Origin of the sequence: Massilia sp. CFBP9012 (assembly GCF_034045115.1) — a bacterium.
In the GTDB taxonomy this organism is placed as follows: Bacteria; Pseudomonadota; Gammaproteobacteria; order Burkholderiales; family Burkholderiaceae_D; genus Telluria.
Genome location: NZ_JAXCWM010000023.1, coordinates 1 through 56,032 on the forward strand (window position 1 = coordinate 1; position 56,032 = coordinate 56,032).

The 56,032-nt window shown below is 64.7% G+C and carries 43 protein-coding genes; 27 read left to right on the forward strand and 16 right to left on the reverse strand.

Annotated features, from left to right (window positions below):
• Positions 1–274 precede the first annotated feature (274 nt).
• The 10 genes from SOM61_RS25600 (at position 275) to hisN (ending at position 10,709) form a co-directional block, all read left to right on the forward strand.
• Positions 275–1,057 (forward strand): 3-hydroxybutyrate dehydrogenase, encoded by a 783-nt coding sequence (locus SOM61_RS25600; RefSeq protein WP_320476684.1) that lies wholly within the window; start codon positions 275–277, stop codon positions 1,055–1,057.
• 23 nt (positions 1,058–1,080) lie between these two features.
• Positions 1,081–2,226 carry an AI-2E family transporter gene (locus SOM61_RS25605; RefSeq protein ID WP_320476685.1) on the forward strand — a complete coding sequence of 382 codons (1,146 nt, stop codon included), beginning with the start codon at positions 1,081–1,083 and terminating at the stop codon, positions 2,224–2,226.
• 2 nt (positions 2,227–2,228) lie between these two features.
• Positions 2,229–3,806 (forward strand): efflux transporter outer membrane subunit, encoded by a 1,578-nt coding sequence (locus SOM61_RS25610; RefSeq protein WP_320476686.1) that lies wholly within the window; start codon positions 2,229–2,231, stop codon positions 3,804–3,806.
• Positions 3,803–4,975: an HlyD family secretion protein gene (locus SOM61_RS25615; protein WP_320476687.1), complete on the forward strand. Its 1,173-nt coding sequence runs from the start codon at positions 3,803–3,805 to the stop codon at positions 4,973–4,975. Before SOM61_RS25610 ends, SOM61_RS25615 begins: the two co-directional genes overlap by 4 nt.
• Before the next feature lie 2 nt (positions 4,976–4,977).
• The gene (locus SOM61_RS25620; protein ID WP_320476688.1) at positions 4,978–5,985 is read left to right on the forward strand and encodes a DUF2955 domain-containing protein; all 1,008 of its coding nucleotides are present in this window, start codon (positions 4,978–4,980) and stop codon (positions 5,983–5,985) included.
• A gap of 134 nt (positions 5,986–6,119) precedes the next feature.
• Positions 6,120–6,827 carry a translesion DNA synthesis-associated protein ImuA gene (gene imuA / locus SOM61_RS25625; RefSeq protein ID WP_147934489.1) on the forward strand — a complete coding sequence of 236 codons (708 nt, stop codon included), beginning with the start codon at positions 6,120–6,122 and terminating at the stop codon, positions 6,825–6,827.
• A complete protein-coding gene (locus SOM61_RS25630; protein WP_320476689.1) occupies positions 6,757–8,277 on the forward strand; it encodes a Y-family DNA polymerase in 1,521 nt (506 codons plus the stop codon). The genes imuA and SOM61_RS25630 overlap by 71 nt, the downstream gene beginning before the upstream one ends.
• A 398-nt stretch (positions 8,278–8,675) precedes the next feature.
• The gene (locus SOM61_RS25635; protein ID WP_320476690.1) at positions 8,676–9,452 is read left to right on the forward strand and encodes an alpha/beta hydrolase family protein; all 777 of its coding nucleotides are present in this window, start codon (positions 8,676–8,678) and stop codon (positions 9,450–9,452) included.
• Positions 9,453–9,521: 69 nt separating this feature from the next.
• Entirely contained in the window at positions 9,522–9,890 is a 369-nt protein-coding gene (locus tag SOM61_RS25640) for a hypothetical protein (RefSeq protein ID WP_320476691.1), read from the forward strand.
• Positions 9,891–9,899: 9 nt separating this feature from the next.
• Positions 9,900–10,709, forward strand: a complete 810-nt coding sequence (gene hisN, locus SOM61_RS25645) for a histidinol-phosphatase (RefSeq protein ID WP_320476692.1) — start codon at positions 9,900–9,902, stop codon at positions 10,707–10,709.
• Between the two features lie 102 nt (positions 10,710–10,811).
• Here the strand turns inward: hisN and SOM61_RS25650 are convergent, their stop codons facing one another.
• A complete protein-coding gene (locus SOM61_RS25650; RefSeq protein WP_320476693.1) occupies positions 10,812–12,725 on the reverse strand; it encodes a M61 family metallopeptidase in 1,914 nt (637 codons plus the stop codon).
• 217 nt (positions 12,726–12,942) lie between these two features.
• On the opposite strand from SOM61_RS25650, the gene SOM61_RS25655 reads away from it, so the two are divergent.
• The 5 genes from SOM61_RS25655 to SOM61_RS25675 all read left to right on the forward strand — a co-directional run bounded on the left by SOM61_RS25655 (position 12,943) and on the right by SOM61_RS25675 (position 18,490).
• Entirely contained in the window at positions 12,943–13,413 is a 471-nt protein-coding gene (locus SOM61_RS25655; protein ID WP_320476694.1) for an Hsp20 family protein, read from the forward strand.
• A 288-nt stretch (positions 13,414–13,701) separates the two neighbouring features.
• Entirely contained in the window at positions 13,702–15,237 is a 1,536-nt protein-coding gene (locus SOM61_RS25660; RefSeq protein ID WP_320476695.1) for a Do family serine endopeptidase, read from the forward strand.
• Between the two features lie 48 nt (positions 15,238–15,285).
• Entirely contained in the window at positions 15,286–15,948 is a 663-nt protein-coding gene (locus tag SOM61_RS25665; protein ID WP_320476696.1) for a response regulator transcription factor, read from the forward strand.
• Positions 15,945–17,294 carry an ATP-binding protein gene (locus SOM61_RS25670; RefSeq protein ID WP_320476697.1) on the forward strand — a complete coding sequence of 450 codons (1,350 nt, stop codon included), beginning with the start codon at positions 15,945–15,947 and terminating at the stop codon, positions 17,292–17,294. The genes SOM61_RS25665 and SOM61_RS25670 overlap by 4 nt, the downstream gene beginning before the upstream one ends.
• Positions 17,295–17,359: 65 nt before the next feature.
• Positions 17,360–18,490, forward strand: coding sequence for a branched-chain amino acid ABC transporter substrate-binding protein (locus SOM61_RS25675; protein ID WP_320476698.1), 1,131 nt, complete (start codon positions 17,360–17,362; stop codon positions 18,488–18,490).
• Positions 18,491–18,657: 167 nt separating this feature from the next.
• Here the strand turns inward: SOM61_RS25675 and SOM61_RS25680 are convergent, their stop codons facing one another.
• The 4 genes from SOM61_RS25680 to SOM61_RS25695 all read right to left on the reverse strand — a co-directional run bounded on the left by SOM61_RS25680 (position 18,658) and on the right by SOM61_RS25695 (position 24,600).
• Complete coding sequence (locus SOM61_RS25680; protein WP_320476699.1) at positions 18,658–19,443, reverse strand: hypothetical protein; 786 nt, start codon at positions 19,441–19,443, stop codon at positions 18,658–18,660.
• Positions 19,444–19,603: 160 nt separating this feature from the next.
• A complete protein-coding gene (locus SOM61_RS25685; protein WP_320476700.1) occupies positions 19,604–21,088 on the reverse strand; it encodes a hypothetical protein in 1,485 nt (494 codons plus the stop codon).
• Between the two features lie 186 nt (positions 21,089–21,274).
• Positions 21,275–23,653, reverse strand: a complete 2,379-nt coding sequence (locus tag SOM61_RS25690; RefSeq protein ID WP_320476721.1) for a TonB-dependent receptor plug domain-containing protein — start codon at positions 23,651–23,653, stop codon at positions 21,275–21,277.
• 128 nt (positions 23,654–23,781) lie between these two features.
• Positions 23,782–24,600, reverse strand: coding sequence for a PhzF family phenazine biosynthesis protein (locus SOM61_RS25695; RefSeq protein WP_320476701.1), 819 nt, complete (start codon positions 24,598–24,600; stop codon positions 23,782–23,784).
• A gap of 229 nt (positions 24,601–24,829) precedes the next feature.
• Here SOM61_RS25695 and SOM61_RS25700 point away from each other — a divergent pair, with 229 nt between their 5' ends.
• A complete protein-coding gene (locus SOM61_RS25700; RefSeq protein WP_320476702.1) occupies positions 24,830–26,359 on the forward strand; it encodes a sigma 54-interacting transcriptional regulator in 1,530 nt (509 codons plus the stop codon).
• A 5-nt stretch (positions 26,360–26,364) separates the two neighbouring features.
• On the opposite strand, the gene SOM61_RS25705 is transcribed toward SOM61_RS25700, so the two are convergent.
• Both SOM61_RS25705 and SOM61_RS25710 read right to left on the reverse strand, forming a co-directional pair.
• On the reverse strand, positions 26,365–26,946 hold the full coding sequence (locus SOM61_RS25705; RefSeq protein WP_320476703.1) for a hypothetical protein: 582 nt from the start codon (positions 26,944–26,946) through the stop codon (positions 26,365–26,367).
• On the reverse strand, positions 26,943–29,105 hold the full coding sequence (locus SOM61_RS25710; protein WP_320476704.1) for a protein kinase domain-containing protein: 2,163 nt from the start codon (positions 29,103–29,105) through the stop codon (positions 26,943–26,945). The genes SOM61_RS25705 and SOM61_RS25710 overlap by 4 nt, the downstream gene beginning before the upstream one ends.
• 317 nt (positions 29,106–29,422) lie before the next feature.
• Here SOM61_RS25710 and SOM61_RS25715 point away from each other — a divergent pair, with 317 nt between their 5' ends.
• Positions 29,423–31,564, forward strand: coding sequence for a hypothetical protein (locus tag SOM61_RS25715; RefSeq protein ID WP_320476705.1), 2,142 nt, complete (start codon positions 29,423–29,425; stop codon positions 31,562–31,564).
• Positions 31,565–31,597: 33 nt separating this feature from the next.
• On the opposite strand, the gene SOM61_RS25720 is transcribed toward SOM61_RS25715, so the two are convergent.
• Positions 31,598–31,957, reverse strand: a complete 360-nt coding sequence (locus tag SOM61_RS25720) for a hypothetical protein (RefSeq protein ID WP_320476706.1) — start codon at positions 31,955–31,957, stop codon at positions 31,598–31,600.
• A gap of 210 nt (positions 31,958–32,167) precedes the next feature.
• Here SOM61_RS25720 and SOM61_RS25725 point away from each other — a divergent pair, with 210 nt between their 5' ends.
• The gene (locus tag SOM61_RS25725) at positions 32,168–35,368 is read left to right on the forward strand and encodes an error-prone DNA polymerase (protein ID WP_320476707.1); all 3,201 of its coding nucleotides are present in this window, start codon (positions 32,168–32,170) and stop codon (positions 35,366–35,368) included.
• Here SOM61_RS25725 and SOM61_RS25730 read toward each other — a convergent pair whose 3' ends face one another.
• Positions 35,369–36,991, reverse strand: a complete 1,623-nt coding sequence (locus tag SOM61_RS25730) for a methyl-accepting chemotaxis protein (protein ID WP_320476708.1) — start codon at positions 36,989–36,991, stop codon at positions 35,369–35,371.
• A 224-nt stretch (positions 36,992–37,215) separates the two neighbouring features.
• Between SOM61_RS25730 and gntR the strand changes: the two genes are divergently transcribed.
• Complete coding sequence (gene gntR, locus SOM61_RS25735; protein WP_320476709.1) at positions 37,216–38,244, forward strand: HTH-type transcriptional regulator GntR; 1,029 nt, start codon at positions 37,216–37,218, stop codon at positions 38,242–38,244.
• Positions 38,245–38,255: 11 nt separating this feature from the next.
• On the opposite strand, the gene cynS is transcribed toward gntR, so the two are convergent.
• From cynS to SOM61_RS25755, 4 genes are read right to left on the reverse strand one after another with little or no spacing between them, the layout of a single operon-like run.
• Positions 38,256–38,705: a cyanase gene (gene cynS, locus SOM61_RS25740; protein WP_123068334.1), complete on the reverse strand. Its 450-nt coding sequence runs from the start codon at positions 38,703–38,705 to the stop codon at positions 38,256–38,258.
• Between the two features lie 39 nt (positions 38,706–38,744).
• Entirely contained in the window at positions 38,745–39,641 is an 897-nt protein-coding gene (locus SOM61_RS25745) for an ABC transporter ATP-binding protein (RefSeq protein ID WP_320476710.1), read from the reverse strand.
• Positions 39,631–40,509 (reverse strand): nitrate ABC transporter permease, encoded by an 879-nt coding sequence (ntrB, locus tag SOM61_RS25750; protein ID WP_320476711.1) that lies wholly within the window; start codon positions 40,507–40,509, stop codon positions 39,631–39,633. The genes SOM61_RS25745 and ntrB overlap by 11 nt, the downstream gene beginning before the upstream one ends.
• A gap of 14 nt (positions 40,510–40,523) precedes the next feature.
• Complete coding sequence (locus SOM61_RS25755) at positions 40,524–41,918, reverse strand: CmpA/NrtA family ABC transporter substrate-binding protein (RefSeq protein WP_320476712.1); 1,395 nt, start codon at positions 41,916–41,918, stop codon at positions 40,524–40,526.
• A 301-nt stretch (positions 41,919–42,219) separates the two neighbouring features.
• On the opposite strand from SOM61_RS25755, the gene SOM61_RS25760 reads away from it, so the two are divergent.
• Positions 42,220–42,732, forward strand: coding sequence for a gluconokinase (locus SOM61_RS25760; RefSeq protein WP_320476713.1), 513 nt, complete (start codon positions 42,220–42,222; stop codon positions 42,730–42,732).
• 246 nt (positions 42,733–42,978) lie between these two features.
• On the forward strand, positions 42,979–44,760 hold the full coding sequence (locus tag SOM61_RS25765) for a glycoside hydrolase family 16 protein (protein ID WP_320476714.1): 1,782 nt from the start codon (positions 42,979–42,981) through the stop codon (positions 44,758–44,760).
• Between the two features lies 1 nt (position 44,761).
• Here SOM61_RS25765 and SOM61_RS25770 read toward each other — a convergent pair whose 3' ends face one another.
• Together SOM61_RS25770 and SOM61_RS25775 are read right to left on the reverse strand one after the other, a co-directional pair.
• Complete coding sequence (locus SOM61_RS25770) at positions 44,762–47,107, reverse strand: GH36-type glycosyl hydrolase domain-containing protein (protein WP_320476715.1); 2,346 nt, start codon at positions 47,105–47,107, stop codon at positions 44,762–44,764.
• Positions 47,108–47,127: 20 nt separating this feature from the next.
• Positions 47,128–48,501: an MFS transporter gene (locus SOM61_RS25775; protein ID WP_320476716.1), complete on the reverse strand. Its 1,374-nt coding sequence runs from the start codon at positions 48,499–48,501 to the stop codon at positions 47,128–47,130.
• A gap of 108 nt (positions 48,502–48,609) precedes the next feature.
• Here SOM61_RS25775 and SOM61_RS25780 point away from each other — a divergent pair, with 108 nt between their 5' ends.
• Positions 48,610–49,077 carry a hypothetical protein gene (locus tag SOM61_RS25780; RefSeq protein WP_320476717.1) on the forward strand — a complete coding sequence of 156 codons (468 nt, stop codon included), beginning with the start codon at positions 48,610–48,612 and terminating at the stop codon, positions 49,075–49,077.
• Positions 49,078–49,139: 62 nt separating this feature from the next.
• Here SOM61_RS25780 and SOM61_RS25785 read toward each other — a convergent pair whose 3' ends face one another.
• Complete coding sequence (locus SOM61_RS25785; RefSeq protein ID WP_320476718.1) at positions 49,140–50,873, reverse strand: methyl-accepting chemotaxis protein; 1,734 nt, start codon at positions 50,871–50,873, stop codon at positions 49,140–49,142.
• Between the two features lie 289 nt (positions 50,874–51,162).
• On the opposite strand from SOM61_RS25785, the gene SOM61_RS25790 reads away from it, so the two are divergent.
• The 5 genes from SOM61_RS25790 to SOM61_RS25810 all read left to right on the forward strand — a co-directional run bounded on the left by SOM61_RS25790 (position 51,163) and on the right by SOM61_RS25810 (position 55,780).
• On the forward strand, positions 51,163–52,851 hold the full coding sequence (locus SOM61_RS25790) for a CTP synthase (RefSeq protein WP_123068336.1): 1,689 nt from the start codon (positions 51,163–51,165) through the stop codon (positions 52,849–52,851).
• Complete coding sequence (gene kdsA, locus SOM61_RS25795; protein WP_320476719.1) at positions 52,848–53,702, forward strand: 3-deoxy-8-phosphooctulonate synthase; 855 nt, start codon at positions 52,848–52,850, stop codon at positions 53,700–53,702. The genes SOM61_RS25790 and kdsA overlap by 4 nt, the downstream gene beginning before the upstream one ends.
• 71 nt (positions 53,703–53,773) lie before the next feature.
• A complete protein-coding gene (eno, locus tag SOM61_RS25800; protein WP_147936883.1) occupies positions 53,774–55,060 on the forward strand; it encodes a phosphopyruvate hydratase in 1,287 nt (428 codons plus the stop codon).
• 72 nt (positions 55,061–55,132) lie between these two features.
• On the forward strand, positions 55,133–55,486 hold the full coding sequence (ftsB, locus tag SOM61_RS25805; protein WP_147936882.1) for a cell division protein FtsB: 354 nt from the start codon (positions 55,133–55,135) through the stop codon (positions 55,484–55,486).
• A 9-nt stretch (positions 55,487–55,495) separates the two neighbouring features.
• Positions 55,496–55,780 (forward strand): helix-turn-helix domain-containing protein, encoded by a 285-nt coding sequence (locus tag SOM61_RS25810; protein WP_320476720.1) that lies wholly within the window; start codon positions 55,496–55,498, stop codon positions 55,778–55,780.
• The last annotated feature ends 252 nt before the right edge of the window (positions 55,781–56,032 follow it).

The window sequence follows — 56,032 nt, forward strand, 5'->3', positions numbered from 1 at the left end:
AACATTCTGTGATTTCACTTGGATCCCCGCCTTCGCGGGGATGACGATGCATACTTTGCGTATAAATATTCCGGACACCAGTGCGCGCAGGCTGGGATCCAAGTACTGCAAACGTCGTCGAAACGCTTGCAAGATTGGGTTCCCACCTTCGTGGGAACGACGTTTTTACGCTAACTCAAGAAGGCTTTTGCCTTGTCCGGATCATGCGACCAAGGTCCAATTGTCTGAATCATGCGAGCGGTCGAGCATCTGACAGGTATTCCACGGAGGCGTCATGAAGCTCGAAGGAAAGGTTGCCGTCATCACCGGCGCCGCCAGCGGCATCGGCAAGGAAATCGCGCTCACCTATGCGCGCGAAGGCGCGCGCATCGCCATCGCTGACCTCAACCTGGAGGCGGCCGAACTTGCCGCGGCCGGGATGCGCGACGCCGGCCACCAGGCGCTGGGCGTGGGCATGGATGTCGCCAATGAGGCGCAGGTCGAGGCCGGCATCGAGGCGGTCGTCGCGCAATGGGGCGGCATCGATATTCTGGTGAGCAATGCCGGCATCCAGATCGTGCATCCGATCGAGGTGTTTCCGTTTAACGACTGGCGCAAGATGCTGGCGATTCACCTCGACGGCGCCTTCCTCACCACACGCGCCTGCGTGCGGCATATGTACGCGGGCGGGCGTGGCGGCAGCATCATCTATATCGGTTCCGTGCACTCCAAGGAAGCGTCGGTGCTCAAGTCGGCCTATGTCACGGCCAAGCATGGGCTCGAAGGCCTGACCAGGGTCATGGCCAAGGAAGGCGCGAAGCATGGCGTGCGCGCCAACCTGATCGCACCGGGTTTCGTGCGCACGCCCCTGGTCGACAAGCAGATTCCGGAGCAGGCGCGGGAGCTGGGCATCTCCGAGGACGAGGTCATCAAGAACGTGATGCTCAAGGAAACCGTCGATGGCGAGTTCACGACCGTCCAGGACGTTGCCAGTGTCGCGCTGTTCTTCGCCGCTTTCCCCTCGAATGCGCTCACCGGCCAGTCGCTGATCGTGAGCCATGGCTGGTTCATGGAGTAGGCCAGCAAAGAAAGGGACCGTCCGTGAACGCACCCGACAAGCTTGATGGCAACCTCGAAGAACGCCTGTCGAGGAAGCTGCTGGACGTGTTCATCCGGGCCGGCATCGTGTTCGGGCTGGCGCTGCTGAGCTACCGCATCTTCGCTCCCTTCCTGTCGCTCATCGTCTGGTCGGTGGTCCTGGCGGTGACCTTGTATCCGGCGCACCAGAAGCTGGCGCAGCGTCTGTCGGGCAAGCAGGGGCTGGCGGCCACCCTGCTGGTGATCGCCGGCATCGTGCTGATCGGGGTGCCGACGGCGATCCTGATGACCTCGCTTGGCGAATCGCTGCAGGACGTCGTCGCCAGCCTCCGCGCCGGTACCCTGAAGGTTCCCGCGCCGTCGCCCGACGTGGCCGAATGGCCGCTGGTCGGCAAGCGCATCCACGAAGTGTGGTCGGAGGCGTATGCGGACTTGCCGGCGCTGCTGCGCAGCAGGCAGGCGCAAGTGGCGGACCTGACCAGGAGGGCGCTGCAGGTGGTGGCCAGCATCGCCGGCGCAATGCTGGTGTTCCTGTTCTCGTTCATCATCGCCGGCATCATCATGGCCTGGGGCCGGGCGGGCGCCAACGCCATCAGGTCCATCTTCGTGCGCATGGTGGGCATCGAGCGCGGTGAAGAGTTCGCCCTGCTGTGCACGGCGACCATCCGGGCGGTGGCCCTGGGCGTGCTGGGCGTCGCCTTCATCCAGGCCATCGTGATCGGCCTGGTGCTCATCCTCGCCGGCGTGCCGTTTGCCGGCCTACTGTCCCTGCTCATCCTGGTGCTGGGCATCGTGCAGGTGCCGGCCATCCTGGCTACCTTGCCGGTGATTATCTATATCTGGACCAGCGGGGACTACGGCAGCACACAGGCGATCATGTATTCCGTGCTGCTCCTGCTCGCCGGCTCGCTCGACAATGTGCTCAAGCCACTCCTGCTGGGACGCGGCGTGGATGCGCCGATGCCCGTGATCCTGCTCGGCGCCCTGGGCGGCCTGGCCAGCGCCGGCCTGCTGGGCATGTTCGTCGGCGCGGTGTTCCTGGCCCTGAGCTACCAGGCCTTCATGTGGTGGGTGGCGAACAGCCCCGATGCCATGTCGTCGCCTGCGCCAGCGCCTGTGCCGGTGACGGCGGCGGCGCCGCCGGAGTAGCCGTGTGCGGCGCGCTCGGGAAGCGGTCGGGCAGGGGCGCGCTGGCGCTGGCAGGCGTGGCGCTGCTGGGCGCTTGCGGCACGGTCGGGCCCGACTTCGAACGTCCTGATATGCCGGCCGCGCTGGCTGGCTGGGACGGCGGTTCGCTGGCCTCGTTGAAATCCGGCGCCGGCGCGCCGGGACGCGGTTCGATCCAGCAATGGTGGCGCGGCTTCGACGACGCCGTGCTCGACGCGCTGATCGCCGAGGCACAGCGGGTGAACCCCACGGTGCGCGCCGCCGGCCTGCGCATCATGGAAGCACGCGCCGAGCTCGGGATCGCCGGCAGCACGCTCTATCCGCAAGGGCAACAGCTCAGCAGCGAGTTGCTGCGCGTGGGACAGCGGCGGGCAGGCGGGCCGGACAGCAGCCTGAGCAACTTCGACACCCATCTCGACATCAGCTGGGAACTCGATTTCTGGGGCAAGTTCAAGCGCGGCATCGAGGCGGCCGACGCCGGCTACCTGGCCAGCATCGCCCGCTACGACGATGTGCAGGTCTTGATGGCGGCCCAGGTGGCCAGCCTGTATTGCACGATCCGCACCACCGAGGCGCGGTTGACGATCGCGCGCGACAATGCAGCCCTGCAATTGCGCAGCTTGGAGATCACCGAGCTGCTGTTCCGTGGCGGTAACGAAGCCGAGCTGGATGTGCAGCAGGCCCGGACCTTGTACCTGGGCACCCTCTCCACCATCCCTCCGCTCGAGATCGGCCTGCGCCAGGCCCAGAATGCCTTGAGTATCCTGCTGGCGCGCGCGCCCGGCCCGCTCCCCGAGATGAAGGCGAAGGAGGACGGCCTGCACACGATGACCAGGCTGCCTGCCGGCCTGATTACCGAACTGCCCGCCGATCTGCTGCGGCGCCGGCCCGATGTGCGGGCGGTCGAGATGCAGCTTGCCGCCCAGTCCGCCCTGATCGGCGTGAGCGCGGCCGAGCTTTATCCCTCGATCTCACTGCTGGGATCGGTGGGCCTGTCGGCTACCTCGCTGGATGGGGCGCCGCGGGTGCTGAACTGGGCGCTCGGCTCGGGCCTGCTGTGGAATGTGTTCGACCATGGCCGGCTGAGCAACGGCGTGCTGGTGCAGGACGCCCGCTTCCAGCAGCTCTATGAGCAGTACCAGGGGGCGGTGCTGAATGCGGCGCGCGAGGTCGACGATGCGGCCGCCGGCTTTGCCCGGACGGGCGCGCAGATCGTGCTGCTGGTGGATGGTGTCAAGGCCGCCCGGCGTTCGTTGGATATTGCCAGTTTTCAGTATCGCGAGGGCTTGACCGATTTCCAGCGCGTGCTCGATTCCCAGCGCTCCCTGTTTAGCCAACAAGAGCTCCTGGCCACGAGCCAGGGCAGTCTGGCGCAGAACCTGATCGCCCTCTATAAGGCGATGGGCGGCGGCTGGGAGCAGGGCAGGAGCCGCCCGCCCGTGGACGAGGCGACCCGCGCCGTCATGGAGCGGCGCAGCGACTGGAAGGACGTCCTGCGCGCGCCCTTGCCGGCGCCTGGCGCCGAGGGCCTGCAAGCGCCTGATGGGGGACGCAGGCCATGAGTCCGGACCCGGTCAAGCTGGAACAGTCGGCGCCGCCCGGCGACGCGGCGCCGACGCCCGTCCCGGCGGCATCTGGCGTGCCGGCGCCGGCGCGGCCGGGCACGAAAAGCCGGTTGGGCTTGATCGTCGTGCTGGCGCTGATCGTGGCCAGCCTGGGCTGGTATCTGGTGGCGGATCGCCTGACGCCATATACCTCGCAGGCTCGTGTGCAGGCCTTCGTGGTGCCGGTGGCCTCCGAAGTCACGGGCATGGTGCACGAGGTCTACGTCAAGAACAACGACGAAGTGGAGGAGGGACAACTCCTGTTCCATATCGACCCCAGCACCTACCGCATCGCCCTGCGGCGCAGCCTGGCGGACTATGAATCGGTGCGGCGTTCGGTCAATGCCTCGGCGCTGGCGGTCAAGGCGGCCGGGGCGGCGCTGCAGGCCGCCAAGGCCATGCATGTGTTCGCCCGTCAGGATGCGGGCCGGATGGAGCAGATCTTTGCCGAAGATCCTGGCGCGCTGTCGATCCGCCGGGTGCAGAATGCGCGCGCTTCGCTGGCCACGGCGCGCAGCCAGGAAATCGCCGCCCAGGCGGAGTTGCGCCGCGCCGAGGAGGCGGCCGGCGAGCAGGGAGAGCGCAACGCGCAACTGCTCAGCGCCCGCGCGGCGGTCGAGAAGGCCGAACTCGATCTCGAGCGCACCGCCGTGACCGCACCCGCACGCGGCCGGGTGACCGACTTGCGCACCGATGTCGGCCAGGTCGTGCAGGCCGGTTCGGCGGCGATGACCCTGATCGCCGTCCATGACCTCTGGATCAGTGCCGACATGACCGAGAATAACCTCGGCAATATCGCGCCGGGCGACGAGGTCGCCATCGTGCTCGATGTCGTGCCGGGCAAGGTCCTGAAAGGGCGGGTGCGCAGCGTGGGCAGCGGGGTCAATTCTGGCCGGCAGTCCCAGGCCGGCACCTTGCCCGAGATCGACAACAGCCGCGATTGGCTGCGTCAGGCGCAGCGCTTCCCGGTCGCCGTGGAATTCGACCCTTCCGAACGGGCGCAGCTGCGCGCGGCCAGGATCGGTGGGCAGGCCGACGTGCTGGTGTATACGGACGACTACGGCCTGATGAACTGGCTGGGCGCCGTCTTCATCCGCCTGATGAGCTACCTTTCTTATCTTTATTGACGATGGAGCGCGCTGACAAGGCGGTGTTGCGGCTGGCGATCGGCCTGGCGCTGGCCGTGCTGCTCGCTTATGGCCTGGCGCTGCCGTCGCCGTTCGTGCTGTGTGTCATGACCGTGCTGTTGCTGAGCAAGCCAGGGCCGCCGATGCCCTTGCTCAAGGGCCTGGTGGTGGCCCTGCTGGTCGCCGTGGTGCTGGCGGCCGGCGTGCTGATGGTGCCGCTGCTGGAGCATTACGCCAGCGTCGCGCTGGTGCTGACGGCGCTGCTGCTGTACGCGGTGTTCTTCGTCGGCCTGCAAAGCGGCAGCCCGCTGGCGAATATCGTGGCGATTGCCTTCACCCTGGTTCCGGTGGCCGGCGTGGTCGACCAGGCCCTGGTGCCAGCGATCAGCACCGCCATCGCGCTGGGGCTTTTTGTCGGCGTGCTGGTCGGCAGCCTGTCGCATGCCTTGTTCCCGGATGAGGCGGAGTCCGTTACCAGGCCGGCGCCCCCCGCCGTTGCCGCGCACGCGGCCAGATGGCGCGCCGCGCAGGCCGCGCTGGTGGTCATGCCGGTGCTGGTGATGGCCCTGATCCACCCGGCTTTCTATCTGTCCGCCATCATCAAGTCGGTGCTGCTGGGCCAGCAGGCCGGCTCCACCGGCGCCCGCGTGGCGGGGCGGGTACTGGTGGGGTCGACCCTGGCCGGCGCGGGCATGGCGACCCTGGCCTGGTTCGGCCTGGCCTTGTTGCCGACCCTGTGGATGCTGGTGCTGTGGATGGCCGCAGCCGCGCTCTGGAGCGGGGCCCGGCTGTTCGGCCTCAAGTCCTCGTCGCTGCCACCCTCGTTCTGGAGCAATGCCCTGGTGACCATGCTGATCCTGCTGGGGCCGGCTATCGAGGATAGCGTGGTAGGGAAGGATGTCGGCCACGCCTCGCTCGTGCGGGTGACCCTGTTCGTCGCGCTTGCGCTGTATGCCTGGGCCGTCGTGTGGGTGCTGGAAGGGTGGCGCGCGTCAAGGTCAATGGCGTAGTAGGCAGGCGAAGATGTTTAATTTTAGTCAATACCAGTGACCCAATTGGTATAGCCAAAATGAATAGGTCTTGCAAAACGCGACTTCAGCGAGTACTGTACGTTTATACAGTATTTGTCCGATAAGCCTGAACTATGAACCACTCAGCCATCCTTGCCGCACCCGAGGCAGTGCACCCATCGCTGTGGCGCGCGTCGCAGCTGGCTCATGCCGATACGCGCTGCATCGATACCGGCCATCCAACGCTCTCGGGTCAGCTTCCCGGCGGCGGCTGGCCCGGCGGCACCCTGGTCGACCTGCACTTGCAGCAGCCCGGCATCGGCGAGCTGCGCCTGCTGCGGCCGGCCCTGGCCGCCTGCGCCGAGCGCCGCATCGTGCTGCTGCAGCCGCCCCATCCACCCCAGGCCCTGGCGCTTGCCGCGCTCGGCCTGGAACCATCGCAGTTGCTGTGGCTGCGCACGACGCGCACCGCGGACGCGCTGTGGGCGGCCGAGCAGGTGTTGCGTAGCGGCAGTTGCGGTGCTTTGTTGTTCTGGGCCAACCATATGCGTAACGACAATCTGCGCCGCCTGCACTTGGCGGCGCAAGGCGGCGAAACGCTGTTTTTCATGCTCCGCCCGCTGGCGGCGGCGCAAGATGCATCCCCCGCGCCTTTGCGTCTTGCGCTGCGGCCGGCGGCCGGCGGCATGAATATCGACTTCGTCAAACGTCGGGGACCGCAGCGCGAGGCGCCGCTGTTCCTTCCTCTTGGATCTTCACTATTGCAACGCCATGCGCCTCTGGATCGGCCTGTATTTGCCCCAGCTACCGCTCGAGGTCTTCAGCCCACGCTGGTGCAGTGAATCGGCGGGCGAGGCCGGCGGCGCTGCTGGCCGCCCGGACCCTGGCAACGTCATCCTCGAGCAGGAACGGGTGATGGCGCTGTCGCCGGCAGCGCGTGCTGCCGGCGTGCAGATCGGCATGCGCCGCGGCGGCGTGCTGATGCTGATGCCCGAGGCGCGTATCGAACTGCGCAGCCATGAGCGCGAAGCCGACGCCATGGGCGCGGTGGCGATGACCATGCTCCAGTACACGCCGCAGGTGGCGCTGGCCGAGGAAGCGACGCTGCTGCTCGATATCGGCGCCAGCCTGCGCCTGTTCGGCGGCATCCGGCGCCTGTGCGAGCGCATTCGCGCCAATATGGCGGCGCTCGGCTTCACGGCCTGCATCGCCTGCGCGCCCACCGCGCGCGGGGCCTGGCTGCTGGCGCGCCGCAATGCGGGTCGCGCCCTCACGATGGATTCGCTGGTGCGGCGCCTCGACTGCTTGCCGGTGGGCCTGCTGCCGCCGGCGCGGCCGTTCGCCAGCTGGTTCGAGGGCATCGGCTGCCGCCGCCTGGACGAGCTGCGGCGCCTGCCGCGACCCGGCCTGCAGCGGCGCTGCGGGCGCGCCTTGCTCGACATACTGGACGCCGCCTATGGCCTGAACGCCGAATTGTTCCAGTGGGTCACGCCACCAGAACGCTTCCATGCGCGGCTCGAATTGTTCGACCGGCTCGAACAGGCCGACCTGCTGCTGGCCGGCGCCCACCGCCTGGTGCTGCAGATGACGGGCTGGCTGTGCGCGCGCCAACTGGCGGTCGAACGCATCCAGCTGTCGCTCGACCACGAGCGCGGCCGCATGGCGCGTCCACCGACCCTGATCGAGGTGGCGCTGGCCGAACCCACCTGGCGCGACGAGCACCTGCTGCGCCTGCTGCGCGAGCGCCTGGCCAAGCTCGAACTCGAGGCGCCCGTGATCGGCATCGGGCTGGAGGCGCAGCAATTGCAGGCAATGGCGCCGCCGACCGATTCGCTATTCCCCGATCCCGGCGGCACCGAAGAAGACCGGATGCGCATGATCGAGCTGCTGGTGGCGCGCCTGGGAGCAGACAATGTCTTGCAGGCGCTGCCGGTGGCCGATTACCGCCCCGAAGTCGCCAACGCCTGGGTGCCGGTGCAGCAGAAGGTGAGCGCCGCCGCGCGCGCGGCGCAGATGCCGCCTGACGTGCAAAGCCTGCCGCGCCCGAGCTGGCTGCTGGCCAAGCCGATCGCGCTCCTGATGCGCGACCACCGGCCGTTCTACGGTTCACCCCTGCGGGTGGCATCCAATCCCGAACGCATCGAGGCCGGCTGGTGGAGCCAGACGCAAACGCGCGACTACTTCATCGCCGAGGGGCAAGACCACGCGCTGTACTGGATCTATCGCGAGCGCATCAACGGCACGGGCGAGGATGCGGCGCCGCGCTGGTTCTTGCATGGCTTGTTCGGCTAATAGGCGCGAGTCGGCTGCCGTGTGACTACATGCCGCCATCTCGAGCGACCGCATACCGCCATCTCTCGTGCGACTGCATACGATCATCTCTCGAGCGACTGCATACCATCATCTCTCGAGCGACTGCATACCATCATCTCGAGTGACCGCATACCACCACCGTCGCTCCCGCGGAGGCGGGAGCCCAAGTTTTTCACAACCGCAAATGCCGCACGACGTCCGTGGTAACGCGCACTTGGGCTCCCGCCTTCGCGGGAGCGACGGTTCTGCGCGCTTTGAACTACCATCGCCCCGCAGCGGTATGCCCGATGACAGATGCCGACACCGCTACCGCCCATGCTATCGTTGCCCCGCAACCGTCCGTCTGACGACCGGACCACGACGACAAGGAGACGCCCATGGCAGGCGAAGCAGTCCACTTCAAAGGCGCCGACGGCCAACTGCTGGCCGCGCGCCTCGATGCACCCGAGGGCCTGGTCAAGGCCTACGCCCTGTTCGCCCACTGCTTCAGCTGCGGCAAGGACGTCTTCGCCGCGGCCCGCATCGCGCAAGGGTTGACGCGCCACGGCATCGCCGTGCTGCGCTTCGACTTCACCGGCATCGGCGCCAGCGAGGGCGAATTCGCCAACACCAATTTTTCATCCAATCTGTCCGACCTGGTGGCTGCCGCCGACTTCCTGCGCACCGAGTACGCCGCGCCGCAGCTCCTGGTCGGCCACAGCCTGGGCGGCGCCGCGGTGCTGGCCGCGGCGTCCAGCATGCCCGAAGTGAAGGCCGTCGCCACCGTTGCCGCGCCCAGCGATCCGCACCACGTCATCGGCATGTTCCGCGAGCACATCGACGCCATCAATACGCAGGGCGTCGCCCACGTCCAGCTGGCCGGCCGCCCGTTCACGATCAAGCGCCAGTTCCTGGAAGACGTCGCCGAGCAGCGCCTGGAACAGAGGATCCGCGACCTGGGCCGCGCGCTGCTGGTGATGCATTCGCCTTCGGACGACACGGTTGCCGTGGCCAATGCGGAGCAGATCTTCCAGGCCGCGCGTCATCCGAAAAGTTTCGTCTCGCTCGACGACGCCGACCACCTCCTCAGGCGCCGCCACGACGCCGTCTACATCGCCGACGTGATCGCCGCCTGGGCCTCGCGCTACCTCGAGCTGGGCCGCGCCGAGCCATAAGATAGCCAGCGAACGGTCGAGCCGATTCGATGAGGCATAATCCGCCCATCGAAGCCGACCGGAGGAACCATGAAGCGATTCACGAACCTGGCAGCCCTGGCTGCCCTGACGCTGGCTGCGTCGACCTACGCCCACGCCCAGGCGCAGCAAACCCTGGAAACGCCGGGCTTTACCGTCAAGATCACGCAGCAGTGCGAAGAGGGCAACGTCACCTGCGACGACGTGCGCTACGTCGGCACCAGCAAGAAGTCCGGCAAGGCGATCGCCCTGCGCGGCAAGACCATGCACTCGCTCGCCGCCGACGGCGTCACGCCCGGCGCCTTCCAGGGCTATGTGTTCAAGTCCGGCCGCGCGACCTATACCGTCTTCGCGGACGGCCGCCTGGTGGTCACCGAGGGCAAGAAGACGCTGGTGAACCAGCGCGGCGAATGGAAGTGACCGGATGATATGCTGATCGACAACGCGCAGCTGGACATCCTGCGCGCCTTTGCCGAAGAACTCGCGGACGCGGCGGGCGCCGCCATCCTGCCGCATTTTCGCGCTGACCTCGTCGTCGAGGACAAGGCCGCGCAAGCCGGCGGGGCGGTGTTCGACCCGGTCACCGTGGCCGACCGCGCCGCCGAACGGGCGATGCGCTGCTTGATCTCCGCACGCTATCCGGAGCACGGCATCGTGGGCGAGGAAGAGGGCAGCGTCGACGGCGCCAGTCCATGGAAGTGGGTGCTCGACCCGATCGACGGTACCCGCGCCTTCGTCACCGGCCTGCCGATCTGGGGCACGCTGATCGCTCTCAACGACGGAATAAAACCCGTCATCGGTGTCATCGACCAGCCATTTACACGCGAACGTTTCATCGGCACGCCGCATGGCGCCTGGTGCAACGGCGCGCCGATCCGCACGCGCCGCTGCCCGACCCTCGCGCAGGCGCGCGTGATGCTGACCGTGCCCGCAGCCGGCGCGAAAGTCGCCGAGCAATCCGTGTTCGACGCCATCGCCTCGCAGGCGCAGATCGTGCGTTTCGGCGGCGACTGCTATGCCTACGGCCTGCTGGCCCATGGCCTGGTCGACCTGGTGCTGGAAGCGCATCTCGACGTCCACGACGTGCAGGCCCTGATCCCCGTGGTCGAAGGCGCCGGCGGCGTGATCACCACCTGGGAAGGCGGCGATCCCCAGCACGGCGGCTCCGTCATCGCCTGCGGCGACCCGGAGCTGCATCAGCAACTGCTGCCGCTGATCGCGCGCCTGCGCAGCGCTTGAGCGCTATCCGATCTCCGGTTTCCGCACGCCGGTCAATGACGGATGCATCGCCAATAAAAACGGCGGCCCGAAGACCGCCGCGATGTCATTGCCGGGACAGGATTATTTGACCGCCTTGAACAACGCGTCCAGGCGATCCTTTGTGCCTGGAATGCGCTCCAGCTTCGGATACCGCAAGCCATCGCGATAGTCCAGCGTGATGGTGCGCAGGTTGTTCCCCTTGCGTACCAGGAGCGCGATCGGTGCCTTGCCGTCCTTGTTGGCGCGCACCGCCTCCTTCAAGACGTCGCCCTTGTAGGCGCGGTTGTTGACCGCCACGATGGTGGTGTTGGCGGCCAGGCCGGCGCGAAAAGCCAAGCCATCCCACACCACGCCGGCGACGTCGCCATTGCTGCGCACCGAGAAGCCGAGCGAATAGGTGAAGTCGGCGCTGCGGCTGCGTTCTTCAAGCGCGCGGACGGCGTTGCTCGGGGTGTCGCCGTACACCAGCTTCCAGCCGGCGCGCGCCAGGCCGTCGAGCGGCGCTCCCGGACCATGGCCGTCCAGGCGCGCGCGCAGGAATGGCGCCCAGTCGAACTTCTGCACCTTGGTCAACGCCGCCACCACGTCGTCGAAGGTGTAGTACACCGCGTCGATGCTGCCGTCCTCGATGCCGAAGAAGGCGCGCGCGAAGTGTTCCAGGCTGCGCTTGTCGCCCGAGAGCTCGCGGATCTTGGTGTCGACGTCGAGCCAGATCAGCATGCCCTCGGTGTAGTAGTCCTCGCTGCGCTGCCAGTTGCCCCAGCCGATCGGCTTGCGGCCGTTGATGATCGGATCGTTGACCGTGTCCTGCACCGCGCGCCAGTCGCGGCCCTGCGTCTTGTCGTAGCGCGCCGCATCGATCGCCAGCGCTTCGCGCGCATGGTTCTGCGACACCAGGCCGGAGCGCGCGGCCAGCACCTTGCCCCAGAACTGGGTCTGGCCCTCGTACACCCACAGCAGTTCGTTCTGCAGCGGGGTGTTGAAGTTGGCCACGTCCTGGCCCGCGGGGCGGCGGAACTTGCCGTTCCAGGAGTGCACGAATTCGTGCGGCAGCAGCTCGCGGCCGGCTTCGTTGCGGCCCCAGTCGGTGAAGTAGCCGAGCCGCACGCCGTTTTCGCTCGACTGCTGGTGCTCGCGGCCGATGCCGCCGAATTCGTCCGAGATCGCGAACAGGAAATCGTACTGCTTGTAGTGGCGCGAGCCGAACAGCTTGATGGCCTGGTCGACCATCGCGCGGTGCAGCGCGATCTGCTCGGGTTTCGCTTCCAGGCTCTCCGGATTGTCGGCCACCACGTTCAGCAGCACCGGCTGTTTCGCGCCCGGCGCCAGGTCGATGCGCTTGAAATAGCGGCCGGCGAACAGCGGCGAATCGACCAGGGTGTCGAGGTCGTGCGGCTTGAAGCGCACCTCGTCGCCAGTGCGGGCCTCGACCGCCAGCGAACTGGCGAACTGCCAGCCGGCGGGCAGGGTGAGCGTCGGCTGCACCGTGATGCGGCGCGCATGGTAGCCGGCCGGGTACAGCGCCACCGATTGCCATTGCACGCCGAGGATGTCGTCGGTCATCGTGATGCGGCCCTGGCTCGTGTCCAGCGGCGACAGGAACTGGTATTCGGCCACCAGTTCGGTGGCGCCTTCCGGCACCGTCACATGAAAGGCGTGAACCTGCACCGGGTCGCGCGTCCACTCGAGCGGCTTGCCGCCCGCGCTGAACTTCAGGCCGGCCAGTTGGGTCAGCGGAATATTGGGACCGTGGTTACCCGGCGCCCACTGCGGATACAGCAGGGTCATGGGACCCGATTGCACCGGCATCGACAGCCGCATGCTGAAGATCTGCTGCGCCAGGTTGCTGGCGTCGACGTGCAGTGCGATCGTGCCCGGATACGGGGCATTGCCGACGGCAGGGACCTGGGCGGAAGCGGGCAGGGCCAGCGCGAGAGCAAAAGCGAGGGCGCCTACCTGACGGGTGGCGCGGGCGAAAAAGGGGAAGGAGGTCATCGTGAAGCGGGAAGCCAAGGGTAAGCCAGCGAGTGTAGCACCCCATCCAACACAAATTTCCGCTGATACATCATGCAAATATAATTTGCAAAAATACTTAAAAATCCGTATTTCGTAAGACTTGAAAATCGTTTGGCATGACATTAGATTGGTACCAACGGAATGCTCAACAGAGGTTCCGTCCCTTATCGCTTAACTTCACAAGGATATGACTACCATGCGTACTTTCGACCTGACTCCCCTGTACCGTTCCGCCATCGGTTTCGATCGCCTGGCCAGCCTGCTCGAGCAACGCGCCGAAGCGCAGCCGAGCTACCCGCCATACAACATCGAACTGGTGAGCGAAGACCAATACCGCATCGTGATGGCGCTCGCCGGCTTCAGCCGCGACGAAGTCGAGATCGTCACCGAGCGTGACAGCCTGCACGTCACCGGCCGCAAGCAGAAGGACGACGTCCAGCGCACCTTCCTGCACCGCGGTATCGCCGCGCGCGATTTCGAGCAGCGCTTCCAGCTGGCCAACCACGTGAAGGTCACCACCGCGTCGTTCGACAACGGCATGCTGACCATCGAACTGGTGCGCGAAGTGCCGGAAGCCCTGAAGCCGCGCAAGATCGCCATCGGCGACGCCGCCGGCGTCATCAGCGGCGACAACGTCAAGACCCTGGAACAGCGCGAAGCCGCCTAAGCCTGGTCTGTCGTTAGCGTAACCACATCGTTAGCGTAATCACGTCGTTCCCGCGCAGGCGGGAACCTAATTTTGCGAGCGTTTCGATAACGCGGGCAGAACTTGGGTTCCCGCCTGCGCGGGAACGACGTTTGTTCTTGGGCTGGCGGAAGAACACGGTCCACCCATCATTAAGGCGCGCCTAAGCCCGAAGCCTTGTCAACTTAAGCATGATCTAAGGCGGCTGCGCGAAGATACGTCATCGATACTCAACATCGATTCAACACATTTTCACCAGGAGCACACACCATGTCGAATCCAAGTGCCGTTACTGCCATCACTGCCAAACGCCTCATGCTGGCCCTGGGTGCCGCAGGCGTCATCGGTGGCGCGGTCGGTGCCATCGCTGTCAATCACAATAATGCCGTCGCCAGTGCCGCGGCCCAAGCCGCGCCTGCCGTCGCCGCTGCGCCAGCTCCGGCGCCAGCGCCGGCCGCCGCCGTGGGCGCACCAGCGTCGACCGTCGCGCTCCCCGATTTCACCCGCATCGCCGCCCAGCAGGGCAAGGCGGTGGTCAACATCCGCGTCGTCGGCGGCACCAAGACCGCCAATCGTGGCGGCTTGCCGAACCTCGACCCGAGCCATCCCTTCTACGAATTTTTCCGACAGTTCCAGGATCCACGCGGCGAACGCGGCGGCGATCGTGGGACTCCCGTTTTCGGCGCCGGATCGGGCTTCATCGTAAGCCCGGACGGCGTCATCCTTACCAACGCCCACGTCGTGCAAGGCGCCGACGAAGTGACCGTCAAGCTGCAGGATCGCCGCGAATTCCGCGCCAAGGTCCTGGGCGCCGACCCGCGCACCGACGTGGCCGTGCTCAAGATCGACGCCAAGGGCTTGCCGGTGGCGCCGCTCGGCAAATCGCAGTCGCTGCTGGTGGGCGAGTGGGTGCTGGCCATCGGTTCGCCGTTCGGCCTCGAAAGCACCGTCACCGCCGGCGTGGTCAGCGCCACCGGCCGCGCGATCGCGGACGCCTCCGTGCCGTTCATCCAGACCGACGTCGCCGTCAACCCCGGCAACTCGGGCGGTCCGCTGTTCAATACCCGCGGCGAAGTCGTCGGCATCAACTCGCAGATCTACAGCATGACGGGCGGCTACCAGGGCCTGTCGTTCTCGATCCCGATCGACCTCGCGGTGCGCATTAAGGACCAGATTGTCGCCACCGGCAAGGTGCAGCATGCCAAGCTGGGTGTGCAGGTGCAGGAAGTGGAACAGGCATTCGCCGACTCGTTCAAGCTCGAGACGGTCGAAGGCGCGCTGATTTCGACCGTCGAACGCGGCAGCCCGGCCGAGCGCGCCGGCCTGAAGTCGGGCGACGTGATCCGCCGCGCCAATGGCAAGACCATCGGTTCGTCGGGCGAGCTGCCGGCCATGATGACCCTGTCCAAGCCGGGCGACAAGATGGCGCTCGATGTCTGGCGCGACGGTAAACTGGTGCGTCTGGACGCGACCCTGGGCGATGCTGCAGAGCGGCCGCGCCGCGGCCAAGGCCAGGAACTGGCCGAAATGGCCGACAACAGCGCCAAGCTGGGCCTGACCCTGCGTCCGCTGGAGTCAAGCGAGCGCCGCCGTAGCGGCATCGCCAACGGCCTGGTGATCGAGGACGCCTCGGGCGCCGCGCTCATCGCCGGCGTCGAGCCGGGCGACGTGCTCATCTCGGTCAACGGCCGGCCGGTGAACTCGATCGAGCAGGTCCGCGACATGGTGTCCAAGGCCAGCAAGTCGGTGGCCTTGCTGATCCAGCGCGGTGGTGACAAAATCTTCATTCCGGTGCGGATCGGGTAAGGAAGCACAGCGTCCTCGACCCGCACGGGCTTCATTTTAGGGAATCACATGCGGCTACTGCTGGTAGAAGACGATACGATGATCGGCGAAGTGGTGCTCGACCTGCTCAGGGCCGAGCACTACGCCGTCGACTGGGTCAAGGACGGCGAGATGGCCGACACGGCCCTGCTGCAGAACCAGAACTACGACCTGGTGCTGCTCGACCTGGGGCTGCCGCGCAAGGATGGCCTCGAAGTGCTGCGCTCGATGCGCACGCGCAAGGACCGCACCCCAGTGCTGGTCGCCACCGCGCGCGACTCGGTGCAGCAGCGCATCGCCGGCCTCGACGCCGGCGCCGACGACTACGTCCTCAAGCCCTACGACCTCGACGAACTGCTGGCGCGCATCCGCGCGCTGCTGCGCCGCGCCGCCGGCCGTGGCGAGCCGATCTTCGAGTACCGCAACATCAGCATCAATCCCGCCACCCGCGAAGTGCTGGTCGACGGCACGCAGGTGTCGCTGTCGGCGCGCGAATGGGCGGTGCTCGAGGCGCTGGTGGCGCGTCCCGGCGCGGTGCTGTCGCGGGCCCAGCTCGAAGAAAAACTGTACAGCTGGCGCGACGAAGTCTCCAGCAACGCGGTCGAAGTCTATATCCACGGCCTGCGCAAGAAACTGGGCAGTGACCTGATCCAGAACGTGCGCGGCGTCGGCTATATGGTGCCCAAGGCATGAAAATGACGCACTCGCTGCGCGGGCGCCTGCTCTGGTTCCTGCTCGCGGCGATCACCCTGGCGGCGGTGGCGCAGGCGACGATCGCCTATCGCACCGCGCTGCATGACGCCGACCAGATCTTCGACTACCACATGCAGCAGATGGCGCTGTCGCTGCGCTCCGGCACGCCGCTGTCGAACGACGAGGCGCGCGCGCGCATGGAAGCCGAGAGCAGCGCCAGCGGCAACGACGACATGGTGGTGCAGATGTGGTCCCCCGACGGCGTGCAGATGTTCCACAGCGTCTCGCGCGCGCGCCTGCCGCAGCGCGCGGTGCTGGGCTTTTCCAATGTGCGCGCCAACGGCACCACCTACCGCGTGTTCTCGATCCAGACCTCGAACCAGACCGTGCAGGTCGCGCAAGACCTGGCCGTGCGCCGCAATATGGCCGGCAATCTCGCCCTGCGCACGCTGGGTCCGATCGCGGTCATGATGCCGATCCTGATGCTGGTGGTGTGGTGGGTCGTGAGCGGCTCGCTGCAGCCGGTGGCGCGGGTGCGCTCGCAGGTGGCCGCGCGCCAGGCCGACGACCTGTCGCCGGTGTCCGATACCGGCTTGCCCGACGAGGTGCGGCCACTGGTACAGGAGCTGAACCTGCTGTTCGGCCGCGTCAGGACCGCATTCGAGGCCCAGCAGCACTTCGTGGCCGACGCCGCGCACGAGCTGCGCACGCCGCTGGCCGCCCTGCGCCTGCAGGCGCAGAGCCTGGACCGCGCCGACACCCCGGAAGCACGCCGCGTCGCGGTGTCGCGCCTCACCGCCGGCATCGACCGCGCCACGCGCCTGGTCGAGCAACTGCTGGTGCTGGCGCGGCAAGAGGCGACGGCCGCCGAAGGCGCGGTCGCCCGCCCGGTCGACCTGGCCGACCTGGCGCGCCGCACCGTGGCCGACCTGGCCGGCGTGGCCGCCAACAAGGGCGTCGACCTGGGTGTGCAGCAGGCCGACCCGGCCACCGTGGAGGGCCAGCCCGACGCGCTGCAGATCCTGCTGCGCAACCTGGTGGAGAACGCGGTCAAGTACACGCCGGGCGGCGGCACGGTCGACATCGCGGTCCAGCACGAAGGCGGCAAGATCGTGGTGCAGGTCGAGGACAGCGGACCGGGCATCCCGCCGGAAGAGCGCGAGCGCGTGTTCGACCGCTTCTACCGCGTGGCCGGCAGCGATGCCGCCGGCAGCGGCCTGGGTCTGGCCATCATCAAGGCGATTGCCGAGCGCCACGGGGCGACGCTGGCGCTGGATAGTTCGGCGCGCCTGGGTGGGCTGAAGGCGGTCGTGACGTTCAGGGCGTCGGCCGCGACCGCGCTCTAGACGCGGTAAAATGTTCGGTTGAGCGGGCCGCACGCGCGGGCCGCATCGCAATGAACGAGGAACCGATGAACAAGAAGATAATCATGGCAGCCGTGCTGTCGACGCTCGCCGGCATGGCCTCGAGCCAGGAAGTGGTGCGCATTGCCCACGTGGCGGGATTGACCGGCCCGGTGGCGTATTTTGGCAAGGACACCGAGAACGGCGCGCGCATGGCGATCGAGGCGCTCAACGCCAAAGGCGTGACGATCGGCGGCAAGAAGGTTACCTTCCAGCTGGTGGCCGAGGACGACGCGGCCGATCCGAAACAGGCCACGAGCGTGGCGCAGAAGCTGGTCGACGCGAAGGTCAATGGCGTGATCGGTCACCAGACCTCGGGCACCACGATCCCGGCTTCCAAGATCTACAACACGGCGGGCATTCCGCAGATCTCGCACTCGAGCACCAGCCCGAAATACACCCAACAGGGCTACAACACGGCCTTCCGCGTGATCGCCAACGACGTGCAACTGGGCCAGGCCCTGGGCCGGTATGCCACCGGCGAGATGAAAGCGAAGCGGGTGGCGGTGGTCGATGACCGCACCGCCTACGGCCAGGGCCTGGCGACCGAGTTCTCGCGCAGCTTGCAAAAGGCCGGCGGCAGCGTCGTCGCGCGCGAGTTCACCAACGACAAGGCGACCGACTTCAGTGCCATCGTCACCCGCATCCGCGCCACCAAGCCGGACCTGGTGTTCTTTGGTGGCATGAACGCGACCGCCGGCCCGATGCTGCGCCAGATGAAGCAGCTGGGCATGAGCGTGCGCATGATGGGCGGCGACGGCATCTGCTCGGACGAGATCTTCAAGCTGTCGGGTGGCACGATGACGGACGGCCAGGTGGTATGCGCGGAAGCGGGCGGCGTGCAGGGCGACGCCAAGGCCGGCATGGACAAGTTCCGTACCGACTACAAGAAGCGTTTTGGGATCGATGTGCAGATCAATGCGCCGTATGCCTATGATGCGACGATGGCCATGGCCGAGGCGATGGTGAAGGCGGGATCGTCGGCGCCGGCCAGGTATTTGCCGGTGCTGGCCAAGATCCAGTACAAGGGTGTGACTGGGCCGATCGCGTTCGATCAGCGTGGCGATATTCGTGATGGCACGATTACGCTGTATACGTTCAAGGGTGGGAAGCGGTCGATGTTGACTGTTACCAAGTAAGAAGTGCTGCCGCTTTTGCGGCAGGGGGCAGAGTACTTGGGTTCCCGCCTGCGCGGGAACGACGGGCGAAGGCAGCGGACTACGACAGAGGTTCTTTGTCGCTATCGCTTGCCCGTCGTTCCCGCCCTCGCCGGGCGCCTTGGCGGGAACCTAAGGCCGTCGTGTCCCTAGTCGTAACGGTCCGACGGCAGCAGATGCCTGAACGTCGGCTCGATATTCATCGCATGCAGATGACGCACGATGTCTTCCAGCGTTGCGTCTTTCAGCAGCAGGCCTGGCGCCGGCGCATGCGGTAAAAAGGACGACGCCGGCGCGGCGACAGGGGCCGCCACCCCCACCGCCATCGGCTTGTTCTGCTGCTCCGCCCCAAGCGCCTGGAAGACCCGCTCGAACTGCTCCTCTCCAATGCTTTCCAATCCTTCGAGGAAGGCCGCCTGGCCCAGCGGCGGCGGCGCCATGTCCAGCCCCGCTTCGTCGGCGAACGAGGCGCCCATGCCCGGATGGATGAAAGCCGCCCACTTGCCGGTGCGCGGATGCAGGCAGGGTGGCAGCGCGATCGGTGCGCGTACGGCATCCGTATCCAGTTCGATTTCAGGGAACCAGGCGTCGCGCAGGCGTTCGAGGAAGGTCTGGGCCCGGTCGGCCGGCACCGGCGTCGCCAGCGACAGCCACAGGTAATAGGCGTCGCCGCCCGAGATGCTCACCGCCGGCGCGGGCAGGCCGAGCGATTCCTGCAGCGTGTTGGCGACCTCGCACAGCCGCAGCCAGTGGGCATCGCTCTCGGCGCCCTTGGTCTTGCGGAAGGGGATCATCATGGCGCGCGCCTGGCCATCGCCACCCGTGAGGCTGATCGGCACGTTCCGCTGGCCGAGCACGTGCAGCGTCAGCACGTCGGCCGGCGGCGCGTCGGCAGGAAGATAAAGCCGCATCAGTTCGGCGATCAGTTTTTGCATGTCATTCCAACGGCGTCAAAAGACAAGCATGATATATCGGAGGGCGGCCATGCTGCCGTGTATCGTATCGTCTCTGCACGAAAGACAAGGACGACCATGCGCAAGATTGATACCTACATCATCGGCATGCCCTAGGTGGCAAGCACGGTGCGCCTGCCGCTCAGGCGGCGTAGCGCAGTGCCAGGCGCTGCCTGGCCTGGTCGTAGAGGGGGAGCCCCGTTTTCTTTGTCGTGACCATCCAGCACAGCGAATGCGGTGTGTGCTGCAGGTCGATCACGGTGCGTTGATCGAGATAGTGGACGGCGGCGTCGCCGCGCAAGCCATGGTCGTCGCAGGCCGATAGTGCGATCTGGTCGGTGAACCAGATCAGCTTGTCCTGCGCCAGATTGTGGAGAATGAAGTGGGACACCTTCGCCAGGAATTGCTCGGCAAGCGGGGTAGGGCGGCAGTAGCAGAAGCCGGCGGCAATGCGTTCCCAGAATGGTGAAGCTTCGACACGTGCCAGGGCCAGTTCGGCATTGGCGGGCAAGCCACGGGCGAAGTCGTCCCAATCGCCGTTGAACAGGGCATCGGCGTCCATCATGCACAGCTCGCAGCGATAGTGCTGCAAGACCTGGTAGGCGCGCACGAAGCGCGCCGTCGCATAGTAGGTGGTCGGCTGCTGCGCCGGCACCGGTCCGCGTTCGAGCGACAGGCCGATCGACAGGCCCGGCAACTGTGTGCGCAGCAGCGTCAGTTCTTCCAGGACCTGCGGGGATGGCGAATACAAGTGCAGGTGCAGGTCGAGTTTGCCGACATTGGTCGCATGCAGCGAATAGGCCAGGTAGCGCGCATGCTCCATGAAGTAATTGTCGTCGCAGGCGACGAACACGACCGGCCGCGGGGTCTCCGCCAGCGGCTCGACCATCTCGATGGCAGGCAGTTGTTCGAGTAGTTGCGGCAGCGCATCCGGAGCGCTGTCCAGGCTGGCAAAACTCATCGGCCAATCGGGTTGCTGGCCGGTGAAATATTGGCTGGTCATCAGGGACAGTCCTACCAGCGGCAGGTCGCGCCCCTGCGGATCCTGCGCGAGCGGCTCCAGCCAGCCCAGCGCCTGCGCATGCTGGCCCAGCATGGCGTGGATAAATCCCATGATCGCCCGTAAGGACGGATAGGTGGCGAAGATGTCGGGAAAGCGCTCCGACAGCGCCAGGACTTCTTCGATCTCCTTGATCCGGTAAAGCATCTGGACATTCAGCGCCATATAGTCGCCGGCCGGATGCAACTCGAGGACGCGGTTCAGGCCACGCTTGATGTTGACGATGACGTCCGGCGGCAGCGTGGAATTGGGATACGTATTGTTGTAGTGCGAGGCCAGGTTGGCTTGCAGGATCGTGAACATGGCCACGTGCATCGCGAGTTGATGTTCCGGCGACAGGCCCGAAGGCGGCAGTGTGCCGAGAAAGTCCGCCAGCTGCGGGACGTCGGTGTTGCAGCGGTCGATTACCCAGTGGAGGAGCTTGAGCGGATAATTGCCGATCGTCGGAAAATTGGTCGGTTCGCTAAGGCAATCACGGTAGTACTGGTGAAAGTCCTTCAGCGTGGCGATCCTTGCGGCCAGGTCGGCGTCGCGATCACTGGGGTGGTCGATGCTTGTGAGGCTCATGTAGGGGGCGCCCGGATGCCCTTGCGATCTTGAGCACGATGCCGCATCGGGGATGTTGAGGATTGTTTGTAGCAATAAATGCTACATCGTTCCGATTTGAATATCAAGCAACAATCACTGGCGAAGCAGAAACGGCCCGCGATAAGGCGGGCCGCTGTTGCCGGATCGGCCTGGATTGGCGTGCGATCAGAACTTGTGCGCCAGGCGCGCGAACATCGCCGCGCCGTTCAGGCCGAACTGCACGCTCTCGTACTTGAAGCCGTTGTCGGTCTCGTTCGGATCCTGGCGGGTCGGCTTGACGTCGAAGATATTGGTGCCGCCCACGGTCAGGCGGGTCTTCTCGGTGAAGGCCCAGGTGAACGACAGGTCGGCCGAGGTCTTCGCCTCGTACTTCTGATTAGGGACCGGCGGACCCGAGAACGTGCCCAGGGTCTGCGGACCGAAGTGGATCACGCGCAGCGAGGTCTCTAGCTGGCCTTGCGTCCAGTCCAGGCCCAGCGTGGCCTTGCGGCGCGGCGCGCCTTCTTCGATGAACAGGCGCTCGCGTTCCGACAGCAGCACGTCCTCGAAACCTTCCAGCGCCGCCGGCGCCTTCACGCGCTGCACTTCGGTCTTGCTGAAGTTTACAGCCAGGAAGGTGGTCAGGTTGCCCGCGCCGACCTTGGCGCGGTTGGACACGGTCAGGTCCAGGCCTTGCGTCTTGGTGTCGACCGAGTTGACGAAGAACTGCGCCTGACCCACGCCCAGCTGCTGCAGGGTGGCGCCCAGCGCCGGGTAGTTGTCGGCGTCGAAGCGGCCCGACAGCACGATGCGGTCGTCGATGTCGATGCGGTACAGGTCGGCCGTGACCGACGTCGATTGCGTTGGCGACCAGGTCAGGCCGAGCGTATAGCTCTTCGATTCCTCGTCCTTCAGCTGCGGGATGCCGGCGGCATTGGCCACCGGGCCGCCGTTCGGCGCCAGCACCACGTCGAGCGGCTGGCCGCCGACGAAGTCGGTGAAGGTCGACGAGAAGTACATCTGCTGCAGCGACGGTGCGCGGAAGCCCGTGCTGGCCGACCCGCGCAGCAGCACGCTCGGCGCCAGGCGGTATGCGGCGGCCAGCTTGCCGGTGGTGGTCGAACCGAAGTCCGAATAGCGCTCGTGGCGCACGGCGGTCTGCACCTTGAAGCGGTCCGTCACGTCGGTCTCGATATCGAGATAAGCCGCGTTACTGTGACGGTCGCTGTCGGTCTCGTCGCCCGGCTGGAAGCCCGGGAAGCCCTGGCTGCCGGCGTTGCCGCCTTCGCCCACGCCGTCGGCGTCGATCCACGAGCCGGTTTCGCCGGCGAAGATCTTGTAGTTCTCGCGGCGGTGCTCGAGGCCGAAGGCGACGTTCATGCCTTTCAGTACATCGCCGTAGAAGCGGCTGATGTCGAGGTTGGTGGTCGACTGCTGGAACGAGAAGCCGCCGGCGTAGAAGCGGCTGGCGCTGACGCCCTGGCCGCCGCCCAGCAGGTCGAGGTTGGCGATCGAGGCGTTGAGGGTGTTGTTGATGTCGTACTTCAGGCGGTTGTAGCCATAGGTCTGCGAGACGTCGGCATTCCATTCGCCGACCGCCCAGCGGTAGCCGACGGTGCCCCAGCGGTCGTGGACGTCGCCGTCGATGAACGGGACGAAGCCGTCAGGGTACATCGCCGCCGAGTTACGCGACGGGATGTCTTCGGAGCCCAGGCCTTCGCGCGCCCAGGCGGCCGAGGAAGCGTCGCGCTTTTGCGCGCCGGCCGTGAAATACAGCTTGCCGGGGCCGGTGGGGAATTCGCCGTTGAGGTAGACGGTCTGGTTCTCGGACTTGGTGTCGCCGATGATGCGCGGGTTGCCCGCTTCGGAACGGTTGGAGCGGCCGCGATCGTAGTATTCGCCCGTGATGCCCAGCACGCCGCCGGCCACCGCCACGCCGCAGTAGGCCGACGCCAGCCAGTTCTCGCCGTCGCCCGCGGTGTACTGGCCGTAGCCGAGCACCGATTCGCAACCCAGGCTGCGTTTGAGGTCGATGTTGATCACGCCGGCGATCGCGTCGGAGCCGTATTGGGCGGCGGCGCCGTCGCGCAGCACCTGCACTTCGCGGATTGCCATCACGGGGATCGCGTTCATGTCGGTGCCGGTATTGCCGCGGTTGCGCGCGCCGAACAGGTTGACCAGCGCCACCGTGTGACGGCGCTTGCCGTTGACCAGCACCAGGGTCTGGTCCGAACCCAGGCCGCGCAGGGCGGCCGAGTCGATCAGGTCGGCGCCGTCGGCGCCGGTCTGGCGGGTCGAGTTGAACGAGGGCGACAGGTTGGAGAGCACCTGGGCCAGGTCGAACTGGCCGCTTTGTTCGGCTGCCTTGGTCATTGGAATGAAGTCGATGGCGACCGGGGTGTCGGTGCTCGATGCGGCGCCGACGCGGCGCGAGCCGACGACGCTGACGCTTGGCATGATTTCACCGCTGGCGACGCTTGGCGCGGTTTGCGAGTGGGCGATGGCCGGGACGAGGGAAAGCACGGCGGCGCTACCATATAAGGCAAACAGCACCGAACCAGACATTATTTTGAGTTTAATCACGTTTTTCTCCGAAGGAAATTTGGATATTACTCAATTGTTTCTTCGGTAACCATCGTAATGTATCAATAACACAACGGAGTATGGCTATAGCTAGAACTTATTCGACCAAGTTACGACAAATCGTGAAAATTTGACGTGTCAATCGTCTCGATGCAGCCGCCGACCAGTACGGCGCCGTCCTCCATCCGGGTGCGGATCAGGCAATCGTGGCCGGTTGCGCGGCCCTGGCGCACGGTCAATCCGCGCCCGAGCAGGACGGTGAGGGCGCCGGCCGCGACGCCGGTGGCGCTGTCTTCAAGTCGTGGGTCGAGGTGGTTGAAGTTGCGGCCTTCGAAGACCTGTGCATCCGCGTCGCCTGCGTAGGCGTACAGGCCGTTGACGCCGTTTTCCTTGCTCCACTGCGTGATCGCTTCCAGGTCGGGCGTCAGCGCGTGCAGGGTGGCTGGGTCGCGCACTTGCACCAGCAGTTTCGGGCTGCCGATCGAGGCCACTTGCGGCGCGGCGACGATGGCTGTCGTCGGGATGCCGAGCAGGCGTGCCGGCAGCTCGGGTGTGAGTGCCGGTTGCGGGGCGGGCTGCGGCGCCAGGCGGACGAACAGGTGTTCTCCCTCGCGGGTCAGGGCGAGCGGTTGGCCGTGCATGGCGGTCTTCACCATCAGTGGCGGGTTCGCGCCTGGCCGCGCGAACAGCCGCGCGGCCGCGGCCAGCGTGGCGTGCAGGCACAGGGGGCTGCGCGTGTGCGGGTAGTAAAAGTCGACGATGGCAGCCGTGCCGTCTTCCTGTGGCGGATCGATCCAGACGCAGGTGGTGTTGTGCTCGCGCGCGAATGCCTGGCGTGCGTCGGGGTTTGACTGATCGTCTTCGATGACGAGAGCCGGGTTGCCGGCGTTTGCGGTGGCGCCGAAGCAGCGCAGGGCATGGACGTGCATGGTTTTTCCTTCTGGTCTGGCGTGGCGAGCGGGGGCGGAAGGATCATAGATTGAATCGGCTGTTCGCGCTGACCAAACCATGACAATTTTGCAGGGTCGGGAGAGGTCGCCAGGGCGTTCCAATCGGTTAGAATTTGTGTATATTTTTTATCAGGCGGATTGTGCCCACTTTGCCCATGTTTCAGGAATATCTCGATGCCGCCGGCGCCTACTTCGTGAGCGGACAAGCGTGAGCGATCCAGACGCGACACTGACCAGCTATGGGATGGCCGAGGACTTCGCCTCGGCGCCGGTGCTCGGCATCACGGTTCTGTGGCATCCGCAGCGCGAACGCATCGGCGAACAGATGCTCGGCCCGGCCGCGGGCGGCGCGATCGCGCTGAACCGGTTTGCGCCGCTGTTCGCACGTGCTGGCGCGGGGCATGAAGGCACGCCGCTGGGCGAGCGGTCGATCACGCGCGAGCCGGTGCATGTCCGCTTCGTGGCCGAGGGTGGCATCCAGATCGATCACGTGCGCGGCAAGATGGGGCTGGAGCTCAATGGGCGGCCGTCGAACGGGACCGACCGCTTCACGGCGAGTGAACTCGAGCGCGGCATCGTGATCGGGCTCGGGAGCCAGATATTCGTGTGCCTGCATTTGATGCGCAGCCTGCCGCGCGCGGCGAACGTGCCCGGCTTGATCGGCGTGGGCGATGGGGCGATCAAGATGCGCGATGCGATCGCGCAGGTGGCCGGGACCAGCATGCCGGTGCTGTTGTTGGGCGAGACCGGCAGCGGTAAAGAGGTGGCGGCGCAGGCGATTCATACGCTCAGTGGACGTCGGAACGGGCGGTTTGTTGCGATCAATATGGCGACGTTGAGTGAGTCGTTGGCGGCGGCGGAATTGTTTGGTGCGGTCAAGGGGGCGTACACCGGGGCGACCAGTGGCCGGCGCGGGTGGTTTGCCGAGGCCGAGGATGGGACCTTGTTCCTGGACGAGGTTGGGGATACGCCTGCGTCGGTGCAGGCCATGCTATTACGCGTGCTGGAGAGTGGCGAGTATCGGCCGCTTGGGGCGGGTGCGGATGCGAGGTCGAATGCGCGGATCGTGGCGGCGACCGATCAGGATCTGGGGGAGGGCGGGTTTAACCAGGCCTTACGGCGGCGTCTCGAGGCGTTTGTGATTCGGGTGCCGGCGTTACGTGAGCGGCGTGAGGATATTGGCGTGTTGGTGCGGCATTTTCTGGAGGCCGAGGCGCCGGGGGATGGGTGGAGTTTGCCATTCGAGTTGCTGAGCCAGGTGTTCAATGGGGACTGGCCGGGGAATGTGCGGCAGTTGGCGCATGCGATGCGGCGGGTTGCGCTGGATTTGCAGGCGGGGAATGTGCCGGTGTTGGAGCAGTCGGTAATGATGCCTGTGGTGGAGCCTGCGCCTGTTCCTGCTGGTGCTGCGGCGTCCGCTTCCGTGTCGAGGCCGGTGCGGCGCAAGGTGTCGGAGTTGAGCGATGACGATCTTTTGGAAGCGATGGAGAAGAGTCAGTGGCAGATTCTGGCTGCTTCGAAGGCGCTGGGGATTTCGCGGCCTACGGTTTACAAATTGCTGGAGGCTCACCCTCGGATTCGTTTTCCTGCCAATATTTCGGAGGAAGAGATTCGTGCGGCCTGGGAGGCTTGTGAGGGTGATCTCCAGCGGTGTGCTTCAAGGCTTATGACGCCGGCAGAGGCGCTAAGGCGTCATGCAGGGCTGCTAGGCCTTGCTCAAACCATTGAAGATGCCTGATGTTCTCATGGTGGGTCTGAACCGTTACTGATCTCACCTTCTGGATCAAAATAGAATACACGAAGTTGTGCCGCTTCCTTTTGAGCTCGTTTGATAAGAACTGTTAGATAGAAAGAGATCTCCCAAAAACCGTTGATATTTCCTACGGCCAGATGATTGTCCCAGAGTAATGTAATTTTTCGTATTTTTTCAGGGGAATCATTGCTTGTTGCCAGCGGAATGAATGCTGAAGGATCAATCCGAACCAAGGCACCACGTTCTTTGCCGTCGACACTGGCAAACGGAGATGGAGGGGCATAACGGGTACGTAAGCCAGGTCCGCAACAAATGATCTGTGGACGGGTGATTAGGCAGCAGTCGATTACTTCAATTGATTCGAGACCGGTATTGTCTTTATCGCTTGCAGTGATTGCGATCCGAAAATCCTGGTTGGCATCGAACTCGATATCTCGATTCCAATGTGGATTTTCTCGCGTACGATCAGAACCAATGGCCGAGTCAAGATCGGTAAACAACCAGTCGATACCATCATCTACTTGATTGACGTCCAGGCGCGCCGTCAGTGTCATCAATGGTTTTGTCATCATTCCTTTTCCATTCGAAGTAAATCAAACCGCGGATCACTCCGCAGTGCCAGCAAATCGGGCTCTGTACCGATCAATTTTGTTGGGTAACCGAGGTTCTGTGCACTCGTCAGTTCTGTTAGAGCAGCATCTCGCTGCCCCACTAATTCATATGCTACTGCAGCGCGGAAGCGGATATCAGGGTTGTCGGGTGCAGCAGTTACAGCTTTATGGCTCAACACTGAGGCGGTTGTCTTGTCACCAAGCTTGGCAGCATACAATCCCATGCGTGATACCAGCGTACTGTCGCCCGGCGCGCGTTCGAGGCGCGGCTTTAGCAATGCAGCTGCTTTTCGATAAGCTTGTTGCGAATCCTGTTCACGGCCAGGAATCCATCGTAAGGTGTCGGCGAGATTGGCCCAGCGTAAGTACGCTATGCTATTACCCTTCGACACGGAAACGGCGTGCTCAAATGCCTTGGCTGAACCAATATAGTCGCCTCTATTAAAGAGTGCAGTTCCCAAGTTGTTATAAAGCTGTCCGCTCGGACGCACCTGTAGCCCTTGCTGCAGCACGTGGAGCGCTTCGTCGCTTCTGCCCTGACGTACTAGTGTCATGCTCAGATTCGCGTATGACGATACAGCATCTGGCTCGATCTGAATACTTTGGCGGAACGCTTGCTCGGCGCCGGTATAATCCCCTAGGTGATGGCGTAGGGAACCTAATCGATCAATGAACATGCGCTCGGCAGGATGTGCTTTGCGTGCGATCTCAATGCTGTGCTCGGCCTCCTGATAGCGTTGCATTCGAATTAAAACCCCGCTTTTAGTATTATGTGCGAAGAGGTTTGAAGGATCTAGTTCCAAGGCTTGCTGAGCAAACGTCAAACTTTCTTCATTCCTGTCTTGCTGCCAACGGACATATGCTTTAGCGGCATAACCAAGTGCTAGCTGATCATCCAGGGCAAGTGCGGCTTGGGCCCCGGCGTCAGCACGCTGCAGCCAGCTTGCATCGCTGCGGTCGCCAACATAGCGCATTGCATAGGCCAATGCCATGCCGGCGGTTGCCGCGGCGTGTTTCGGTTGCTTTGCCAGAATGGCTTCAAAATTCTCGATCGCGATATCTGGACTTTCATCTCGGTCAAATTGGCGCAACGCAGCTAACCCGTTTGACATACGTTTTGCATTGGATATTGGTGATAGCCACTGGTGAGTTTTGTCAGCCAATGTCGAGAAATGCATTGCCCCACCAATTGCCGAGAGAATGACTGCGACACTACATGCGAGCAAGGTCCGATTACGGCGAGAGGTTGACCGTAGCAACGGCCGTGTAGATACAGCTTGGGTTATGACATTCGATCCCTGCAATGCGTGGGCGGCATCTTTAACTGCTCGCATCGTGGTTATACGTGCAACCGGATCTGGCGCGCACATCGCTCGTACTAACGAAACCATATCCTGATCGGCATCTGCAGCAAAGGCCCATTGCGTGCATGAGGACTGCACTTGGGCAGCAGCCAAAGCCAGACCATGAAGATGTGCGAATGGACGTTCTCCATGCATCATCTCGTACATCAGCACGCCGACAGCGTAAATGTCGCTCAGTGTGCTGGGATGTTTGCCATTAAGGATTTCTGGCGCAAGATAGGCGATGGTCCCTTGAGTCTGTAATACATCGCCTGATTCAGTCGCAAGCGGATCGATTTTGCGCGCCAAACCAAAATCCATGATGCGCAACTGCCCTGATGGCTCGATCATTAGATTGGCCGGCTTCAAATCGCCATGGATCAACCCCGCCGCATGTGCCTGCGCCATCGCATCTGCCAACTGGCAAACGATATCGAGTATCTGCTCGCGCGACAGCTTGGTCGTGGACAGCAGCTGATGCAGGGTCTTCCCCCCAACCAGCTCCATCACGATCGACTTGCTATGGCCGTCGTCTTCGAGTGAGTAAATCTGGATGAAGGCAGGATGCCGCAGCGATGCCGCCAGGCGCGCCTCTTGCAGCAGATTATCCGGCTGGTCGCGCACTAGGTCAGGCTTCAGGCGCTTGATGGCAACGGTGCGCTGCAGCGCCGGATCCCACGCCTCATGCACGTCGCCGAAACCGCCATTGCCAAGCAGCTTACCGAGGCGATATCGCTCGGTACTGGGAGTGGCAATCAGGTCAGGCGATGAAGTCATTTGCGGCTCGTTTGGTCGGCGCAGGCGCCGTAAATACTACAGGAAAAGAAACTTGCCGAATGCACATTCTTAACTTCGATTCAGGCAACCAGCGTGTCAACTTCCTCGTTGACATGTAAAAACACCCGTTGTTTTACACCCAACAGGCATAAATAGTCGACTAAATCCTTGATTTTGTTGCTTTGACGCCATGTTTCAGGGTGGCACGGAGCTTGCAAACTATTGCGTACCACGAGGGAAGACGTAACGAAGATCGTCGCGCCTGCCATCGCAATTGTCGCAAAGCATGTTATTCATTCCGGAAAGAAGATTCAAGTATGGCTACCCAAAGCACAGGCGTTCTGCAGATTGTTGGCGCGGCTTATGGACTCAAGCAAGTCACCGCGCAGGTCATCAAGCAAGTCAACCGTCAGGCTTTTCCAGAGACCCTGTCTGTTTTGGCAAGTAACCAGACGTTCGGCGACACCTGGGTTGGTCACGAAAAGACGCTGACCGTCGTCTATCGCTATGACGGCGGCCCGACGTTCGTGGCTACTGCTTCGGAAGGCCAGACGCTGAACATCGGCGCCCAGCAGTTCGAGCAATCTATCCGGGCTCCTGCTCCAGCGCCGCAAGACAACACCGCCCAGCCGGTACTGACCGTGTGGGGCGCCAGCTTCGGCTGCTCCGACGTGAGTGCGACGGTACGCAACCTGGCCGACCACTCGGCTGGAACCTTGTCCCTGGTCGCCGACAGCGCCACCCTCGGCGAGGACGGCAAAGGCAAGCGCAACACCTTCGTCATCGTGGCCAGCTATTGCGGCCAGATTCCATTCATCGACATCGTTGTTGAGGGCAATCCCTATGCGCTCAGCTACCGTCCACCGCTGCACATCCTGAGCGCATTCTATGGCCTGAAGGACGTCACCGACATCGTCCGCGCCAGTGTGAGCCGGCGCAGGCTGTCCGTCGCCGCATCGAGCAGCGTGTTCGGCGATGGCTGGCCGGCGATGCGCAAGACCCTGCACGTGGTCTACCAGTACGCCGACCGCAAGCCGCAAATGGCCGCGACGACCGAGAATCAGACCCTGCACATCGACTACGATCCGACCGCACCCGCCGGCCAGGCGTCGCTCGACCCACGCGCCCTGAACATCATCGCCGCCGCCTACGGACCGGTCGACGTCACGGAAAAGGTTGCCGCGCTGGTGGAGAATGGAAGCCTGTCGTTCACGGCCGACAGCCTGACCTTCGGCGATACCTGGCCAGCCGCCGTCAAGTCGTTCTCGATGGTCTATAGCTGGGGCGTAGCGGGGGTATCGAGCGTCAACGTGCCTGAAGATACGCCGGTCTCGATCACCCAGCCCGAGCCAACGTTCACCACCGACAGAAACTTCGTTTCGCTGGCCGGAGCGCTCGCTGCCGGCGACGAGATCAAGCTCCAGACCGCGGCAGGCGGTTACTGGTCGATCGCTGCCGACGGCCAGATCACGGCGCTCGGAACCTCGAGCGATGCGGCCGAGGTGTTCACCATCGGCGTGCCCGAGGCCCAGGATGCACCCGCGATCACCTTGCAATGCCGTGACGGCAGCTACGTCAGCGTTGATAGCGACGGCACCTTGCGCGCGGGTGGCAGCGCGCAGGACGCGATCCAGTTGATGGCATCGCTCCAGGCCAATGGCGCCATCAATATCGGCGTCGTCGGTGGAGCGGGAGCGCCGTTCATCGCGGTGACTGCAAGCGGCGCCATCGCGGTGGACGGCAGCTACGACACCAATTTTTCCACCTGCTTCAACCTGCTGCTGAACCCCACACGGGCCGGCAATGCCAGCCATTTGCAAGCCTTCGCCAGCGCGACGATGCTGGATGGACCGGTCGACATGAAGCTGGTGAAAGTGGTGTGGAAGCTCACTGGCGGCTGCTTTCTGGCGGCCGGCCTTGGTCGGCTCCTCGGCGACCAGCAGCAGATCGGCCTCGCCTTGTACCGCTTTCTGCGGCGCTATCCTGGCGTGATGAACAAGATCGCGATCCTGATCGCGACCATCGACTGCAACCGCGCAATGCCGGCGAGCGCCTTGCTTGGCGTGCTCAAGGCGATCCACGAGGCCGGCATCCTCATGCCGGTGCTGCGGATGACGCTTGCGACGACTGGATGGATGGGGATTTCGTGGGCCATCGTCACGGTCCTGACGAAAGTGCAGGGCGGCGTTACGAGTGCCAGTGCGACGGCAGGGGGCGAACTGGGCGAGAGCTTCTCCGACTGGGCTTACGAGACCACGATGGACATGCTCGACTACATCAATTCCACGGGCGGCACTGCCTTGATGCTTGCATATGAGCGAATGGCCTGTGCGGATCAGCCGGTATTGCGCCGCGCGCAAGGTGGTGGTTTGTCCAGCCTGCGCGCGCGGATGGGGCCGCAAGACATCACTGGCTCTTCGTTTGGTCCAATGCCGCGGCCCTTTCCGACACATGTGTAAGGCGTAATTTTCGGATGAAGTAATGTCCGAAGGCTACATTGGAGGATCCATGCCGTTTGATATTTCGGCCTCAGGGAAGTTAGAAATATTCATCGAAGGATTAACTTCCCAGTCAACTTCGATTTCAGGATCGATGACGTTGGGATCGGGTGGGTTCGTGCCATTCCCGACTTCGCCTTCGGGATCGCTATAGGCAACTACGACCAAGCGTTCACCATTCACCGCTCCTACATGCTGCGGAACGACCAAAGCATCCTGCGCCATCGCCGTCGTCATACCCAAAGCCATACCGCCTAAACAAATCGCCCGAATCAAGCGGGCTAAAAGTTTCGCCACCATGTTTTCAAACCTCCCCAGTAAACGCGGAAATTTTCCGTAGAGAAATAGAAACATCCGGTTACTCGAATGTCAATGCAGAAAGGGTATTTCCAACTCCCGGCACAGAAATATCGTTCCGCATCCCCAGTCACCACAAAACACTGCTCACTCCCAACCCACCACATCCCTCATTTCCAAGCCATACCCTCAACTTCCCCAGCCACATCCCCCAGCTCGGTTATACTGTGTTTTTATACAGTATTGGCTGTTTGACAGCCCCCCAGCGTGACCAAGCCTACCCCCACCGCCCAGCCCCCGGCATCCCAGGCCCAGGCGCTGCCCCCCTACGCCGAGTTGTTCTGCCTCTCGAACTTCTCGTTCCTGCAAGGGGCCTCGCACGCCGAGGAGCTGGTCGCGCGCGCGGTGCAACTGGGTTACTTCGCACTGGCCCTCACCGACGAATGCTCGCTGGCCGGCGTCGTGCGCGCCCACGCCGAAGCGAAAGCCGCCAACCTGCCCCTGATCATCGGCGCCCACTTCCACCTCAAAAACCCCGACGGCACTCCAGCCCCCTCCCTGATCCTGCTGGCGCAAAACCGCAACGGCTACGGCAACCTGTCCGAACTGATCACGATCGGCCGCACGCGCAGCGAGAAGGGCACCTACCTGCTCACCCCCGACGACCTGGCCAACCCCACCAAGGAATACGCCCACCTGCAGCACATGCCCGACTGCCTGGCCATCCTGCTGCCGCCATACCCCGGTCACGAAGCCCAGGACGTCGACCGCCTGCACGCCCAGGCCGCGTGGATGGCCACCACCTTCCCGGGCCGCGCCTGGCTCGGCCTCACCCAGCTGCACCGGGCTTTCGACGACGCCCACCGCGCCACGGTGGAAGAGGTAGGCTGGCAGCACGGCCTGCCGATCGTCGCGCTGGGCCACGTCTCCATGCACGTCCGCTCGCGCAAGCCCCTGCAGGACACCCTGAGCGCAACGCGCCTGGGCAAACCGGTGGGCGCCTGCGGCTACGGCCTGGCGCAGAACGCCGAGCAGCACCTGCGCGCGCGCCTGCGCCTGGCCAATATCTATTCGCGCGAGGCGCTGGCCGAGACGGTGCGCATCGCGCGCCTGTGCACCTTCTCGCTCGACGAGCTGCGCTACGAATACCCCGATGAGGTGGTCCCCGAAGGCCACGACGCCAGCAGCTACCTGCGCAGCGAAACCTGGATCGGCGCGCACCGGCGCTTCCGCGACGGCGTGCCGGCCAAGGTGCAGGCCCAGATCGAGTACGAACTCGAACTGATCGCCGACATGGGCTACGAACACTACTTCCTCACCGTCTACGACATCGTGCGCTTCGCGCGCTCGCAACACATCCTGTGCCAGGGCCGCGGATCGGCCGCCAATTCGGCGGTGTGCTACTGCCTCGGCATCACCGAGGTCGATCCGGCCCGCGCCAGCCTGCTATTCGAGCGCTTCATCTCGCGCGAGCGCAACGAGCCGCCCGACATCGACGTCGACTTCGAACACCAGCGGCGCGAAGAAGTCATCCAGTACATCTACAACAAGTACGGCCGCCAGCGCGCGGCGCTGGCCGCGGTGGTGATCAGCTACCGGCCCAAGAGCGCGCTGCGCGACAGCGGGCGGGCGCTCGGCATCGACCTCGCCATCGTCGAGAAGGTGGCCAAGACCCATCACTGGTTCGACAGCCGCGCCGATCTGCTGGGCCGCCTGGCCGAAAGCGGCCTCGATCCCGAGGCGCCGCTGTCGCGCCAGTGGGCGACATTGGCGCAGTCGCTGCTGAACTTCCCGCGCCACCTGTCCCAGCATCCGGGCGGCTTCGTGATCGCCAAGGGTAAACTCTCGCGCCTGGTGCCGATCGAGAACGCGACGATGGCCGACCGCAGCGTCATCCAATGGGACAAGAACGACCTCGAGGAACTGGGCCTGATGAAGGTCGACGTGCTGGCGCTGGGCATGTTGTCGATGATGCGGCGCGGCCTGGAGCTGGTGGGCCAGCGCTATGGCGACGTGTTCGAGATGCAGGACATCCCGCTCGAGGACAGCGCCACTTACGACATGATCTGCCAGGCCGATACCATCGGCGTGTTCCAGATCGAATCGCGCGCGCAGATGAGCATGTTGCCGCGCATGCTGCCGCGCCGCTTCTATGACCTGGTGATCGAGGTGGCGGTGGTGCGTCCCGGCCCGATCCAGGGCGGCATGGTCCATCCCTATCTGCGCCGGCGCCAGGGGCTCGAGCCGGTCGACTATCCGAGCCCAGAGATGAAGGTCGCGCTCGGACGCACCCTAGGCGTGCCGATCTTCCAGGAGCAGGTGATGCAGGTGGCGATCCTGGGCGCCGGCTTCACGCCGGGCGAGGCGGATCAACTGCGGCGCGCGATGGCGGCCTGGAAGCGCAAGGGCGGCCTCGAAAGATACTACGAGCGCATCGTGGGCGGCATGCTCGAACGCGGCTACAAGCTGGAATTCGCCGAGGCGATCTTCAGCCAGATCCAGGGCTTCGGCGAGTACGGCTTCCCCGAATCGCACGCGGCCAGCTTCGCGCTGCTGGCTTATGCGAGTTCATGGCTCAAGTGCCACGAGCCGGCCGCTTTTCTCTGCGCGCTGCTCAACAGCCAGCCGATGGGTTTTTATAGTCCCTCGCAACTGGTGCAGGACGCGCGCCGCCACGGCATCGAGGTGCGGCCGGTCGACGTCGCCATCAGCGGCTGGGATTCGGCGCTGGAAGAGTACGACCCCGTCGACCGCTCGCGCCAGCCGGCGGTGCGGCTGGGCTTTTCGCTGCAACGAGGATTGAAGCAGGAGGCGGCCGAGCGCATCGAGCAGGCGCGCGCCGTGCGGCCTTTCGACAGCGTGGCCGACCTGGCGCGGCGCGCGCATCTCGACCGGGGCGACCTGCAGGTGCTGGCCGCGTCCAACGCCCTGCGCTCGCTGGCCGGGCACCGGCGCGAAGCCTTATGGCAGGCCTCGGGCGCCGCGCCCGACAAGGATCTGTTGCGCCCGACCGTGCCGCGCGAAGAGACGCCGGCATTGCAGGCGCCGAGCGAAGGAGAGGAGATCGTCGGCGACTACCGCGCGCAGGGATTGACGCTCGGTCGCCATCCGCTGGCGCTGCTGCGCGAGCGTCTGCTCAAGCAGCGCTTCATACCGGCTTCGAGCCTGATGGATTTCCAGGATGGCCAGCTGGCGCGCGCCTGCGGCCTGGTCACGGTGCGCCAGCGCCCCGGCACGGCCAAGGGCGTGCTGTTCATGACTCTGGAAGACGAGACCGGCAACATCAATGTGATCGTGTGGCCGACCCTGGTCGAGCAGCAGCGGCGCGAAGTGCTGGGTGCGCCGCTGCTCGGGGTGTACGGCATCTGGCAGCGCCAGGGAGAAGTGCGCCACCTGGTGGCCAAGCGGCTGGTGGACTTGTCGCACCTGCTGGGCGGGCTGGATGCGCGCAGCAGGGATTTTTGCTGATTACGCCGCGGCCAGTTTCATGGCGTGTTTGCCGGCGGCCGTGCGGGCGCTGCGTCCCGGCGCACCCGCCTGCAACTGGAACACCTGCAAGGCCTGCGACACCTCGTCGGTCTGCCGCGCCAGGGTCGCCGTCGCGGCGGCGGCTTCTTCCACCAGGGCCGCGTTCTGCTGCGTGATCGCGTCGAGCTGCGTCACCGCCTGGTTCACCTGTCCGATGCCGCTCGACTGTTCGCGCGTCGCGCCTGCGATCTCGTCCATCACGCGCGTCACCTGGTCGACCGCGCCCACCACTTCCTGGATCGCCGCGCCGGCCGCCACACTCAGGCGGTTTCCGTTGTCGACATTGGCGATCGAGGCGTCGATCAGCGCCTTGATCTCCTTGGCCGCGACCGCGCTGCGCTGGGCCAGCGTGCGCACTTCGCCCGCCACCACCGCGAAGCCGCGGCCCTGTTCGCCCGCCCGCGCCGCTTCCACGGCGGCGTTCAGGGCCAGGATATTGGTCTGGAAGGCGATGCCGTCGATCATGCCGACGATGTCGAGCACCTTGTGCGACGAGGCGCTGATCGCCTCCATCGTGCTCACCACCTCACCGACGGTGCGCTGGCCGTTGCCGGCCGTCGCGGCGGCGCGGCGCGCCAGGTCGCTGGCGGCGTTCACGCTGTCGGCGCTCTGCGCCACGTTGTGGGTCAGCTGCTCCATGCTGGCCGCCGTCTCTTGCAGGCTCGAGGCTTGCGTCTCGGTGCGGCTCGACAGGTCCTGGTTGCCGGTCGCGATCTCGCCGGTGGCGTGGCGGATCTCGTCGAAGTTGGCGCGCACGTCGCCGATCACGCTGAACAGGTTCACGGCCGACTGGCGCAGGGCCGCAACCAGCTGGCCCATCTCGTCGTCGCGGCGCGGCGCCAGGCGGCAGGTGAGGTCGCCGCCGGCCAGGCGGCGCGCGAAACCGGAGGCCTCGGCCAGCGGCGCCAGCACATTGCGGCGCAGGCTGGCCCACAGGCCCAGCACCATGGCCAGAGAGACGGCCAGCGACAACAAGGTCCAAGCCGGCAGGCCGTTGCGCCAGCATTGGAGCGTGATCGCCGCCAGCAGCAGCGTCAACAGGCCCATGCCGCCGTTGATCTGGGTGCGCAGAGGGAGGCGGGCCAGCGCCGCCAGGCGCCCGCGCAGGCCGCCGTGTTCGACGCGGCCGTTGCGCAACACCAGGCCGCGCGGGTTGCCGGCCTTGAATTCGGCGTACAGCATTGCCGCCTCGCGCACCTGTTCCCGGGTCGGCTTGGTGCGCACCGACATATAGCCGGTCGCCTCGCCGTTCTCGAGCACCGGCGTCACGTTCGCATACACCCAATAATAGTCGCCGTTCTTGCAGCGGTTCTTGACCATGCCGCTCCACGGCCGCCCGGCGCGGATCGCCTGCCACATGTCGGCGAAGGCCTCCACCGGCATGTCCGGATGGCGCAGGATGTTCTGTGGCGCGCCGATCAGCTCATCCTCGGTGAAGCCGCTCACCTGCACGAAATACGGATTCGCATAGCGGATATTGCCCTGCAAATCGGTGGTCGAGACGATGGTCTTGCTATCGGCCAGCTGGTATTCGTTATTGGTGATCGGTGTGTTCAGGCGCATATAGGTTCTTTCAACAAGGCAACAGGGCGTGAAAAAGTATAGCGACAGCCGATGAGACCGTCTGCGGCCTGAGCCCTAAATTCAGCAAAAATACAACGATTAAATCAGTAAAATCACTAACTGACTTTCGGGCCGGTTTCCAGGCTGGCCAAGGCGGCCACAAAAGGCCTGCCCGTTGTTGATAGAATGGAACCAGGAATAGAGAAAGCCACCACAGGATGACCATGGATAAAACGAGCCGCAGCAGGGGCAGGGGAACGGGACGGGCGACGCTCGAGCAGGTGGCGGGCATGGCCGGCGTGTCGATCATGACCGCCTCGCGCGCGCTGAGCCAGCCGCAGATGGTCTCCGAGGTCACCCGGGTCAAGGTCGAGCGCGCGGTCGCGGAACTCGGCTACGTGCCCAACCGCGCGGCGCGCGCGCTGGCCTCGTCGCAATCGCATGTGATCGTGGTGCTGGTGCCGTCGTTTTCAAACGCCGTGTTCACCGCCGTCCTCGAAGGCATCCACGATGCCGTCGCGCCGGGCCAGTACCAGCTCCTGATCGGCAATACCTATTATTCGCAGGCAGAGGAAGAAAAGCTGCTGCGCACCTACCTGCAATCGAGCCCGGACGGCATCCTGTTCTCGAGCCAGGCCCACAGCCCGGCCGTGGCGAAGATGATGGAGGCGTCGCAGGTACCGTCGGTGTCGATGATGGACCTGTCCGACGATGCCGACGCGCTGTCGGTCGGCTTCTCTCAGTTCGAGGCCGGCATGGAGATGACGCGCCACCTGCTCAGGAAGGGCTACCGCCGCATCGGTTTCATCGGCGCCCAGTTGGACGAGCGTACCCTGCGCCGCGCAGACGGCTACCGGGCCGCGATGGCCGAGGCGGGCCTGGCCGACCCACGGCTCGAGCTGATGGTGCCGGAGCGTTCCACGATCGCGCTCGGCGCCGAGTTGATGGGGCAGATGATGGCGAACATGCCCGACTGCGACGCCGTCTTCTGCTGCAACGACGACCTGGCCCACGGCGCCGTCTACCACTGCCAGCGTCACGGCATCCGCATCCCGCAGGACATCGCCGTCTGCGGCTTCAACGATTTGCCGGCGTCGGCGTGGATGATGCCATCGCTCACCACCATTGACACGCCGCGCTACCAGATCGGCTTCGAGGCCGCCAGCCTGCTGCTGCAGGTGATCAAGGGCCAGGAGCCTGAACGCAAGCGCATCGACCTGGGATTTACCCTGCGCGAGCGCGAGAGCGCCTGACCTGACGAAGCTTAGTAGCTCTTATAAGGCAGGAATTTGCCGGACAAGACCACGTTGACGCGGTCGCCTTTCGGGTCTTCGGTGCGCTGGATGTCCATCGAAAAATCGATGGCGCTCATGATGCCGTCGCCGAATTCTTCGTGGATCAGTTCCTTGATCGTGGTGCCGTACACGTTCACCAGCTCGTACCAGCGATAGATCAGCGGATCGGTCGGCACCGCCGTGGGCAGCGATCCCTTGTAGGGCACGATCTGCAGCCAGGCGATGGCTTCGTCAGAGAGTTCAAAGATCTTGCCGACCGCCTCAGCCTGCGGCTTGGTCAAGGTCATCTGGCCAAGGCAGGCGGCGGTAGTCCATTCCTTCGACAGGCCGGTGGCCTCGGTCACGTCGCGCCATTTGATGCCCTTGCGGACCTTGGCGGACAAGATCATTTTGGTGACGTCTTCACGGCATGAAATCATGTTTGGCTCCATCGATGTGGTGGTAGTAAAGGCGGACGCTCAGGCCGAAGCCCGGGCGGGGTAATGGTCGGGCGCGGCGGGAACCGCATCGTCTTCCAGGCCGGGATGCACGATGCGCGTTTCCGGCGGCTCGGCGCCGTCGGCGCCTGACTGCTGCAGCATCTTCGAACGGCGCACCAGGAAGTCGACCAGGTGGTTGCGGATCTTGTAGAACTGGGGATCGCGGTGGATCGTGGCGCGGCTGCGGTCGGCCGGCAGCGTGTTGACGACGATCTCGGCGATCCGCGCATGAGGGCCGTTGCTCATCAAGAAAATGCGGTCGGCCAGCAGGATCGCTTCGTCGACGTCGTGGGTGATCATGAAGACGGTCTGGCGCGTGGCCGCGCAGATGCCCAGCAGCTCGTCCTGGATCGTGCCGCGGGTGAGTGCGTCGAGCGCGCCGAACGGTTCGTCCAGCAGCAGCATCTTGGGTTCGACCGCGAAGGCGCGCGCGATGCCCACCCGCTGCTTCATGCCGCCCGAGAGCTCGGACGGCTTCTTGCGCGCTGCGGCGCAGAGGCCGACCATCTCGATGAAACGCGCGCCGTGCTCACGCACCTTGTCGCGCGGCCAGTCGCGGTGGCGCGAACGCACGGCGAAGCCGATATTGTCTTCCACGCTCAGCCACGGCAGCAGGGCGTGGTTCTGGAACACCACGCCGCGGTCCAGTCCCGGGCCGGTCACTTCTCGGCCGTCCATGATCACGGTGCCGGCGCTGGCCGCTTCGAGCCCGGCCAGCACGTTCAGGATGGTGCTCTTGCCGCAGCCCGAATGGCCGATGATGCAGATGAACTCTCCGCGCTCGATCACGAAACTCACCCCCTCGAACACCGGCGGCTGGCCGGCGCGGTAGGTTTTGGCCAGGCCGTCCACCTGGACGAAGCGGTCATTCGGCATAGGTCACCTTTTTTTGCAGGGCAGCGAACATCAGGTCCAGCGTCATGCCCACGATGCCGATCATGAGCACGGCGAAGAGCACGTTTGCCAGCGACAGGTTGTTCCACTCGTTCCATAAAAAGTAGCCGATGCCGTTCCCGCCGATCAGCATTTCGGCGGCGACGATCACCAGCCAGGCGATGCCCATCGAGATGCGCATGCCGGTGATGATGGTCGGCGCCGCCGCCGGCAGGATCACCAGGAAGGCCTTGCGCAGCGGCGACACCTCAAGGGTGCGCGCGACGTTGAGCCAGTCCTTGCGCACGCCCGCCACGCCGAAGGCGGTATTGATCAGCATGGGCCAGATCGAGCAGATGAAGATCACGAAGATGCCCGAGATCGACGAATCCTTGATCGTGTAGAGCGCGATCGGCATCCAGGCCAGCGGCGAGATCGGCTTCAAGACCTGGATGAACGGATCGATCGCGCGGTACAGCAGCGGCGACATCCCGATCACGAAGCCCAGCGGGATCGCCACCAGCATCGCCAGCAGGTAGCCCAGGCCGACGCGCACCAGCGAATGCCCCAGCTGGATGCCGATGCCGCGGTCGTTCGGGCCGTTGTCGTAGAACGGATCGCCCAGGTGGCCGGCCGCCAGCCGCGCGAACTGGGCCGGCGTGGGAAAGCCGCTGCCCGCATCGGGCGCCGGGGCAGCATCGGCAGCGGCCGGCGCCTGCCCCATCAGGGCCGCGTATTCGGCTTCCTCGGCGCTCATCGCCGCCACCGGCGCCGCGGCCCGCGGCGCGGTGGCGATATGCCACACGCCGACCACGACCAGCAGCAGCGCCAGCGACAACAGCGCCGCCCTGAACCTCAGTTGCTTGTGCATGGGCTTCTCCCGTGTCAGGCGCGCTTGATCGCGAAGCTGTCCAGGTAGGCCTGCGGCTTGGCCGGGTCATAGGTCTTGCCCATGATCGAAAACGAGCGGTAGCCGTTCGCCGCGGCGGCCGGCGCCGGCATGCCCAGGGCCGCCATCTGCTTGCGCGCATCGGTCAGCAGGAACACCTGTTCGGCCAGCGCCTTGTAGTTGACGTCGCCCTTCAGGTAGCCCCAGCGCTTCATCTGCGTGAGCATCCAGGTCGCCATCGAATACCAGGGCAGGGCGTCGAAGTCGGCGCGGTCCGGCTCGTTGCGCACCTTGCCCAGGCCATCGGCGAAGCGGCCCGAGAGCGCCTGCAGCACTACCGTCTCGGGCTGGTTCAGGTAGGCCGGCTTGCAGATGGCCTTGGCGATCTCGGCCCGGTTCTCGTGCTTGTGCGCCATCGCGGTGGCGTTCAGGATGGCGCGGTACAGCGCGGCGAAAGTGTTCGGGTTCTGGTCGATGAAGGCCTGCGAGGCGCCGAAGGCGCAGCAGGGATGGCCGTTCCAGATGTCCTTGGTGAGAATGTGGATGAAGCCCACCTGGTCGAACACGGCGCGCTGGTTGAACGGATCGGGGCCGAGGAAACCGTCGATATTCCCGGCGCGCAGGTTGGCGACCATCTCGGGCGGCGGCGTCACGCGCAGCTGGACGTCGCGGTCCGGGTCCAGTCCATGCTCGGCCAGGTAGTAGCGCAGCAGGAAGTTGTGGACCGAATACTCGAAGGGGATCGCGAACTTGAAGCCCTTCCAGTTGCGCGGATCGCGGTTGTCCTTGTGCTTGAGCGCGAGCGTGATCGCTTGCCCGTTGATGTTCTGGATGGTGGCGACGCGCATCGGCTGCGGCGTGCCGCCCTGGCCGATCGACATCGCCAGCGGCATCGGCGCCAGGAAGTGCGAGGCATCGAGCTCGCGGTTGATCATCTGGTCGCGCACCAGCGCCCAGCCGGCGGTCTTGCTGAGGGTGACGTTCAGGCCCTGCGCCTTGTACATGCCCATCGGGTCGGCCATGATCAAGGGCGTGGCGCAGTTGATCGGGATGAAGCCGATCTTGAGGTCCTTCTTCTCGAGCGCGCCGGTTTTTTCCATCGCATTGGCCTGCAGGCTGGCCAGCGGCAGCAGCGAACCGATCGCCGCCATCAAGGTCGGTGCGCCCACTGCCTTGATCAGGTTGCGGCGCGTCGCGTCATGGGGAAACAGGGCGCGCACAGCGGCCGCCTCGACGAAGTCGCCCGACAACGCTTCGGCGTCACCTGCGCGCCGCAGCCTGGCGGCTTGCGCCTGGCGATCGTGCTCGTCCTGCGAGCCGTGCCTGCCGCAAGGGCAGCCGTTCAAGGATGACTCGGTCGAATAAGGACGGTACAGATTCTCATCTTTCATTGGCGAAGACCCCTGGTAGTGGTGATGACGCAGAAAATGAAACGGCGAGGTGGGCATGACGATGCTTGAGCCTTGTCGTCAGCAAGACCTGTGCCATCTGGAATCGCGCGCGGCCAAGTCATTCATTTCAAAGATGAAACATGCTTTTTTGGGTTGGACAGCATCGCCATGGCAGCGCCTGCGATTGCCGCCCACGGGCACCGGCGCCGCGCATCTGCCCAACCGTGGTGCATGACCGCTTTACATCGTTCCGCTATCGCGGCTACAATCGGGTTTTCGATGTTAGCGTTAACATAGTGAGATGACGACACAAGCGCGAGACGACAATAAAGGGACGGCCTGGGTAGTCATGGGCGTGAGCGGCTGTGGCAAGAGCAGCATCGGCGCGAAGCTGGCGTCTGAACTCGGCGTTCCATTCATCGAGGGCGACGCCTTCCATTCACAGGCCAATGTCGCCAAGATGTCGGCCGGTATCCCGCTGACGGACGACGACCGCCGCGAATGGCTGCTGAACCTGCGCGACAAGCTCGCCGCACGCGAGGGTGGGGCGGTGCTGTCGTGTTCCTCGCTCAAGCGCGCCTACCGCGACCTGCTGCGCAGCGCGGGCGGCGACGTGCGCTTCGCGCACCTGGCGGGCGAGCGCAGCCTGCTCCTCGAGCGCGTCAGCAACCGCCCTGGCCACTACATGCCGCCGTCGCTGCTCGATAGCCAGTTGAGCACGCTCGAACCCCTGCAGGCTGACGAAGCCGGTATCACCCTCGACATCCGTGACAGCCAGGAACAGCTGGTCGCACAGATCCTCGCCAGCGTTTAATCCAGCGCCACCAATTACCCCGCCGCATGCCTATGCCGGCGGGGTAATCGCGCACGCCATTCACATCGGATAGACACGCCCCGAAAATCGGACTATATTTTCCTTTCCTGTTTGGAAAGGTTTCCAATCGCGTATTCCACACACATCCGCAACGACCGCATTCGAGACCAACGAGCAAGTTGGCAAGCCGCGGCACGGCCACCCGGTACGGCTGCATTTTCTTGTAGTGAGATAAGAGGAGTCGACGTGAATAACCAGAACCAGAATCATCGCTCGAGATGGAAACCTTTCCATGCGCTTGCCGCCGGCATCCTGCTGGCCTGTGGGGCGCAGGCCGCGGCCAGCGTCACCAATCCGGTCATCGGCCAGCTGCTGTGGTCGGAGGAGTTCAATGGCAATAGCGTGAACACCGGCGTGTGGAACCTGCAGGACGGTAACGGCTGCCAGATCGGCCTGTGCGGCTACGGCAACGCCGAGCTGCAGTACTACAGCCCCAACAACGCCAGCATCGTCAATGTGCCCTTCGAATCGGGCACGCGCGCGCTGGCGATCCAGGCGCGCAGCCAGACGATCGGCGGCAATGTCTTCACCTCGGCCCGGCTCGACACCAGGAACAAGGTGCAGGTGCAGTACGGGATGATCGAAGTGAGGCTGGCCACGCCGAACCTCGGCACCGGCTTGTGGCCGGCCGCGTGGCTGCTGGGCGTCAGTCCGCAGACCTGGCCGCGCAACGGCGAGATCGACATCATGGAGATGGGCCACAAGGCGTCCGGCCGCGCCGAGGGCGGGGCGCCGTCGTCGAACCACTTCGTCGGCTCGAACGTGATCACCTGGCAGCAGGCCGCCTGCGTGCCGGGCAACGAGAGCTGCGCCGCCTCGACCGCGTGGCAGACCAAGAACTGGTACGTGCCCCAGAACTCGCTCGCGAACCGCTTCGTCACCTACCGCTTCTATTGGGACGAGAGCCAGATGCGCTTCACCACGGTCGACAACGGCGTCGAGCACAATATGTACAACGCGCCGCTGCCGGTCAATTCAGCGGCATTGCAGGCGCCGTTCTACCTGCTCCTGAACATGGCCGTGGGCGGCAACTTCACCGACGCCGCCAACCCTGGCCAGGTCACGGCGCCGCTGCCCGGCACCATGTACGTCGACTACGTGCGCGTCTACCAGATGGACGGCAAGGGCCAGGTGAAGCTGGGCGACCAGACCGTGCCGGAAGTGGCCGGCAAGTTCGGCGTGTTTACCGACACCACGGCGGTCAACAACAAGCTGGTGGCGGGGACGAGCTCCGATATCTTCCTGTGGAACGCCGCCTCCACCGGCGCCGGCAACACCGCCCCGTTCGAGGGCAGCAACGTGATCGCCTGGAATTACACCACGCCGGGGCAGTGGTTCGGCGGTGGCATCCAGGCGCGCCAGGCGCGCAACCTGAGTAACTACCGCGCCAACGGCACCGTGAAGTTCCGCATCCGGATCCCGGCCAATGTGGGCTTCCGGATCGGCATCGGCGACACCTACACGAACCAGAACTGGGTGAACTTCCCGGCCAATACCACCACCCATGGCCTGACCCGCAACGGCCAGTGGGGCCAGGCCTCGATTCCCGTCTCGACGCTGCTCGGGCCCCTGGTTGCGGCGCAGTCGCTCCACGATATCTTCATGATCTCGAGCATCGACGGCGCGCTGCCATCATCGAGCTTCCAGTTCGCGATCGACGACATCGTGTGGGAGTCGGGCGGCGGCGGCACCACGCCGCAGCCTGAGCCGAGCGGCCCGACCTCGGTCAGCCAGACCTCGTCGACGATGCTGCAGTTCCGCACCACCACCGGCGGCTGGGCCGACGTGCATTACACCGTCAACAACGGGCCGCAGCAGAACGTGCGGATGCAGCAGAGCGGCGCCAACAACACCTACACGGCGGGCGGGCTCAAGATAGGGGACGTGGTGCGCTACTGGTTCACCTACTGGGACGCGCAGCGCGGGTTCGCGGTGGATACGCAGCAGCAGGCGCACACGATGCAGTAAGCTACGGCACGCTTACCTCGAGCCGGTACGTGCGGCCCGCTTCGATCCTGTCGATGCGGGCTGCAGGCAGGGCGGCGCCGTCGCATATCACCTCGATGCGGTCGACCGCGCCACGCCTGATGTCGACCTCGAAGGTCGCGCCGCGGAAGCGCCGCGTTACCGTCATGCCGTCCCAGCCCGACGGCAGTTGCGGCGCCACCGTCAGGCCTTGCAGGTCGCCCTTCAGGCCGCACAGGCCCTCGATCAGGCAGCGGTAGACCCAGGCCACGGTGCCGGTGTTGAACAGCTGGCTCGAGCGCCCGGCGGTGCGCGGATATTCCTTGTAGGCGCCGCGGTAGTAATTGGGGATGAACACAGGCAGCTGGCCGCGCTGCAGGTAGTCGTCCAGGCCAGGGCCGGGGATCATCTTGCGCAGCGCGTCGAAGGCGCGATCCGCTTCGCCGATCGTGTACAGGCTGTAGATGTAGAACACCGAGGCGTGGTTGTACACGGCGCCGTTCTCGGCCGAGCCGGGATGCTTCTGCGTGACGCGGCCGACATCCTCGCGCATGCCGCTATAGGGCGGCGCGAACATCTGCACGCCGTAGGGCGTGCGCAACTGCTCGTCGATCGCACCGAGCATCAATGCGCGCTGCTCAGCGCTGGCGGCGCCCGACAGGAAGGCCCAGCTTTGCGGGTTGAGGTAGATGCGGCCTTCGGTATCGCTGGCGATGCCGAACTTGACGTCGTCGTCGGTGATGCCGCGTGCGAACCAGGCGCCGTCCCACAGATGGGTTTTTGCCGCGTCGTTCATCGCATCGGCGCCAGCGCGGTAGCGCGCCAGCGAAGCGGCGTCGCCGCGCGCCGCGCACACGTCGGCCCATAGGTTCAGCGCGTAAGCCGCCGCTACCGTCAGCCAGCCCGAGACGCCACGGCCCTTGTAGCCGACCATATTCATCGGGTCGCACCAGTCGCCCTGCTCGATATAGGACAGGCCGCGCGCGTCGCGACGCTGCAGCAGCCAGTCCATCGCCAGCGAGATGCGCTCGAACGCGGTTTTCACGTCGCCATCGTGGGTGGCGACCGGCGCGTCGAGGATGGCGTCGTCGCCCGTCTCGTCGAGGTAGGCGCGCAGGCATACCGGCAGCCACACGCAGTGGTCGGTGTGCGGGATCTGGTTGATGTATTTCAGCTCGGCGCCTTCGAACAGCAGGATCCCGTCGGGCATCGCGCCATTGGCTTCCTGCTGGGAGAGCGCATGCAGGAAGGCGGCGCGCGCCACCGCCGGCTTGACGAAGGCCATGCCCATATTGTCCTGCAGGTAGTTGCGGGTCTGCGGATCGGTGGAGAGGCGGTTGACGTCGCCGTGGTAGTAGACTTGGCGCGCGAGCCAGGTGTTGACGAAGTTGTCGAGCTCACGGTCCGGGGTCGCGATCCGGAGCACGCCTTCGCCTTCTGCGATATAGGCCGCGTAGTCGCGCGCCGCGGCGGCGAAGCCTTGTTCGCTCAGGTATTTTTCGCGCAGGGATGCGATCTCGGCATCGTCGAAGGCGGGGCCGAACAGGAACCGGCGCGTGGCCGCTTGGCTCGGCGCCAGCGCCAGCCGGTACTGGACCACGGCGGCCGGCGTCTCGTAGCGCGCGTCGCCGCAGCCCAGGCGTTCGCTCGCGATCGCGGACGGCGCATGCAGGCCGCCTTCGCCTTCGAAGGCGATCTGTCCAACCTCCCAGGCATCCGGCGCCTGCTCGCACAGCAGCACCGTGCGGTCCTTGAACAGGCGGTTCTTGAAATAGTCTTCCAGCTTCTGGTAGGGCGTGACGCTGGAAGCGACGATGCCGCCCAGGTCGTGCCGGTACTCGGCCGACTGGTTCATCCACGACATATAGCCGATCGTGAAATACGGATAGACGCTGATGCGGCGCGGGCGATCCGACAGGTTCGTCACTTCCATCGACCACAGCTCGGCGACGTCGTCCACCGGCAGGCCGAGCACGAGTTGGATGCGGATGCCGAATTTCTCCACCGTCCAGCGCAGGTCGTGGCGGCCGACCGAGAATTCGAAACGGTCGACGGCGCCGCGCACCGGCTCATAGGGCGCCGAGAACAATTCGCCTGTGTCTTCGTCCTTCACGTAGAAGAAGCGGCCCGGGTGGTGGGCGTAGTAGTGCTGCTCCGGCTGCATGAAGGACTTGGCCTGAATGTTCGGCGCATGCGAATACTTGCTCGGTTCCGGCTGCATGAACTGGGCGGTGGCATAGCCGCGGCAGGTCGACTGGATCATCATCCTGCGGTTCCACAGGAAGCCGCCGGCCTGCGGCATCGCGGTGGGGCTGGTGAGCACGTAGCGGTCGTCTTGAGGGTGCAGCATGGATGGAATCTCCTGTGTGTTCATGGCGCCGCCTTGCGTGCCGCCAGGTCGGCCTGGATGCGCGCCAGTAGTTTGCTGTCGAGGTTATAGAAGCACATGACCAGCACCGCCAGCAGGGCAAAGGAGGCCGGCACGAAGGACATCAGCCACACGATGCCGGCTTGCGAGCCGGTGGTCTGCGCCGCATTCGGCACATAGCCAAGGGCGGTGAAGACGGCGCCGATCACGCTCACCGCGACCGCGGTGCCGAGCTTTTGCGAGAAGGTGGCGGCGGCGAAAGTCATGGCGGTGGCGCGGCGGCCGGTGGTCCATTCGTTGTAGTCGGCGGTGTCGGCGTACATCGAGAACGCCAGCGGCGACTTGGGGCCGAGCACGAAGCCAGTGGCCGCCTGCAGCGCGAACATCAGGTCGATGCGGTCGCCGGGGATCAGGAAGAAGGCGGCCGACAACACGGCGGTCGCGCTCATCAGGACGATCATGAGCAGCTTCTTGTCGATGTAGCGGGTCATGAGCGGCGTGCAGGCCGCGCCGATGGCGGCGAAGATCATATAGGTCGGCACGAAGCTGGCCATCAGCTCGGGGCGTTCGACCACGTACTTGAAGTAATAGGCCGAGGTGGTGGTGCGCAGGGTGATGGTCACCATGATCACCAGGGCCAGCACGAACAGCACGACCCAGGGACGGTTGGCGGCCAGGTCGCGGATGTCGCGCAGCACGTCGCTTTTCTGGCCGGGCGGGGGGGCGATCCGCTCGCGCGTGTTGGCGAAGGTGATCAGGAACATCAGTGCGGCGGCGATGCTCCAGGCGACCATGGTCAGCTGCCAGCCGCGTTCGTCGTTGCCGGCGCCGAACCATTGCACCATGGCCGGCGTGGCGGCCGTTACCAGGGTGGAGCCGGCGAAGGCGAAGATGAAGCGCAGGCCGTTGATGGTCGAGCGTTCCTGCGGGTCGGCCGACATCACGCCGGACAGCGCGTTGTACGGGATGTTGACGCAGGTGTAGAACACCATCATCGCCAGGTAGCTGGCGTAGGCCCACATCAGCTTGCCGTCGGCGTCGAGGTCGGGCGTGGTGTAGGTGAGTACCGCGGCGGCGCCGAGCGGGATCGACATCCAGACCAGGTAGGGACGGAACTTGCCGAAGCGGGTGCTGGTGCGGTCGGCGACGGCGCCGATCAGCGGGTCGGTGAAAGCGTTGATCAGCTTGATCGAGGCGAGCAAGGTGGCCGCCTGGGCCGCCGAGATGCCGAACGTATCGGTATAGAAAATCAGCAGGAAGGTCGCGATATTGGCCCAATAAAAATTGAAGCCCATATCGGCCACGCCATAGCTGAGCTTTTCGCGCCAGCCGAGGGGGGCGTTCGCTGCAGGTGTCTCGGGCCCGCGCTTGAACATGCTTGTCTCCAGATCTTGTCTAATTATGTGAGCGCTAACATCTACATCAAGTATGCCGTCGAGTAGACTACATGTCAAATACCGAATTGATATCTGCAGCGAGCCACGATGAAACGATTTTCCGCTATTACCTTGTCCGCCTTGACGCTTGGCGCGGTGTCGATCATGGCCGCCGGCTGCAGTGACGACGCCAGGGTGAGCAAGGCGATCGGAAAGCTCGTCGCCGAGCGCAAGTCGGAGACCATCCGCCTTGCCGAGGCCACGTCATTCGCGTGGGACCAGGTCTATCTGTTCGACCCGTACACGGCGCGACGGGACGTGTGCACGACGCTGGGCATCCAGGAAGAATATTGTGAACGCCAGGTTCCTTTCGAGTCCCAGGACGACGGCGACATGTCGATCGCGTTCCTGGCGAACGGACGCCTGGTGTATTACGCGCGGCATTCGCGCGCGAACGGAGACTTCACGCCTGTACCGGCAGGGCAACCTCTTTCGCGGGACCGTGCGGTGTTCCGGTCGCTGCGTGATGGCGAGGGGCAGGGCGGGTTAGCCCGGGGCAAACTCGTACTCGAGTGAACCAATGAAAAAGCCGCCGTGGCCAGGGCGGCGACGGCGGCTTTCGTTCAGGCGCGAGAAGCTTAGAATTCTTCCCATTCCGCTTCATTGACCTTGGCTGGCGCGGCCGGCTTGCCGGCTGCCTTGGTAGCTGCAGGCTTGGCCTTTGGCGCCGGCTTGGCCGCAGCTTTCGCCGCCGGCCTGGCCAACGCCGGCCGTGCCGGCGGACGCTTCACCGGGGTCACCGGCGCCGCCGGCGTCACATGGCGCGGATCGAGCTTGAACACGTCGACCACCTGCGCCAGGCGCTGCGCCTGATCCTGCATTGCCGCGGTGGCGGCGGTGGCTTCCTCGACCAGCGCGGCGTTCTGCTGGGTCGCGTTATCCATCTGGCCCATGGCCTGGTTGACCTGGTCGATGCCGGTGATCTGTTCCTGGCTGGCCGACGAGATTTCTCCCATGATGTCGGTCACGCGCTGGATCGAGTCGACCACTTCGCGCATCGTCGCGCCGGTGTGGTCGACCAGCTTGGTGCCGGTGTCGACCTTCTCGACCGAGTCGCCGATCAGCTGCTTGATTTCCTTGGCGGCGGCGGCCGAGCGCTGCGCCAGCGTGCGCACTTCCGATGCCACGACCGCGAAGCCGCGGCCCTGTTCGCCGGCGCGCGCCGCTTCGACGGCCGCGTTCAGCGCCAGGATATTGGTCTGGAAGGCGATGCCGTCGATGACCGAGATGATGTCGACGATCTTGCGCGACGAATCGTTGATCGAGCCCATGGTGGCAACCACCTGGTCGACCGCCTGGCCGGCCTGGGTGGCGACGCTCGAGGCGGCGATCGCCAGCTGGTTGGCCTGGCGCGCGTTGTCCGCGTTCTGGCGCACGGTGCCGGTCAGTTCTTCCATCGAGGCGGCGGTTTCTTCCAGCGCCGCGGCCTGCTGTTCGGTGCGGCTGGACAGGTCGAAACTACCGGCCGCGATTTCGCTCGAGGCGCCGCTGATGGTTTGGGTGCCGCTGCGCACTTCGTCGACGATCTTCGACAGGGACGTGTTCATATGGCCCAGTGCGCGCAGCAGGGCGCCGGTTTCGTCAGTGGCTTTGCTGTCGATTTCCACCGTCAGGTCACCGGCCGCCACCTGCTCGGCGGCGTGCACGGCCTGGCGCAGCGGACGGGTGATCGAGCGGGTCAGCAGCCAGGCGAACACGCCGCCCAGCAGCAGGGCGCCGGCGGCCAGCGAGCCGATCACGAAGTTGCCACGGCTGGCGGTATTGGCGATCAGCTCGGCGCTGGCGGCGATGCGCTTGTGCTGCAGGTCGACCAGTTCCTTGACGCGTTCCTGGTAGGCCTTGGCGGCGGGGGTGAATTGCTGGGTCAGGATCTGTTCCGCCAGGTCGACGTTGCCTTCTGCCTTGGCCTTGACCGCGCCATCGCGCGCCTTGCTGTAGGCGGTCCGGTGCTCCATCACCGACTTGAACAGGGCGGTTTCATCGTCGCCGCTGATCAACGGTTCGATCTGCTTGACCAGGTCGGCCGACAGCTTGCCGGTGGCGGCGGCATCTTCCTTGAAGTAGTCGGTCAGCGACGGGTCGCTGCTCTTGACGATCGCGGCGGTGCGGCGCACGGCGGCGAAGATCTGCGTATACCACTCGGCGATCATGCGCTCTTTCGCCAGCGGTTCTGCCAGAATCGACGACGTCTCATGGGCGACCTGGTTCAGGCGCCAGACGCCGACGGTGGCGATAATGACGGTCATCAGTAGCGTCAGCGCGAAGCCGGCGGCCAGGCGCGTACCGATATTGAGTTTGATGAAATTGCCCATGTTTTATGTGATTGAGAGGGGTTTTCCCGCCGGATTGGCGGCATCCTTGCGACTATGTTGTGCTTCTGGCACTGGAACTGTCTTTACGAGTGTTGTCGGTAAATTATTGTCTCTTCCGGCCGGTTACAATTATTGCCCAACCGAAACGAAAATGCACTCAGAATAGTGGTTTTGTGATCGAGCGGCGACAGTCCGTTGGCGGGTGTTGCCGGCTTGATATCAAGAAGTATTTGCAGGATTAAGGTATAATTTCAATTTCCCGCGCGTGCCGTTCGGCACCATCAGCACAATGACCAAATTCGTATTCGTCACTGGCGGCGTCGTGTCTTCCCTGGGCAAAGGGATCGCGGCCGCCTCCCTCGCCGCGATCCTCGAGAGCCGCGGACTCAAAGTCACCATGCTCAAGCTCGACCCGTACATCAACGTCGATCCGGGCACCATGAGTCCTACCCAGCACGGCGAAGTGTTCGTCACCGACGACGGCGCCGAGACCGACCTGGACCTCGGCCACTACGAGCGCTTCATCAGCACCCGCATGAAGAAGGTGAACAACTTCACCACCGGCCAGATCTATGAATCGGTGATCCGCAAGGAACGCCGTGGCGAGTATCTCGGCAAGACCGTGCAGGTCATCCCGCACATCACCAACGAGATCCAGGACTACATCCGTCGCGGCGCCGAAGGCGTCGACGTTGCGCTGGTCGAGATCGGCGGCACCGTGGGCGACATCGAGTCGCTGCCGTTCCTGGAAGCCGCGCGTCAGCTGTCGCTGCGCTCGGGCCGCAAGGGCGCCGCGTTCGTGCACCTGACCCTGGTGCCGTTCATCGCCTCGGCCGGCGAACTCAAGACCAAGCCGACCCAGCACAGCGTGCAGAAGCTGCGCGAGATCGGCATCTCGCCGAACGCGCTGCTGTGCCGCGCCGACCGCCGCATCCCGGACGACGAGCGCGCCAAGATCTCGCTGTTCGCCAACGTCGAAGAGCAGGCCGTGATCTCGGTGTGGGACGTGGACACCATCTACAAGGTGCCGCAAGTGCTGTGCGACCAGGGCCTCGACGACATCATCCTCGAAGCCCTCGGCCTCGAAGCGCCGAAGGCCGACCTGTCGATGTGGACCAAGCTGATTCACACGCTCGAGAATCCGAAGCACGAGATCACCATCGGCATGGTCGGCAAGTACGTCGACCTGATCGAATCGTATAAATCGCTGACCGAGGCGCTGCGCCACGCCGGCATCCACACCGAGAGCCGGGTCAACATCGAATATCTGGACTCGGAAGAAATCGAGACCCGCGGCTGCGAGCACCTGGCCAAGTACGACGCCATCCTGGTGCCGGGCGGCTTCGGCAAGCGCGGCGTGGAAGGCAAGATCATGGCCGCGCGCTACGCCCGCGAAAACAAGATCCCTTACCTCGGCATCTGCCTGGGCATGCAGGTTGCGCTGATCGAGTACGCCCGCAATATGGCCGGCCTGCCGAACGCGAACTCGACCGAGTTCGATCCGGAAACCGACCAGCCGGTCGTCGCCCTGATCACCGAGTGGCAGAACCACGACGGCAAGGTCGAGAAGCGCGACACCAACTCGAACCTGGGCGGCACCATGCGCCTGGGCGCCCAGACCTGCGCCGTCAATCCGGGCACGCTGGCGGCCGAGATCTACGGCAACGTCGTGACCGAGCGTCACCGCCACCGCTACGAAGGCAACAACTACTACCTGCCGAAGGTCGAAGCTGCTGGCCTGACGGTGTCGGCGCGCACCCCGAATGAAGACCTGTGCGAGATCATGGAACTGCCGCGTGACGTGCACCCCTGGTATATGGGCGTGCAGTTCCACCCCGAGTTCAAGTCGACGCCACGCAATGGCCACCCGCTGTTCACGTCGTTCATCCAGGCGGCGCTGGCGCACCAGGCTTCCAACACCAATACCGCGGCCGGCGCAGCAAATGCGGCCCCGGCCTTGCAAGGAGATGCAGCATGAAACTCGCTGGATTCGACGTCGGCCTCGAGCACCCGATCTTTCTGATCGCCGGCACCTGCGTGATCGAATCGCGTCAGATGGCGATGGACACCGCCGGCACGCTGAAAGAGATCACCTCGGCGCTGGGCATCCCGTTCATCTATAAATCGTCGTTCGACAAGGCCAACCGCTCGTCGGGCAAGTCGTTCCGCGGCCCTGGCCGCGAGAAGGGCCTGGAGATCCTTGCCGATGTGCGCCGCGAAATCGGCGTGCCGGTCCTGACCGACGTGCACGACGAAGAGATGATCCCCGAAGTGGCGAGCATCGTTGACGTGCTGCAGACCCCGGCCTTCCTGTGCCGCCAGACCGACTTCATCAACGCCTGCGCGCGTTCGGGTAAACCAGTCAACATCAAGAAGGGCCAGTTCCTGGCGCCTGGCGACATGAAGAACGTGATCGACAAGGCCAGGGCCGCCGCGGTTGAAGCGGGCCTGCCGGAAGATAACTTCATGGCCTGCGAACGCGGCGCCTCGTTCGGCTACAACAACCTGGTGTCGGACATGCGTGGCCTGGCCATCATGCGCGAATCGAATTGCCCGGTGGTGTTCGATGCGACCCACTCGGTGCAGCTGCCGGGCGGCCAGGGCACCTCGTCCGGCGGCCAGCGCGAGCACGTGCCAGTGTTGTCGCGCGCCGCCGTGGCGGCGGGCATCGCCGGCCTGTTCATGGAGACGCACCCCGATCCGGCCAATGCGATGTCGGACGGTCCGAATGCGGTGCCGCTGGCCCATATGAAGGAACTCCTGACCACGCTCGTCGAGATCGACCGCATCGTCAAGAAGACCGGTTTCATGGAAACCAAGTTCAAGTAACAGCGCATCCTGGGAGCATCCTGCGGCAGGATGCCCCACCCGATTTCCCCACCTCCTGGAGACTGAGAAACATGAGTGCTATCGTTGATATTATCGGCCGTGAAGTCCTCGACTCGCGCGGTAACCCGACCGTCGAATGCGACGTGCTGCTGGAATCGGGCGTGATGGGCCGCGCCGCGGTGCCGTCGGGCGCCTCGACCGGTTCGCGCGAAGCGATCGAACTGCGCGACGGCGACCCGAAGCGTTACTTCGGCAAGGGCGTGCTGCAGGCCTGCGAGAATATCAACACCGAGATCTCCGAAGCGATCATGGGCCTGGACGCCAATGAGCAAGCCTTCCTGGACCGCACCCTGATCGATCTCGACGGCACCGAAAACAAGAGCCGCCTGGGCGCCAACGCCATGCTGGCGGTGTCGATGGCCGTCGCCAAGGCCGCGGCCGAAGAAGCCGGCCTGCCGCTGTACCGCTACTTCGGCGGCTCGGGCGCGATGCAGATGCCGGTGCCGATGATGAACGTCATCAACGGCGGCGCGCACGCCGACAACAACCTGGACATCCAGGAATTCATGATCATCCCGGTCGGCGCGCCTTCGTTCAAGGAAGCGATCCGCTACGGCGCCGAGGTGTTCCACACCCTCAAGAAGATCCTGCACTCGAAGGGCCTGAACACCGCCGTCGGCGACGAAGGCGGCTTCGCCCCATCGGTCGCGAACCATGAAGAAGCCATCAAGCTGATCATGCAGGCGATCGAGCAGGCCGGCTACGTGGCGGGCCAGGACATCGCCCTGGGCCTGGATTGCGCGGCCTCAGAATTCTACAAGGACGGCAAGTACGTTTTGGCGGGCGAAGGCGGCCTGTCGCTGTCGGCAGCCGACTTCACGAACATGCTGGCCACCTGGTGCGACAAGTACCCGATCATCTCGATCGAGGACGCGATGCACGAAGGCGACTGGGAAGGCTGGGCCACCCTGACCGCCGCGCTGGGCAAGAAGGTGCAGCTGGTGGGCGACGACCTGTTCGTCACCAACACCAAGATCCTCAAAGAGGGCATCCAGAAGGGCATCGCCAACTCGATCCTCATCAAGATCAACCAGATCGGCACCCTGACCGAGACCTTCGCCGCCATCGAGATGGCCAAGCGCGCCGGCTACACCGCCGTGATCTCGCACCGCTCGGGCGAAACCGAAGACTCGACCATCGCCGACATCGCGGTTGGCACCAACGCCCTGCAGATCAAGACCGGCTCGCTGTCGCGTTCGGACCGCATGGCCAAGTACAACCAGCTGCTGCGCATCGAGGAAGACCTGGGCGACATCGCCAGCTATCCTGGCCGCGACGCGTTCTACAACCTGAAGTAATCCACCTGGCCGGCGGGTGGGGAGGGCGCTTGCTCTTCCTGTTCTCCGGCCAGATTGCATCCTCTTTTTGCCATGCGCCTGATCACGATCGCCCTTGCCGTCCTGCTCGTGCTGATCCAGTACCCACTCTGGCTCGGCAAGGGCGGCTGGCTGTCCGTGGCCGACATGCAGGGCCAGGTCGAGGCCACGCGGCTCAAGACCGAGCAACTCACCGCGAGGAACGCCAAGCTGGCCTCGGAGGTGGTTGACCTGAGGGATGGCACCGGCGCCGTGGAAGAGCGCGCGCGCTACGACCTGGGCATGATCAAGCAGGGCGAGATCTTCGTGCAGGTGCTGCGCAAGAACGAGCAGCCGGTCGAGTCGATGACCGTGCCGCCTCCGCCGCCACCACCGAAGGATGGCGCCAAGCCCGCGCCGACACACTAGTCAAACCTTATGAGTGAACAGAATTCCCCGATCGATCCCGCCAGCCTCGATTCGCTCGACGCGATCGCGGACTGCCTGGCCGATGCCTTCGAAGATGGCGATGGCGCCATCATTGGCGCCGCCTTGAAGGCGGTGTCGCAGGCGCCGGGACTGGGCGCCTTGGCCGCCGCAGTCGGCGTGCCGCGCGAGCAGCTGGGCGCTGCATTGGCGTCGGGCGAGTTCGACCTCGATCTCACGCTCGAGATCATGAAGGTGGTCGATTTGCATATGAGTGGTGGGCGTAGCGCTAGCTAATCACATCACAAGCATTCGTTAGCTCGTCGTTCCCGCGAAGGCGGGAACCGAAGTTTGCATGCGTTATCGACATCGGCGTCAGGTGTGACATTCGGACACGGCCTCAACCATATCAGCCCCGGCGGCATTGAGTTGCCATTCTCAGACGTCAATTACAGCTGAGGTCGTGTCCGAATGTCAGACCTCGTATATTGAACTTACCGACTCAACTGGTAATGTAAATGATGCGGCCGGGCGAGGTGACATCGTTCA

Excerpts from the sequence above, each read along its gene's own strand:
- SOM61_RS25600 (WP_320476684.1), top strand. The coding sequence starts at position 275 with ATGAAGCTCGAAGGAAAGGTTGCCGTCATCACCGGCGCCGCCAGCGGC.
- SOM61_RS25615 (WP_320476687.1), top strand. The coding sequence starts at position 3,803 with ATGAGTCCGGACCCGGTCAAGCTGGAACAGTCGGCGCCGCCCGGCGAC.
- SOM61_RS25620 (WP_320476688.1), top strand. The coding sequence starts at position 4,978 with ATGGAGCGCGCTGACAAGGCGGTGTTGCGGCTGGCGATCGGCCTGGCG.
- imuA (WP_147934489.1), top strand. The coding sequence starts at position 6,120 with ATGAACCACTCAGCCATCCTTGCCGCACCCGAGGCAGTGCACCCATCG.
- SOM61_RS25630 (WP_320476689.1), top strand. The coding sequence starts at position 6,757 with ATGCGCCTCTGGATCGGCCTGTATTTGCCCCAGCTACCGCTCGAGGTC.
- SOM61_RS25635 (WP_320476690.1), top strand. The coding sequence starts at position 8,676 with ATGGCAGGCGAAGCAGTCCACTTCAAAGGCGCCGACGGCCAACTGCTG.
- SOM61_RS25640 (WP_320476691.1), top strand. The coding sequence starts at position 9,522 with ATGAAGCGATTCACGAACCTGGCAGCCCTGGCTGCCCTGACGCTGGCT.
- hisN (WP_320476692.1), top strand. The coding sequence starts at position 9,900 with ATGCTGATCGACAACGCGCAGCTGGACATCCTGCGCGCCTTTGCCGAA.
- SOM61_RS25650 (WP_320476693.1), bottom strand. The coding sequence starts at position 12,725 with ATGACCTCCTTCCCCTTTTTCGCCCGCGCCACCCGTCAGGTAGGCGCC.
- SOM61_RS25655 (WP_320476694.1), top strand. The coding sequence starts at position 12,943 with ATGCGTACTTTCGACCTGACTCCCCTGTACCGTTCCGCCATCGGTTTC.
- SOM61_RS25660 (WP_320476695.1), top strand. The coding sequence starts at position 13,702 with ATGTCGAATCCAAGTGCCGTTACTGCCATCACTGCCAAACGCCTCATG.
- SOM61_RS25665 (WP_320476696.1), top strand. The coding sequence starts at position 15,286 with ATGCGGCTACTGCTGGTAGAAGACGATACGATGATCGGCGAAGTGGTG.
- SOM61_RS25670 (WP_320476697.1), top strand. The coding sequence starts at position 15,945 with ATGAAAATGACGCACTCGCTGCGCGGGCGCCTGCTCTGGTTCCTGCTC.
- SOM61_RS25675 (WP_320476698.1), top strand. The coding sequence starts at position 17,360 with ATGAACAAGAAGATAATCATGGCAGCCGTGCTGTCGACGCTCGCCGGC.
- SOM61_RS25680 (WP_320476699.1), bottom strand. The coding sequence starts at position 19,443 with ATGCAAAAACTGATCGCCGAACTGATGCGGCTTTATCTTCCTGCCGAC.
- SOM61_RS25685 (WP_320476700.1), bottom strand. The coding sequence starts at position 21,088 with ATGAGCCTCACAAGCATCGACCACCCCAGTGATCGCGACGCCGACCTG.
- SOM61_RS25690 (WP_320476721.1), bottom strand. The coding sequence starts at position 23,653 with ATGTCTGGTTCGGTGCTGTTTGCCTTATATGGTAGCGCCGCCGTGCTT.
- SOM61_RS25695 (WP_320476701.1), bottom strand. The coding sequence starts at position 24,600 with ATGCACGTCCATGCCCTGCGCTGCTTCGGCGCCACCGCAAACGCCGGC.
- SOM61_RS25705 (WP_320476703.1), bottom strand. The coding sequence starts at position 26,946 with ATGATGACAAAACCATTGATGACACTGACGGCGCGCCTGGACGTCAAT.
- SOM61_RS25710 (WP_320476704.1), bottom strand. The coding sequence starts at position 29,105 with ATGACTTCATCGCCTGACCTGATTGCCACTCCCAGTACCGAGCGATAT.
- SOM61_RS25715 (WP_320476705.1), top strand. The coding sequence starts at position 29,423 with ATGGCTACCCAAAGCACAGGCGTTCTGCAGATTGTTGGCGCGGCTTAT.
- SOM61_RS25720 (WP_320476706.1), bottom strand. The coding sequence starts at position 31,957 with ATGTTTCTATTTCTCTACGGAAAATTTCCGCGTTTACTGGGGAGGTTT.
- SOM61_RS25730 (WP_320476708.1), bottom strand. The coding sequence starts at position 36,991 with ATGCGCCTGAACACACCGATCACCAATAACGAATACCAGCTGGCCGAT.
- gntR (WP_320476709.1), top strand. The coding sequence starts at position 37,216 with ATGGATAAAACGAGCCGCAGCAGGGGCAGGGGAACGGGACGGGCGACG.
- cynS (WP_123068334.1), bottom strand. The coding sequence starts at position 38,705 with ATGATTTCATGCCGTGAAGACGTCACCAAAATGATCTTGTCCGCCAAG.
- SOM61_RS25745 (WP_320476710.1), bottom strand. The coding sequence starts at position 39,641 with ATGCCGAATGACCGCTTCGTCCAGGTGGACGGCCTGGCCAAAACCTAC.
- ntrB (WP_320476711.1), bottom strand. The coding sequence starts at position 40,509 with ATGCACAAGCAACTGAGGTTCAGGGCGGCGCTGTTGTCGCTGGCGCTG.
- SOM61_RS25755 (WP_320476712.1), bottom strand. The coding sequence starts at position 41,918 with ATGAAAGATGAGAATCTGTACCGTCCTTATTCGACCGAGTCATCCTTG.
- SOM61_RS25760 (WP_320476713.1), top strand. The coding sequence starts at position 42,220 with ATGACGACACAAGCGCGAGACGACAATAAAGGGACGGCCTGGGTAGTC.
- SOM61_RS25770 (WP_320476715.1), bottom strand. The coding sequence starts at position 47,107 with ATGCTGCACCCTCAAGACGACCGCTACGTGCTCACCAGCCCCACCGCG.
- SOM61_RS25775 (WP_320476716.1), bottom strand. The coding sequence starts at position 48,501 with ATGTTCAAGCGCGGGCCCGAGACACCTGCAGCGAACGCCCCCCTCGGC.
- SOM61_RS25780 (WP_320476717.1), top strand. The coding sequence starts at position 48,610 with ATGAAACGATTTTCCGCTATTACCTTGTCCGCCTTGACGCTTGGCGCG.
- SOM61_RS25785 (WP_320476718.1), bottom strand. The coding sequence starts at position 50,873 with ATGGGCAATTTCATCAAACTCAATATCGGTACGCGCCTGGCCGCCGGC.
- SOM61_RS25790 (WP_123068336.1), top strand. The coding sequence starts at position 51,163 with ATGACCAAATTCGTATTCGTCACTGGCGGCGTCGTGTCTTCCCTGGGC.
- kdsA (WP_320476719.1), top strand. The coding sequence starts at position 52,848 with ATGAAACTCGCTGGATTCGACGTCGGCCTCGAGCACCCGATCTTTCTG.
- eno (WP_147936883.1), top strand. The coding sequence starts at position 53,774 with ATGAGTGCTATCGTTGATATTATCGGCCGTGAAGTCCTCGACTCGCGC.
- ftsB (WP_147936882.1), top strand. The coding sequence starts at position 55,133 with ATGCGCCTGATCACGATCGCCCTTGCCGTCCTGCTCGTGCTGATCCAG.
- SOM61_RS25810 (WP_320476720.1), top strand. The coding sequence starts at position 55,496 with ATGAGTGAACAGAATTCCCCGATCGATCCCGCCAGCCTCGATTCGCTC.